The organism is Parabacteroides sp. PM6-13 (assembly GCF_029892605.1).
In the GTDB taxonomy this organism is placed as follows: domain Bacteria; phylum Bacteroidota; class Bacteroidia; order Bacteroidales; family Tannerellaceae; genus QVMG01.
The window spans coordinates 1-57,671 of the sequence record NZ_JARXWF010000008.1 but is presented as its reverse complement, the minus strand read 5'-3'; the positions used below and the strand labels follow the sequence as shown (position 1 = coordinate 57,671).

Annotated in this window: 53 protein-coding genes and 1 tRNA gene (1 of these 54 running past the window's edge); 34 read left to right on the top strand and 20 right to left on the bottom strand. The window is 45.4% G+C overall.

Annotated elements, in window-relative coordinates:
- A protein-coding gene (locus tag M2134_RS08975) for a hypothetical protein (protein ID WP_280751360.1) crosses the window boundary here: on the top strand, positions 1-849 show its 3' portion. Its footprint begins 711 nt before the window's first position; 849 of the gene's 1,560 nt are visible here — the last part of the coding sequence; its start codon lies beyond the left edge, outside the window; the stop codon is at positions 847-849.
- A 19-nt stretch (positions 850-868) separates the two neighbouring features.
- A complete protein-coding gene (locus M2134_RS08970) occupies positions 869-3,946 on the top strand; it encodes a hypothetical protein (RefSeq protein WP_280758157.1) in 3,078 nt (1,025 codons plus the stop codon).
- Positions 3,947-4,108: 162 nt separating this feature from the next.
- Here M2134_RS08970 and M2134_RS08965 read toward each other — a convergent pair whose 3' ends face one another.
- Positions 4,109-6,511: a glycoside hydrolase family 2 TIM barrel-domain containing protein gene (locus M2134_RS08965; RefSeq protein WP_280751416.1), complete on the bottom strand. Its 2,403-nt coding sequence runs from the start codon at positions 6,509-6,511 to the stop codon at positions 4,109-4,111.
- Positions 6,512-6,686: 175 nt separating this feature from the next.
- Between M2134_RS08965 and M2134_RS08960 the strand changes: the two genes are divergently transcribed.
- From M2134_RS08960 to M2134_RS08945, 4 genes are all read left to right on the top strand, one after another.
- Complete coding sequence (locus M2134_RS08960) at positions 6,687-8,318, top strand: S41 family peptidase (protein WP_280751362.1); 1,632 nt, start codon at positions 6,687-6,689, stop codon at positions 8,316-8,318.
- 89 nt (positions 8,319-8,407) lie between these two features.
- Complete coding sequence (purL, locus tag M2134_RS08955) at positions 8,408-12,091, top strand: phosphoribosylformylglycinamidine synthase (protein WP_280751363.1); 3,684 nt, start codon at positions 8,408-8,410, stop codon at positions 12,089-12,091.
- A 48-nt stretch (positions 12,092-12,139) separates the two neighbouring features.
- Complete coding sequence (locus M2134_RS08950; protein WP_280751364.1) at positions 12,140-12,658, top strand: hypothetical protein; 519 nt, start codon at positions 12,140-12,142, stop codon at positions 12,656-12,658.
- A 691-nt stretch (positions 12,659-13,349) separates the two neighbouring features.
- Positions 13,350-14,294 (top strand): substrate-binding domain-containing protein, encoded by a 945-nt coding sequence (locus M2134_RS08945; RefSeq protein ID WP_280751365.1) that lies wholly within the window; start codon positions 13,350-13,352, stop codon positions 14,292-14,294.
- Positions 14,295-14,354: 60 nt separating this feature from the next.
- On the opposite strand, the gene M2134_RS08940 is transcribed toward M2134_RS08945, so the two are convergent.
- The 5 genes from M2134_RS08940 to M2134_RS08920 form a co-directional block, all read right to left on the bottom strand.
- Positions 14,355-15,866: an alpha-L-arabinofuranosidase C-terminal domain-containing protein gene (locus M2134_RS08940; protein ID WP_280751366.1), complete on the bottom strand. Its 1,512-nt coding sequence runs from the start codon at positions 15,864-15,866 to the stop codon at positions 14,355-14,357.
- 80 nt (positions 15,867-15,946) lie between these two features.
- Complete coding sequence (locus M2134_RS08935) at positions 15,947-20,050, bottom strand: right-handed parallel beta-helix repeat-containing protein (protein WP_280751367.1); 4,104 nt, start codon at positions 20,048-20,050, stop codon at positions 15,947-15,949.
- 53 nt (positions 20,051-20,103) lie between these two features.
- Positions 20,104-20,709 (bottom strand): response regulator transcription factor, encoded by a 606-nt coding sequence (locus M2134_RS08930; protein WP_280751368.1) that lies wholly within the window; start codon positions 20,707-20,709, stop codon positions 20,104-20,106.
- A 7-nt stretch (positions 20,710-20,716) separates the two neighbouring features.
- Positions 20,717-21,415: a hemerythrin domain-containing protein gene (locus M2134_RS08925; protein ID WP_280751369.1), complete on the bottom strand. Its 699-nt coding sequence runs from the start codon at positions 21,413-21,415 to the stop codon at positions 20,717-20,719.
- 263 nt (positions 21,416-21,678) lie between these two features.
- Positions 21,679-23,904 carry a TGS domain-containing protein gene (locus tag M2134_RS08920; RefSeq protein WP_280751370.1) on the bottom strand — a complete coding sequence of 742 codons (2,226 nt, stop codon included), beginning with the start codon at positions 23,902-23,904 and terminating at the stop codon, positions 21,679-21,681.
- Between the two features lie 152 nt (positions 23,905-24,056).
- Here M2134_RS08920 and M2134_RS08915 point away from each other — a divergent pair, with 152 nt between their 5' ends.
- A complete protein-coding gene (locus tag M2134_RS08915; RefSeq protein WP_280751371.1) occupies positions 24,057-25,577 on the top strand; it encodes a DUF4301 family protein in 1,521 nt (506 codons plus the stop codon).
- Between the two features lie 277 nt (positions 25,578-25,854).
- On the opposite strand, the gene M2134_RS08910 is transcribed toward M2134_RS08915, so the two are convergent.
- From M2134_RS08910 to M2134_RS08890, 5 genes are all read right to left on the bottom strand, one after another.
- Positions 25,855-26,448 (bottom strand): HU family DNA-binding protein, encoded by a 594-nt coding sequence (locus tag M2134_RS08910; RefSeq protein WP_280751372.1) that lies wholly within the window; start codon positions 26,446-26,448, stop codon positions 25,855-25,857.
- Between the two features lie 239 nt (positions 26,449-26,687).
- A complete protein-coding gene (locus tag M2134_RS08905) occupies positions 26,688-26,978 on the bottom strand; it encodes a helix-turn-helix transcriptional regulator (RefSeq protein ID WP_280751373.1) in 291 nt (96 codons plus the stop codon).
- Complete coding sequence (locus M2134_RS08900) at positions 26,950-27,330, bottom strand: type II toxin-antitoxin system RelE/ParE family toxin (RefSeq protein ID WP_280751374.1); 381 nt, start codon at positions 27,328-27,330, stop codon at positions 26,950-26,952. The genes M2134_RS08905 and M2134_RS08900 overlap by 29 nt, the downstream gene beginning before the upstream one ends.
- Positions 27,331-27,424: 94 nt before the next feature.
- Entirely contained in the window at positions 27,425-27,688 is a 264-nt protein-coding gene (locus tag M2134_RS08895) for a hypothetical protein (protein ID WP_280751375.1), read from the bottom strand.
- Between the two features lie 146 nt (positions 27,689-27,834).
- A complete protein-coding gene (locus M2134_RS08890; protein ID WP_280751376.1) occupies positions 27,835-28,314 on the bottom strand; it encodes a hypothetical protein in 480 nt (159 codons plus the stop codon).
- Positions 28,315-28,434: 120 nt separating this feature from the next.
- Between M2134_RS08890 and M2134_RS08885 the strand changes: the two genes are divergently transcribed.
- Positions 28,435-30,027 carry an IS1182 family transposase gene (locus M2134_RS08885; protein WP_280751377.1) on the top strand — a complete coding sequence of 531 codons (1,593 nt, stop codon included), beginning with the start codon at positions 28,435-28,437 and terminating at the stop codon, positions 30,025-30,027.
- Positions 30,028-30,430: 403 nt separating this feature from the next.
- Here M2134_RS08885 and M2134_RS08880 read toward each other — a convergent pair whose 3' ends face one another.
- Together M2134_RS08880 and M2134_RS08875 are read right to left on the bottom strand one after the other, a co-directional pair.
- Positions 30,431-30,775, bottom strand: coding sequence for a type II toxin-antitoxin system HicB family antitoxin (locus M2134_RS08880; protein WP_280751378.1), 345 nt, complete (start codon positions 30,773-30,775; stop codon positions 30,431-30,433).
- 17 nt (positions 30,776-30,792) lie between these two features.
- Positions 30,793-31,056, bottom strand: a complete 264-nt coding sequence (locus tag M2134_RS08875; RefSeq protein WP_280751379.1) for a type II toxin-antitoxin system HicA family toxin — start codon at positions 31,054-31,056, stop codon at positions 30,793-30,795.
- 39 nt (positions 31,057-31,095) lie between these two features.
- On the opposite strand from M2134_RS08875, the gene M2134_RS08870 reads away from it, so the two are divergent.
- Complete coding sequence (locus tag M2134_RS08870; RefSeq protein ID WP_280751380.1) at positions 31,096-32,586, top strand: SPFH domain-containing protein; 1,491 nt, start codon at positions 31,096-31,098, stop codon at positions 32,584-32,586.
- An 8-nt stretch (positions 32,587-32,594) separates the two neighbouring features.
- Positions 32,595-33,302, top strand: a complete 708-nt coding sequence (locus M2134_RS08865) for a hypothetical protein (RefSeq protein WP_280751381.1) — start codon at positions 32,595-32,597, stop codon at positions 33,300-33,302.
- 99 nt (positions 33,303-33,401) lie between these two features.
- Here the strand turns inward: M2134_RS08865 and M2134_RS08860 are convergent, their stop codons facing one another.
- Positions 33,402-33,752, bottom strand: coding sequence for an Abi family protein (locus M2134_RS08860; RefSeq protein ID WP_280751382.1), 351 nt, complete (start codon positions 33,750-33,752; stop codon positions 33,402-33,404).
- Positions 33,753-34,172: 420 nt separating this feature from the next.
- Here M2134_RS08860 and M2134_RS08855 point away from each other — a divergent pair, with 420 nt between their 5' ends.
- From M2134_RS08855 to M2134_RS08790, 14 genes are all read left to right on the top strand, one after another.
- Positions 34,173-35,438 (top strand): site-specific integrase, encoded by a 1,266-nt coding sequence (locus tag M2134_RS08855; RefSeq protein WP_280751383.1) that lies wholly within the window; start codon positions 34,173-34,175, stop codon positions 35,436-35,438.
- Complete coding sequence (locus M2134_RS08850) at positions 35,435-36,397, top strand: hypothetical protein (RefSeq protein ID WP_280751384.1); 963 nt, start codon at positions 35,435-35,437, stop codon at positions 36,395-36,397. The genes M2134_RS08855 and M2134_RS08850 overlap by 4 nt, the downstream gene beginning before the upstream one ends.
- 208 nt (positions 36,398-36,605) lie before the next feature.
- Positions 36,606-36,908 carry a DUF3853 family protein gene (locus tag M2134_RS08845; RefSeq protein ID WP_280751385.1) on the top strand — a complete coding sequence of 101 codons (303 nt, stop codon included), beginning with the start codon at positions 36,606-36,608 and terminating at the stop codon, positions 36,906-36,908.
- Complete coding sequence (locus M2134_RS08840; protein WP_280751386.1) at positions 36,905-37,186, top strand: helix-turn-helix domain-containing protein; 282 nt, start codon at positions 36,905-36,907, stop codon at positions 37,184-37,186. The genes M2134_RS08845 and M2134_RS08840 overlap by 4 nt, the downstream gene beginning before the upstream one ends.
- A 1-nt stretch (position 37,187) precedes the next feature.
- Positions 37,188-37,466 carry a DUF6291 domain-containing protein gene (locus tag M2134_RS08835; protein WP_280746604.1) on the top strand — a complete coding sequence of 93 codons (279 nt, stop codon included), beginning with the start codon at positions 37,188-37,190 and terminating at the stop codon, positions 37,464-37,466.
- 35 nt (positions 37,467-37,501) lie between these two features.
- The gene (locus M2134_RS08830) at positions 37,502-38,482 is read left to right on the top strand and encodes a PriCT-2 domain-containing protein (RefSeq protein WP_348525040.1); all 981 of its coding nucleotides are present in this window, start codon (positions 37,502-37,504) and stop codon (positions 38,480-38,482) included.
- On the top strand, positions 38,479-38,982 hold the full coding sequence (locus M2134_RS08825; RefSeq protein WP_280751388.1) for a hypothetical protein: 504 nt from the start codon (positions 38,479-38,481) through the stop codon (positions 38,980-38,982). Before M2134_RS08830 ends, M2134_RS08825 begins: the two co-directional genes overlap by 4 nt.
- The gene (locus M2134_RS08820; RefSeq protein WP_280751389.1) at positions 38,979-39,221 is read left to right on the top strand and encodes a hypothetical protein; all 243 of its coding nucleotides are present in this window, start codon (positions 38,979-38,981) and stop codon (positions 39,219-39,221) included. Before M2134_RS08825 ends, M2134_RS08820 begins: the two co-directional genes overlap by 4 nt.
- 19 nt (positions 39,222-39,240) lie before the next feature.
- Positions 39,241-39,501 carry a hypothetical protein gene (locus M2134_RS08815; RefSeq protein ID WP_280751390.1) on the top strand — a complete coding sequence of 87 codons (261 nt, stop codon included), beginning with the start codon at positions 39,241-39,243 and terminating at the stop codon, positions 39,499-39,501.
- A 22-nt stretch (positions 39,502-39,523) separates the two neighbouring features.
- The gene (locus tag M2134_RS08810; RefSeq protein ID WP_280751391.1) at positions 39,524-44,275 is read left to right on the top strand and encodes a tape measure protein; all 4,752 of its coding nucleotides are present in this window, start codon (positions 39,524-39,526) and stop codon (positions 44,273-44,275) included.
- 50 nt (positions 44,276-44,325) lie between these two features.
- Positions 44,326-44,604, top strand: coding sequence for a hypothetical protein (locus M2134_RS08805; protein WP_280751392.1), 279 nt, complete (start codon positions 44,326-44,328; stop codon positions 44,602-44,604).
- 131 nt (positions 44,605-44,735) lie between these two features.
- Positions 44,736-45,071 carry a hypothetical protein gene (locus tag M2134_RS08800; RefSeq protein ID WP_280751393.1) on the top strand — a complete coding sequence of 112 codons (336 nt, stop codon included), beginning with the start codon at positions 44,736-44,738 and terminating at the stop codon, positions 45,069-45,071.
- The gene (locus M2134_RS08795) at positions 45,061-45,318 is read left to right on the top strand and encodes a hypothetical protein (RefSeq protein WP_280751394.1); all 258 of its coding nucleotides are present in this window, start codon (positions 45,061-45,063) and stop codon (positions 45,316-45,318) included. The genes M2134_RS08800 and M2134_RS08795 overlap by 11 nt, the downstream gene beginning before the upstream one ends.
- The gene (locus M2134_RS08790; protein ID WP_280751395.1) at positions 45,308-45,499 is read left to right on the top strand and encodes a hypothetical protein; all 192 of its coding nucleotides are present in this window, start codon (positions 45,308-45,310) and stop codon (positions 45,497-45,499) included. The genes M2134_RS08795 and M2134_RS08790 overlap by 11 nt, the downstream gene beginning before the upstream one ends.
- A 183-nt stretch (positions 45,500-45,682) precedes the next feature.
- Here M2134_RS08790 and M2134_RS08785 read toward each other — a convergent pair whose 3' ends face one another.
- Together M2134_RS08785 and M2134_RS08780 are read right to left on the bottom strand one after the other, a co-directional pair.
- Positions 45,683-46,126, bottom strand: a complete 444-nt coding sequence (locus M2134_RS08785) for a hypothetical protein (protein WP_280751396.1) — start codon at positions 46,124-46,126, stop codon at positions 45,683-45,685.
- 21 nt (positions 46,127-46,147) lie between these two features.
- Complete coding sequence (locus M2134_RS08780; protein ID WP_280751397.1) at positions 46,148-46,468, bottom strand: helix-turn-helix transcriptional regulator; 321 nt, start codon at positions 46,466-46,468, stop codon at positions 46,148-46,150.
- Positions 46,469-46,556: 88 nt separating this feature from the next.
- Here M2134_RS08780 and M2134_RS08775 point away from each other — a divergent pair, with 88 nt between their 5' ends.
- The 5 genes from M2134_RS08775 to M2134_RS08755 all read left to right on the top strand — a co-directional run bounded on the left by M2134_RS08775 (position 46,557) and on the right by M2134_RS08755 (position 48,105).
- Positions 46,557-46,850: a hypothetical protein gene (locus M2134_RS08775; protein ID WP_280751398.1), complete on the top strand. Its 294-nt coding sequence runs from the start codon at positions 46,557-46,559 to the stop codon at positions 46,848-46,850.
- A 65-nt stretch (positions 46,851-46,915) separates the two neighbouring features.
- Entirely contained in the window at positions 46,916-47,245 is a 330-nt protein-coding gene (locus tag M2134_RS08770; RefSeq protein ID WP_280751399.1) for an SH3 beta-barrel fold-containing protein, read from the top strand.
- Positions 47,246-47,393: 148 nt separating this feature from the next.
- A complete protein-coding gene (locus tag M2134_RS08765) occupies positions 47,394-47,576 on the top strand; it encodes a hypothetical protein (protein ID WP_280751400.1) in 183 nt (60 codons plus the stop codon).
- 26 nt (positions 47,577-47,602) lie between these two features.
- Positions 47,603-47,839: a hypothetical protein gene (locus M2134_RS08760; protein ID WP_280751401.1), complete on the top strand. Its 237-nt coding sequence runs from the start codon at positions 47,603-47,605 to the stop codon at positions 47,837-47,839.
- Positions 47,836-48,105 carry a hypothetical protein gene (locus M2134_RS08755; protein ID WP_280751402.1) on the top strand — a complete coding sequence of 90 codons (270 nt, stop codon included), beginning with the start codon at positions 47,836-47,838 and terminating at the stop codon, positions 48,103-48,105. Before M2134_RS08760 ends, M2134_RS08755 begins: the two co-directional genes overlap by 4 nt.
- A gap of 164 nt (positions 48,106-48,269) precedes the next feature.
- Here M2134_RS08755 and M2134_RS08750 read toward each other — a convergent pair.
- Positions 48,270-48,343: transfer RNA gene (locus M2134_RS08750), tRNA-Ala, on the bottom strand.
- 150 nt (positions 48,344-48,493) lie between these two features.
- On the opposite strand from M2134_RS08750, the gene M2134_RS08745 reads away from it, so the two are divergent.
- Both M2134_RS08745 and ruvC read left to right on the top strand, forming a co-directional pair.
- A complete protein-coding gene (locus M2134_RS08745) occupies positions 48,494-48,814 on the top strand; it encodes a DUF4286 family protein (RefSeq protein WP_280751403.1) in 321 nt (106 codons plus the stop codon).
- On the top strand, positions 48,807-49,364 hold the full coding sequence (gene ruvC, locus M2134_RS08740; RefSeq protein WP_280751404.1) for a crossover junction endodeoxyribonuclease RuvC: 558 nt from the start codon (positions 48,807-48,809) through the stop codon (positions 49,362-49,364). Before M2134_RS08745 ends, ruvC begins: the two co-directional genes overlap by 8 nt.
- Positions 49,365-49,371: 7 nt before the next feature.
- Here the strand turns inward: ruvC and M2134_RS08735 are convergent, their stop codons facing one another.
- On the bottom strand, positions 49,372-50,658 hold the full coding sequence (locus tag M2134_RS08735) for an O-acetylhomoserine aminocarboxypropyltransferase/cysteine synthase family protein (RefSeq protein ID WP_280751405.1): 1,287 nt from the start codon (positions 50,656-50,658) through the stop codon (positions 49,372-49,374).
- Positions 50,659-50,837: 179 nt separating this feature from the next.
- Between M2134_RS08735 and M2134_RS08730 the strand changes: the two genes are divergently transcribed.
- Positions 50,838-51,299: an Lrp/AsnC family transcriptional regulator gene (locus M2134_RS08730; RefSeq protein WP_280751406.1), complete on the top strand. Its 462-nt coding sequence runs from the start codon at positions 50,838-50,840 to the stop codon at positions 51,297-51,299.
- Between the two features lie 83 nt (positions 51,300-51,382).
- On the opposite strand, the gene gdhA is transcribed toward M2134_RS08730, so the two are convergent.
- Positions 51,383-52,717, bottom strand: coding sequence for an NADP-specific glutamate dehydrogenase (gene gdhA / locus M2134_RS08725; protein WP_280751407.1), 1,335 nt, complete (start codon positions 52,715-52,717; stop codon positions 51,383-51,385).
- 108 nt (positions 52,718-52,825) lie between these two features.
- Between gdhA and M2134_RS08720 the strand changes: the two genes are divergently transcribed.
- The gene (locus M2134_RS08720; protein WP_280751408.1) at positions 52,826-55,780 is read left to right on the top strand and encodes a PEP/pyruvate-binding domain-containing protein; all 2,955 of its coding nucleotides are present in this window, start codon (positions 52,826-52,828) and stop codon (positions 55,778-55,780) included.
- A 49-nt stretch (positions 55,781-55,829) separates the two neighbouring features.
- Here the strand turns inward: M2134_RS08720 and M2134_RS08715 are convergent, their stop codons facing one another.
- Complete coding sequence (locus tag M2134_RS08715; protein WP_280751409.1) at positions 55,830-56,393, bottom strand: hypothetical protein; 564 nt, start codon at positions 56,391-56,393, stop codon at positions 55,830-55,832.
- Between the two features lie 228 nt (positions 56,394-56,621).
- Here M2134_RS08715 and M2134_RS08710 point away from each other — a divergent pair, with 228 nt between their 5' ends.
- Entirely contained in the window at positions 56,622-57,611 is a 990-nt protein-coding gene (locus M2134_RS08710; protein ID WP_280751410.1) for a DUF6624 domain-containing protein, read from the top strand.
- Positions 57,612-57,671 lie beyond the last annotated feature (60 nt).

The window sequence follows — 57,671 nt, the reverse complement described above, 5'->3', positions numbered from 1 at the left end:
TATAAGATAGGAACCCTATTCGGAAATGATATCTATGGCTGGCCTTGCGATATCGAACCGGCTGAGATGAAACACGACCTCTGGTATGGAGAGGGTAATAACCGGAAAAACTATAAAGAGGAAGCGGTCAAAAAAGTACACTTAAATAGAGGCTATTTTGAACGGATCGAACAGGCTTATACCTACGCATTGGCGATTGAAAAGATAACAATTGAAAATATACAAACAAAAACTTGGTTAGTGCTTCCTCCTCTGGATGTAAACTATGTGATGGCAGTCAATATGTATCAGAGTGATTTCTTGCTTCCGCCCTGGCAGAGAAACTACACAACCCCCACTATAACAGCGGATACGACAATCACATTCTATACATACGAAAAAGACTACTATTACAATACACCCGAGGAGGGGGCTATCAAGGTGGAGGTAGAGGGCATACTCACCCGTGGCATCCAAGAGAAAAGAGTGCGTTATAAAAACGAAAAAGGCGTCTATGGCTTATGGGTCGACGAGCAGGGCGTTCCTCAGAAGGATCTTATCAAAGGGAAAAACTTTGTGATAGCCAATCTGGACGAGTTTGTCCGGGATACGGATGTCGCCCCTTACGTAACGTTCAATACGGATCAATACAAACTGGAATATCCTAAAAAATACAGGGTATATATCGACCCGATCAAAGGGGGAAACAACAACACCTATGGTCTGCTCCACGGAAATCTATATGATATAACCGCCAAGATCAATAAAGCACCAGAGATACCGGAAGAGGAGGAAGAGATCCTTGTTGACCTGGAGTATAAAGTAAGCAATTGGGTAGGGAAAAACGTTGACCTGCCGGTTTTTGAATAAATAAAAAATAACGTATAAGATGAGAACAATATATTCAACGATATCTATACTATGCCTGTTGTTGGCGGGGATGAGCCTGTTCCAGTCATGCGCCGAGGAAACGCAATACGACCATCAGGCAGCAGAAGTAAAAGAGGGGATCGCCATTTCGTTAGACTTACCCTATGGGGTGAATAGTCCGAAGGTACAGACCAAGAGCGATCAGGAGACAGAGGTGTATGACCTCTATGTGATTGTGTTTGACAGATACGGGAAATACAAGCAGAAAAAATATTTTACGGAGTCTGATCTGACATCCAATAAGCTGACATTGGAGACCACCACAGGCATGAAACGTCTTTTCGCGGTAGCCAACGTAGGCTCCAATAACTTCAATCAATCACCGGGTGATCTGAAAGCACAGATCGACGCTTTTTTTGCTTCGCCCAACAGACGATTGGAAGAATGGCTGGGCGAAAGCGCGACCATGGCGGATAACTATACTGGATGGACTTCGCTTGAGTTTCTGTTGAGCGGCCGTTTTGGTAAGCCGGGGGCAGACGGACGGGTTGATGCGTCCGGATTATGTCTGTTTGATATGAATGAGCAAGGCAAAGGCATCATTAAGCAGAGCGATGGCAGTGCCCTGACCCCGGATTGTAAGATATGGCTGGATCGTACGATCTCTTCCGTTACCTTCAACATCAAAAGCTATAAGGATAGCCAACGGGAGGTGATCTTCCACCCGATCTCCTGGGAGATACGCAATTTGCCCCGGACGGTACTCTTCTACAATGACTATGTGCGCGATATGACCGGGAAGAATAAAGAGGGGAACTATTTTACCACAGACACCTTTACGCCCGATCCCGATCAGTTTGATGGCAAGATACAGAATGGCACCTTCCAGTTTTATATGCTGGAGAACGGTCAGTTGGATAATCCTTTCACCGGAACGGGTTCTTTGAACGACCTGCGTAAGACCCACGCGCCGGGGCAAACCGCCATGATAGTGCTCAAGGGAGAATATGAAGGAAAAGAGAACAACCCGTTGTTGCCCGGCAACCCGACGCAAACAGCGAAGGCCGACGTGACCTATTATATCCCCTTAGGCTTTGTCTATGGCGATAATCCGGCATTCGACTTTAGCGTGCGACGCAACCATAAATACACCTATAATGTAACGGTGAAATCGGTCAATAGCATCATTATCGAGGCCATTGGCGAGGATCCCTCCCCCAGCTCCGATGGCGATGTAGTCTTCAAAGATGGTATCACCATCGAATTAGACGCTCACTACTCACGCATTCCGCTGGAATTCACTAAAAGCGACCTGATCAACGAGGATGGTTTCTATTTTTGTTCGGTGAAAACGGCCAAAACAGGGTGGAGAGAGACCTTTATCACCAATGATCCGACGAAACAAAATGATGAGAAAGCGGATATCGATTGGGTATTGTTTGCCGATAAGAAAGTGATCGACGAGAGAGAAAACGGAAGAGTCGCTCCTTACGGCCCTAACTTCTCAGATCCCAACGACTATGTTGCCAACAATCCGAACGGTTGTTTATACACGGTGCGTGACCTGATGAACTGGTATGCCAACAACCAACAAGCACCTGAGAGAGTCACTTTCTACGCTTATGTAAACGAACATACGTATAAAGCGAGCGACAATGTGGCGATGGAGCAGTATCTCTGTTACCGCTCGGATATGTTGTCGAGCCGCACACGCAGCATGAAAATAGGGCTGAAGGCGGCCTACCGGAAAGAGGATAACTCCGATTACAACAGCTCGGTCATCTCGGCTAAATATGTACTCGACCAATTGCCTATCGTTACCATCTTCGATGTGCAAAAGAAGCAGGTGAAAGAGGGTCTCTTCTGGGGACTGGAATGTATCAATGAGAATGTACCGGCAAGCTATTACACCCGGAATGCAGGGCAGGAGGATTTCGACCACAAAGCGATCGATTGCGCCATCCCGTACGGTAGAACCGGATCCAATCCCGTTTTGACGGCGGATTACGACGGAAGAGAGCTTATGAGAAAGGAGATTCAAGAGACACTCAAATTGAATACGGAGAAGGTATGGTTTAAGCGCGAGATCATGGGCGATAAACGAGCGGATGGCACATGGGATCAACATAAGGCATCTGCCTTTGCCGCCTGCATGAGCCGTAACCGCGATAAAAACGGTAACGGTATGATCGACGAAAATGAGATAGAATGGTATCTGCCTTCGATCAACCAATACCAGCATTTCTGGGTAGGCACCAATGCCATACCCGAACGGGTCACTCTCTATCCGCAGGAGATACGCGAATGGAACTACGCCCAGCGCGGCAGATATCCGATCCAGCAACGAGAGACATTTGCCTATTATGCCAGCGGCGGACACTCTTTCCAGGCGGATGAAGGAAGCGCCGTCAGGGGATGGGGTGACAATGGAGAAAGCGGACGAAGAAAGCATGTGCGTTGCGCGCGGAATATCTCGGCGGGAAGCGGTAGTCCTACGAAAGTGGAAATAGGCACGATGGAAGATGGTAATGGCTATATCGTGATCGATGCCAGCGCCCTGACATCCTCCTCGCATCGCCCGGATGGCATCTTTACCAACCGTACATTGCCGGCCCATAATGAATATGACCCGGAGAACCGGTTGTACACCAAAATTGCCGTGCGAAAACTGATAAAGCCTACCTCTTATGCGACCTGGATTGCATTGGCCAATGCTGTCAGAGACGGATATAATCCGTGTAGCGACTATAACACCGGAGACACAGAGATGGAGCGGGGATGGCGTCCTCCCAACCAACGCGAATTAATACTCCTCACCACCATTGGGAAGTACCCGGGCTTAAACAGCAGTATCTTGTTTGCTGCTACCTACTCTTCCCTTTGGGACTGGACAAAGAAAAACGGCACATTCGGAGGCGAGCCCTTAGCGTTGAAAATAGAGAAAGAGGGGGCTGGCGACAAGACATATAATATGCGTTACGGATATTTCTTTAACGCAGCGATCAAAACCCCGCAAATGCAGCTTCCTTATCCCGGTTTTGAAGTGAATAATTTTACTTCAGCGATAACCGTTCGCTGTGTGAAAGATATGAAATAAGAAATCGCCCTTTGTGAAAAGCGCACCCCAAGAAGGAAGCAATTCCCTCTAAGTTTCATGATTATTTTATTTATCCAAGGCGATTGGCCGCTCTAAGTGTAGAGCGCCAATCGCTTCTTCTTTTAGAAGTTGTTTTGAATTTTATGGGAGCTTCTTAGGGCATCAAAAAGTATCGATGGAAACACTCGAATCGGGCAACCCTTCGGCTGTGACAGTCAGTTTGATTTGCCCGGCTTTTGAGCCGTTTGGCTGCACAATGGCCACCGCTTTTCCCCGGAATGTCTTCGGATTCATCGAGCGGAAGCTGGCCATATCATCGTAAGCCGCGTTACCGGCAGCAATAACCGAACCCTCTCCTTCGCATCGTATGGTTACGTTCAGATCGGCATCGGGCACCACATACCCATCGGCATCCACCAATTCGATCTTCACATACGAGAGATCATTTTTGTTTGCCTTCAGTTGATCACGGTCGGCTGTCAATCGGATAGCTACCGGAACACCTGCCGTCCGGAGCTGTGTAGAGGCTCGTTCGCGGTTTTTCTCGATATTGACCGCCTTCAGTTCGCCAGCCTTATAAGGCACTTCGAAGGTGGCCGTATAGTCTTCTTTGCCGGTCTCTTTCTCGCCGATCAATTGGCCATCCTGATAGAGTCGCACCCTGGGCGAACGGCTATAGACATTGACCCGCATCGTTTGCCCTTCGCGGCCCGGCCAGTTCCAGCTCAATAATTCATCGGTCCATCCCCATCCGTTGACTACCTCCTTTTTGCCGGGAGCCACCGGAGGACGTACGGCCATCGCGATCTCCCGTTCGCGCCATACCACATCGCGGTAATAGGACTGAGGCTTCTTATCGCCACAGAAATCGATATCGCCACACCAGGCGTTATACCACGGCCAGCCCATAAACTGCGGATTATGTTCCCCTTCGGCCAGCTCCAGGGCATGCCCCAGTCCGGCTTCACCAATATAGTCGATCGCGGTCCATACGAAATCACCGATCACATACGGATGTTTCTCCACCAGGTTCCAGTTGATCGCCGCATCTTTCGGGTACGACTCGCTACCATAGATCACGCGGTCGGGATAGGCCGCATGGTCGCTTTCATATTTCCACCACACGTAGTTGTAGCCCGCCACATCCACGTTCTGGAAGGCTCGGTAGGCATCTGTGTCCCATTTGAACTGTCTTCTGTCCCAGAAATCATTGGCACCGATGGTCGTAAAGCGCGAGGTGTCGTATTGCCGGATCGTATTGACCAGTCTTTTGGATATCAGATCGCCTTCGGGCTGATCGGCGCGCTGTGCCACTTCGTTGCCGATGCTCCACATAATGATCGCGGGGTGGTTGCGGTCGCGGCGTACCGATGCGATCAGGTCTTTATCGCTCCATTCATCGAAGAACTGGTGATAGTCATTCCCCCGTTTATTTTGTTGCCATTGGTCGAATGTTTCGTGGATCACCAATAGACCCAGGCGGTCGCAAGCGTCTAAGAAATACTCCGACACCTGGTTGTGCGCGCATCTCACCGCATTGTATCCATTGGCCTTCATCAATTCCACCTTCCGCTCCTCGGCTCGGTCGATGGCAGCTGCCCCCAATAAGCCGTTATCGTGGTGGATACATCCGCCTTTCAATTTCACCGCTTTCCCATTCAAAAGAAATCCCTCTTTCGCAGAGAAAGAGATCGTGCGAATACCAAACGGGATCGTTATCTTATCCAATTCTTTTCCTCCGGAGGTCAATGCCACCTCTGCCCGATAGAGCTGTGGCGATTCGAGCGACCACAACGCCGGCTTTTTGATAACAAAAGAGGCCGAATAGGGATCGGTCGATGAAAGCGATGTTTTTTCTATCCGAGCGTACACCTCTTCCCCTTTCGGCGAGAAGATCTTCACCAGTAGTTCGCCTTCGTCAGACTTGTTCTCGGGGTTGTGTATAAGGGTTGAGAATTTGACCGTTGCCTCTTTGCCTTTCACCTCAGAGGCATCCACAAAAGTATCCCATTCTTCCAGGTGTATTTTGTTTGTTTTGATCATCCACACATGGCGGAAAATACCCGAACCGGCATACCAACGGCTGTTCTGTCCGACATTCAGTACGCGCACCGCGATGGTATTCTCCTTGCCTGGTGCCTGGCAGTAGTCCGTGATATCAACCTTATAGGAGGTGTATCCATAGGGATTGAAATAGATCTTCTTGCCATTCACAAAGAGTTCCGACTGATTGTACACACCTTCGAAATAGAGGGTAATGATTTTGCCGGCATCGTCCGGTGAAAGCGTGAATTTCTTGCGATACCATCCTTCTCCGCCCAGGGTCTGCCCCGTATCGGCACCGCCCATGCCCCCTTCGCTTAGTTGGGAGAAGGGACCTACGGTAATGCCTTCGCGCTGGATAGGTGCCGGATCCATGCTCCAGTCGTGCGGCAGATCCAGTGTACGCCATTTGGCATCATTAAACACCGGCTGCTCGGCGTTGGCTACGCCTCCCCGGTGAAACTTCCAGTTCTCATTGAAAAGTACCTTGCGGCCGGAGGCAAATGCACTAGCCGCTGTCATGCTCGCTAAAAGCGTAACAGACAGAAATAATAGCTTCTTCATTTTCATGATTTTCTAAGTATAAATAATAGTTTTACATAATAATCCTCCAAATATATTCCTAATTTGGCAATTAAGGCATCATTCGCGCCCTAAATAATTCACTACCTTTGTCTTCTAATCATTAGATCTCATTATGAAAAAGATTTGTACCGTTGTTTCTTTCAGTCTGATCATCACCTGTTCCGGCATGGCTCAGGAGGTGTTTCATCGGGATTCGCTTGTGGCTGATTTTGCCTGTCTGGTGAAACTGCTGGAAGATACTCATCCGGATCCGTATAGCCGTTTTGGTGGGAAGGTATTCTTTCATGAGCAGGCCGCTCAAGTAAAGGATGAATTGGCTTCGAATGAGTATACTGTTCCTGATTTTGCCGAGAAGGTTTCCGGGTTTCTGGCGAACTTGCAGGATGGACATACCTATATAAGCGTTCCTCAGTCGTCGGTGAGTGACCTGAAAAGGTACCTGCCTCTTCAGATGAGAGTGATTCCCGATGGGTTGATACTTAGTGGTCTGCCGAACGAATATAAAGAGCTGTTGGGGAGCCGTGTGGATAGTATAAACGGTTGCGCTGTCGACCTGTTATTGAAACGCATGGCTGCGGTTGAGGCCAGTGAAAATGAGTTCGGCAGTTATGCACATCTGGCGAGCCGTTTTTCGTCTCCGGATATTAATACCAGGCTGTTTCCCGACGCTCAGGAAAATGTTCGCCTGGCCATTGAAACGGCTGACCATGAAAAAAGAGCGATTCTATTGTCTTATATCGACCGTGAAGAATGGCAAAAGCAGGCATGGGCGAAGCTCCCGCAATGGGCGAACATACCATCAGCCGATTATCTTTCATACAATTTTTTGGATAACAAAAAGGAGGTGATGTTTTTCAGGCTGACAAGCGTCATGGCGCGTGAGAATTTCGACTATAGCATCAACCGTAAATGGGCGGGGGCATACGATCAGTTGAAGAGCTTTTATGGTTGGGCGTTGAAAAAAGAGATACCGGCCGATACCTTGGAGGCCATAGCGGGTGTTCCCTCTTTGACGGAAGAGTTCCATAAGATGTTATCCGAGATGAAAAAACATAAAAGCAAAGCGTTGATTATCGATCTGAGGCAAAACGGAGGGGGCTGGACGCCTATCACCCTGCCTGTTCTTTATCAGCTCTATGGCGATGCGTATCTGAAAACGGATATGGAAGCCACGACCTATCGACTTGTATCTGATTTATTCCTTAAAAAGCAAAATATGAGTCTTGCTCGCTTGAATAAAGTGTATGGCGGGAATTATGAACTGGGCGACTATATAACGATGAAAGATTTGATAGGTGACACCTGCGATATGCGTTCCTTGCGTCAGCAGTTCATCGCTGAAAGCATGTGTAGTAATCGCGACCTCTTGGTTAAACAGGATGGTAAGCCGGTTTACAACCCAGAGAAAGTATATGTGTTGACCGACGAACGAACCTTCAGCGCGGCTTTTCATTTTGCCTTTTATCTTTGGAAAATGGGAGCGGTTGTAGTGGGCGTTCCCAGCATGCAAGCCCCCAATACCTATATGGAGCAAACGCCTTTCCAGCTTCCGGCCACTCAACTGAAAGGTTCTATTTCCAACTCTCTGCAATTGTTTCTACCCGTAAATGATCGTCGTGCCAACATCTTCTGGCCGGATATCATGCTTACCTACCCGGATTACCGGCATTATGAGTTTGATAAACATGCGGAGGTCCTTTATTTACTGGATCAGGTGTTAAATACATCTGTCACGTTAAAATAAACAGGAATTCATTATTTCTGATTATCTTTGCGGTGCGAAACAAATGGGGTTGTTCGCCATGATGTTAGACATATCAATAGTATAAAAGTATGATTCTATTTTTCAGATCTTCCGGTTCTGTATTGGCTGTTGAGGCAGCTCAACCATTCTCTTCCGAAAATATCCAAAAACTGGTGTGGGCGTTTGGCAATGCGACCCCATTAGAGGTAGACACCTTAGACGGCTGGTTTGTAGGCCCTCGTCGTGAAATGATCACGCCCTGGAGTACCAACGCCGTTGAGATCACCCAAAACATGGGGGTGCCCGGTATTTCGCGTATTGAAGAATATTTCCCTGTCTCCGGCAAGGAGGCGGATCATGACCCGATGTTGCAACGCATCTATAACGGGTTGGATCAGGAGATATTCACGATCAACAAAAAGCCGGATCCGATTGTCTATATTGAGGATATTGTGGCTTACAACGAACAGGAAGGGCTGGCGTTGAGCGAAGATGAGGTGGCTTATCTGAACGAAATAAGTGAGAAATTGAATCGTAAGCTGACTGATAGCGAGGTGTATGGATTCGCGCAGGTGAATTCCGAACACTGTCGCCATAAGATATTCGGTGGTACCTTCGTGATCGACGGGGTGGAGATGGAAAGCAGCCTGTTCAATCTGATCAAGAAAACCTCGAAAGAGAATCCCAATAAATTGGTATCGGCCTATAAAGATAATGTAGCGTTTAATGAAGGGCCGAAGATGGAGCAGTTCGCTCCGCTTTCGGGAGACAAGCCCGATTATTACGCCACCAAAGAGATCGAAACCGTGATCTCCCTGAAAGCGGAAACGCATAACTTCCCCACCACTGTGGAGCCCTTCAATGGCGCATCTACCGGTTCGGGAGGTGAGATTCGCGACCGTCTGGCTGGCGGAAAGGCCTCTTTGCCGATGGCAGGGACGGCGGTTTACATGACCTCTTACCCGCGCACGGAAGGCGCCCGCGAATGGGAACAATATATGGATCCCCGCCGTTGGTTGTATCAAACACCGGAACAGATCCTGATCAAGGCCTCCAACGGAGCATCGCAGTTCGGGAACCATTTCGGGCAACCGCTGATCTGTGGTTCGGTTCTGACCTTCGAACACGAAGAAAACAATAAGAAATATGGATACGACAAGGTCATCATGCTGGCCGGTGGTGTTGGTTTTGCTAATAAACGCGATGCGTTGAAAGGCGATCCCGAACCGGGTGAAAAGGTGGTGGTGATCGGTGGTGACAACTACCGTATCGGTATGGGTGGAGGCGCTGTTTCTTCGGTCGACACCGGACAGTATGCCAGCGGCATTGAATTGAACGCCGTACAGCGTGCCAATCCGGAGATGCAGAAGAGAGCAGCCAACGTGATCCGTACCATTGCGGAAGCCGATGAAAACCCGATCATTTCAATCCACGACCACGGAGCTGGCGGACACCTTAACTGTTTGTCCGAATTGATCGAAGCAACCGGTGGGGTAATCGAAATGGATAAACTGCCTATCGGCGATCCGACGCTTTCTGCCAAAGAGATCATTGGCAATGAAAGCCAGGAACGTATGGGGCTTCTGATGAAAGAAAAGGATGTGGAACGTATCCAACGCATTGCCGAACGCGAACGCGCTCCGATGTATGTGGTAGGGGAAACAACAAACGATATGGCCTTGGTATTCAAACAGGCGGACGGCGAAAAGCCCATCGACCTGAAACTGGAATACATGTTTGGCAAAGCGCCGAAGACAGTTATGGTCGACCATACACTGGATGAGGCCTACCAACCGGTGGTTTACAAAGAATCTGAAATACATCATTACCTGGAGAATGTGCTTCAACTGGAAGCCGTTGCCTGTAAGGATTGGCTGACCAATAAGGTCGACCGTTCGGTAACAGGTAAGGTAGCCCGCCAGCAATGCCAGGGTGAATTGCAGTTGCCATTGAGCGACCTGGGCGCTGTGGCACTCGATTACAGAGGAAAAGCAGGAATTGCCACCTCGATTGGGCATGCTCCGCAGGTAGCGATGGTTGATCCGGCGGCCGGTTCGGTGATGGCGATTGCTGAGTCGTTGACCAACCTGGTGTTTGCTCCGTTGAGCGATCAGCTGACTGGCGTGTCGTTGAGTGCCAACTGGATGTGGCCTTGCCGCAACGAAGGAGAAGATGCCCGTTTGTACAAGGCGGTACAAGCCTGTTCGGACTTTGCCATTGCGTTGGGTATCAACATACCGACCGGAAAAGACTCCCTGTCGATGACACAGAAATACGGGCAGGAAAAGGTGATCTCTCCGGGAACGGTGATTATCTCTGCTGCCGGTGAGGTGAGCGATGTGAAGAAGATCGTGTCGCCGGTGCTTGCCAAAGAAAACAATACGACAGTCTATTATATCGATTTCTCTTTCGATACCCTGAAACTGGGCGGTTCTGCTTTTGCACAGGTATTGAACCGTATCGGCGACGAGGTGCCAACGGTGAAAGATTCGGAATACTTCGCGGACGCGTTTAATGCTGTTCAGGAGGCGATCGAAAATGGGCTGATCCTCGCCGGACACGATATCTCTGCCGGTGGTATGATCACGGCTCTGTTGGAGATGTGTTTTGCTAACGTAGAGGGTGGCTTGGAAGTCGACCTGAATAAGGTAGCGGAAGAAGATCTGATGAAGATCCTGTTTGCTGAGAACCCGGGTATTCTGGTGCAGGTGAAAGACAAGAAAGCGTTCGAACAACTGATGACGGAATGTGGCGTTGGCTTTGCCGCTATCGCTAAACCGACGACAGAGCGCCATATCTTGGTGGCTAAGAACGGCGTGGAATACCACTTCGGTATCGATTATATGCGCGATGTGTGGTATCAATCCTCTTACCAGTTGGATAGAAAGCAGAGCGGAAGCCTTTGTGCTGGCAATCGTTTTGAGAACTATAAGATGCAACCGTTGGAATTCAAATACAACAAAAACTTTACCGGACGCCTGGCTGATTTAGGCCTTTCGGCCGACCGCAAGGAACGGAGTGGCGTGAAAGCGGCTGTAATCCGCGAAAAGGGATCGCAGTGTGAACGCGAAACGGCGTATGCTCTCTACCTGGCCGGCTTTGATGTGAAGGACGTACACATGACCGACCTGGCAAGCGGACGTGAAACATTGGAGGATGTGAATATGATCATCTTTGTGGGTGGTTTCTCTAACTCCGACGTATTGGGCTCTGCCAAAGGATGGGCCGGTGGCTTCCTCTACAACGAACGGGCGAAAAAGGCGATCGACAACTATTATGCCCGCAAGGACACCTTGAGTATGGGTATTTGTAATGGTTGCCAATTGATGGCCGAGCTCGAAGTGCTCTATCCCGAACATGAGGTGAAACATAAGATGGTATTCAACGACTCGCATAAGTTTGAATCCAACTTCGTTACACTGGAGATCCCGAAAAACAACTCGGTGATGTTCGGCTCCCTGAGCGGATCAAAGATCGGCGCGTGGGTAGCGCACGGTGAAGGTAAGTTCGCTTTCCCGTATGAAGAAAAGCAATACAACGTGGTAGCTAAATATAACTATGAAGGGTATCCTGCCAATCCGAACGGATCGCCCTGGTCGGTTGCCGGCGTTGCTTCGGCCGATGGTCGCCACCTCTCTATCATGCCTCATCCGGAGCGCGCCGTGTTCCCGTGGCAGTGTGGCTATTACCCGGCTGATCGCAAGGCCGACGAAGTGACTCCGTGGATGGAAGCCTTCGTAAATGCCCGCAAATGGATTGAAGCAAATCGTTGAAAGAAAGGAAACTCTACATCTATTTAATAATCACTTAATTGTTTAAGTATGAAAAAAGTATTTTTGGCATTTGCCTTGTTGCTGGCAACCTTAACCGTTCAGGCGCAAGATGTATTTTCTAAAGGGAGTAACAATGTTAATGTAGGTATCGGTTTAGGAGGTAATTACTTCCCTATCGAAGCCTCTTATGAGCATTGCATCAAAGACAATCTGATCAAAGGAGAAAACGGCTCGATCGGTATCGGAGGCTATTTTGCCTGGTATGGCGATTCGGAAAAGTATGGTGGTGTGAAATGGAATTACAACCACTTTGTGTTTGGTGTGCGTGGTGCTTTCCACTATCAGTTTGTAGAAAAACTGGATACGTACGCCGGTTTGATGGTCGGTTATAATGTTGCGTCAAGCTCTTACGACGGCGAGACCTCTGTTTCCGGTAGCGCGGACAACGTATTCCTGCCGGGCTTGTATGCCGGTGCTCGCTACTACTTCTCACCCAATGTAGCCGTTTATTCGGAACTGGGTTACGGAGCTGCCTACCTGAGTGCAGGTATCTCTTTCCATTTTTAAGTAGACAATTTTCTTATCTATATAAAGCGTTTCCCAACAACTATGGGAAACGCTTTTTTTATTTATTCGCAATAGGTACTGAATTCAAATTGGAGAAAAGGGGAAGATTCTCTTTATATGGCTGAAAGTCACAGCGGGCCTGGAAGGCCGAGTCCCGGAGGGACGATGACTTAGCCCATGGGTAAGCAGACCGGAGGTCTGCGCTACCCTGGGTATCATGACAATACAAGAAATCGAGTTCTGAAGGAACGATAGATAGTATCATAGGATATATGGTGATAGCGCCTGTGAATAGTGGATTTCTTCTTTCGTTCCTTCAGAACTCATTATTTATATACCCTCTAAACCCAGGGTGACGCAGACTTTCAGTCTGCTTACCCATGGGCTAAGTCTTCGTCCCTCCGGAACTCGGCCCTTCAGGCCCATTGTGGCTTTCAGCCATTTATATCTCCGTTCCTTCCAATTTTCCAAAATTTGAAAACACTTCCCCTTTCTCCTTTTCCTTCATTTTGCTTTACGCTGCGCTAAGCGAACGTTGTTTCAATTTTCAATTTTCAACTTTCAACTTTCAACTTCTTCAACCTGATACCCCCACCATATGCCAGGATGATCCCATTAAACCATTTCAAACGGGGGAGTGTTATACCTGTACAAACCTTACAAATTACGTTTAATTTAAAAAAGAAAAAGTATGAAGACAATTTGGAAAGTAATGGCTTTAATAGCTGTCTCAGTAGTAGCGGGTGTAGTGTTTACCTCTTGTGATAACGATGATGATGAAAAGGGGGCACCTGAAATCAGTGTCAACCTGAAACATTTATCCAACGATTGGCGGGCAGCCATGGCTTTATATGCGCAGAGTGGTTTGCTTGAACATAACCTGAAACCTTATTACCTCACCAGCGCGAAGAACGCGGAGGAGCAGGCCGAGCAGCTTCAGATGGTAATCAATTCGGGCGTACGTGTCATCGTGCTTTCTCCCGAGCCGGGTCTTGACCTGGCCGAGGTGAATGTGGCCATCAAACGCCGTATCCCGGTGATCCTGTTCGAGGAGGCCTTGGATGTGGATTATACAGCCCTTGTTCAGGGCGATAACGTAGGTGCCGGGCGCAATGCCGGAGTCTATGTGGCAGATAAGCAGGTAGGCAGTGTGGCTGTATTCGCTGTCGCGCAAGACCCTGCCTCCAGCAACCAGCGGGTGACGGCTTTCAAGCAGGCATTCCGTGAAAACAGCCCTGCGACTTCCGTGATCGATTGGGAAGTAGAGAAATACTCCTATAACGAAGGGAAAGCGAGAACCTTGGCGTTGTTGAAAGAACACCCGGAGGTAGAGGCGATCTATGCACAGGATGATGAGATTGCCATGGGGGTATATGATGCCTTAAAAGCAGTCGGCGAACACCAGGTGAAGGTGGTGGTTGGCTGTGGTGGAGCACAGACCTACCTGGAATACATTGAGCAGGTGCGTGATGTGGATCTGGCCACGACGCTTTATTCCCCGGCCATGATCAGCAAATGTATTGATATCGCCGCCGACCTGTTGGATGGAAAACAACCGGAAGAAAAACGAATCGTTATGCCCGCGACGCTTATCAATAAAGAGAATGTAGGGCAGAATAAGAAGTACGCTTATTAAATGAAGAATGAGGAATGAAGAATTGGTTGATATTCTTCATTCCTCATTTTTCATTTGTATTTATTTCACCTTAACGGCAATCTGCGTAAAGGAATGTGCCGGGAAGGTATAGGTCAGCTTGTTGTTTTTCAGGCTGATCTCTTCTGTTTTTGGGGTATACTTATCCTGCTTGTCGTACGAGAAGTTATCGCCCAACTCCCCATATATCAGAGAAACCGCTGCCTTGCCGGTAAACGCGCCTTTTACATCTTCGATCTCTGTCTTAATGCCTTTGTCCTGGTGACGGTTGATTACGTTGATATACACCGTGCCGGTCGCTTCGGAATAGACGCTGGTCACATCCAGGTAAGGAATATCCGAGAAACGTCCTGCGTCGAAGGTTTCGCATGCCACATAGGCATCGACCGTTTTCCCGTGACAATTATTGGAGAACAATTTATAGGCATAAAACAGCGGCGACTTATAAGTCCCTTTATCTTTGTCGGTAGCCAACAGCGAGGTCATCATGGTGAAGTTGGCCATCTTCACGATATCCGCGTGACGAACGAATGAATTCAAACACATCGCATTGGCCAGTACGCCTTTGATATCGCTTCCCCGGGCAGCCCACTCATCGACCGATAGCTTCAAGGGCGTTTTCTCCGGATAGAGCGATTGGGCAATACGGATCTGTGCCGCGGCAGTGGTTATCTTTTCTTCGAAATCCATTGCCGCTTCGCCCATGAAGTTATAATAGTCGGTGGAAATCTTTTCACCCCAATAGCGGTGGATCGAGAGATAATCGGCTACCCCCGTAAAGGCATTCACCACCTGGCGGTTCCAGTCGACCCAGACACCTGTCGGTTCATAATAGGAAGAACCATTAGCAATCAACTGGATGGAGTTGTCTACATTCTTCAACGCTTTGGCCGCTTCCAGGCCGATTTTGCAATAGTCTTCCGCGTTCTTATAGCCGTTGATCCAGGGCTGTCCGTCTACCTCGTTGCCGATACACCAGTATTTCACCTTATAAGGCTCCGTATTGCCATATTTTATGCGCAGGTCGGAGTAGTAGGTTCCACTGGAGATGTTGGTGTATTCGATCCAGAAACGGGCGTTGTTCACATCACCCAGTCCGAGGTTGAGGCAGATTACATTCTCACTGCCGATGGCTTTGTTCAATTTGATCCACTCATCGGTGCCGACATGGTTCGTTTCGTAGCCACCCCAAGCCAGGTCTTTCCGGACAGGACGATCGGCTTTCGGCCCAATCCCGTCGCGCCAGTCATAACTCGCGATATAGTTTCCGCCCGGCCAACGCATATTCGTGATCTTCAACTCCCGCATGGCATCGATGTAGTTGGTTTTAAAACCATCCTCATTAGCCAGTGGCGAGGCAGGGTCATAGAGCGGACCGTACAGATTGTTAGTTATCGGAAACACCGTGTCGCGTCCGATAGGTTCCATAAACACCCCATAAATTTTCGGGTCGATTTCTCCGATAATCCGCTCCGTGTTGACGCGGATGCTTGCTGTTTGCGCCAGTAGAGTAAGCGGCAAGGCAAACAGCACGGTGGTAAAGACTTTTTTCATCGTGCAAAGAAATAATTAGTTGAACATTAGTTGGTTTTCTCTTCTGATCGAAATCAGGAACAAGACAAATGTAATGATAATTATTTTATTATCACCTTCCAACTCATCTCTTCAGCGCGCACGAAGTAAATACCCGCGGGCAACGGGATCGTTACCGATTCGTGTAGCGTCTGTGAGAAGCACAACATACCGGCGGCGCTATAGACCGACACCGCTGTGGCTTTCCCTGACGGAACGATGTGTAGCTTGCCCGAAGTGGCATATACCTGCCATAATTCCTGTTCGAGCGATGCGTTGTGAGTGGGTATATTCTTTTCAATCCCCTCGAAGGTGATTCTGTTTGTCGTCCAGCTTGTCGGGAAGGAGGCATGGTAGTGGCGGGGAGTAAACTCCTGCAATTTGACCTCTTCTCCGTTCACGAACATACGGATGTCCGACTCGGAATAGTCTTCTTCAAGCGTGATGTATATGAGGAAGCGATCTCCTGCCGGCAGCTCATAGGTGCCGGGAACAGGATCGGTTACCACGCCTTTTTCCTCGGGCACAATAACGGTATGGTAAACGATGGCCGGATTATTTTCTATGATAGGCAGCAAGGTCTCGAAAGCGCCCATATAGATGGTTCGGGCATTGTTGCTCAGACGCGGCTGTCCGTCCAGGTCGAAGAGCGATACGCCGTTTTCTTTATACATCTCCACCGAGGAACACCAGAGGATTGCTTCGTTGGTCTGCGGATAATAGCCGGAGGTGAACTTCGGATTCAGGTGGATGGTTCCCTCTTCCGCTCCCCCCTCCAACAGGCTATAGGCATAATTGGTGGCCGATTCGTTCGTGTTTACCACATTGTTGATCTCGGTTGCTTTGCGGTTGGCCCATACAATCGTGTTGCGCACCTCTGCCTCGGAAGCGTGGTTGTAGATCCCTCCTCCGGCTTCGGTTGCCTGGTTATCGGCCACGGTCGCGTTGACCAGGAGCGGCGAAGAGGATTGGTTATACATTGCGCCGCCTTTTGTCGCTTTATTCTTTGTTATAAGCGCGTTCACCAATAGAGGCGCGCTTTGTTCGTTATAGATAGCTCCTCCCTGCAGGGCCTCATTGTCTTCGAATCGCATGCGTACCAATTTGCTGTCGGCATACAGATGATAGATACCGCCTCCTTGCGATTGTGCCAGCTGATTGCCGCATACCGAAAGATCGCCATCTGCCCGGCCTCCGCTGATTGTCAGGCCATCGAGTAGGGGAGTGATGGGTGCTTCGGGGTCGTTGCCTCTGGCTACCACCACATGGTAGGCCGAGCCGGTAGCCTCTTCGTCGCAGGAGGTGCCGCTGAGGATTGTCCGATAGCGCTTCAGGTTACGGCTGTCGATGGTTTCGCTCATATCATTCCCTTTGAAGCCACCATAAATCTGTTGGTTGTTGGTGATCAGGAAGGTATTGTCGCGATCGGTCAGCGACGATCTGTTCCGATAGGGCTCCAGGCCGTTTCGGTATTTCGGGTGGTAGGTGCCTTGGGCTACGAAGAGCGTATAGGGATCTTCCAGGGCATTGTTCAGGAGAATGGCATCGGCCAGCGAAGTCGTGGCGTTTTGCCAGTCTTTGCCACTGCCGTCTCCCTTCGCGTATTGATTGACATAAAGAATATGCCCCTTGCCCGCCGTGAATGGATCGTACACCGGGAGGCCTGCCAATATGCCCCCGTCGTCTGCCATGCCGATAGCCGGGCTGAGGTAATGCACCTTATAGTCACCGTCGGCATTGGGTACCCATCCATCTTCTGTCGGGTCGCCGCCCCCTACAAGCATAGGCTCTTGTGAAAACAGGTTGTTGTTGGGGTAAGTAGATCCGTAGATAAGGCTGTTCGATGAAACCGTTAAATCGACATTCGCCGAATTGGCAACCCCATCGGCATAATTCCCCCAGACGATGGAGTTGGTGATGATAGGAATACGCATAGGGAAAGAGAGTGGGGAGATGGTATTGTGTACGGTGTAGATGGCTCCTCCCGCTTCGGTTGCCTGGTTGTCGGCAATCAGTGTATTATCCAATTTGCTGAGTGAGATATTGGTCTCCCAGGAAGAGCTCGATCCGGCGCGGGTAAACGTTTCTTTCAGCGTCGGAAATACATCCTCTTCATAGGTGGTCATACTCACCATATGCGTGCCCAAGGCGCCCCCTTTACCTGCCTTGTTGCCGGTGATCGAGGAGTACCAAAGATAGGTAACGCCCGATTCGAAGATGCCACCACCTATCTCACCTGCCTCGTTGCCTGCTATCCGTACCCTTTCGCCTGCTACCAGGTCTTGGTTCCAGAGCCCGCCACCATTCTTTTCCGCTTTATTGAGTAGGATATCGACATCGCGCAGGGTGAGTGTCAATGGGTTCTTATCAGCATACATACGTTTGTTGTAGATCGCACCGCCATATCCTGTCGCATAGTTGTTTTCGAAGGTGACCTGCTCGAAGGTCGAGGCGGCGTTGTGGTTATAGAGCCCGCCACCGTTACTGTTTTCAAAGCCTGCGGAGTTCATGCTTGTTCTATTCTCTCCGTCGGCTCTCCCGTCGCGGATGGTCAGTCCGTTGATATAGGGTTGAAGATTGGCATCTTTCCCTCCATAGATCTCCATCACATGATAGGCAAAGACATCTTCAGAGAGCTTACCACTCAGGATGGTCCGGTTCGCTATCAGGTCACGCTCTTCGATCGTCTCCTCGCCGTCGCCCCGGAATCCTCCGTAGATATGCATACTCTTAGTGATCCGGAAGGTACTGCTGCTACTGAGTTCCTCTGATGTTATTGTGCTGAAAGCTTCCGGAATATAGGTGCCTGCTGCGATATAGATAGTATCAGGCTCTTCCTGTTTGTTGTTGAAGTGGATCGCCTCCGCCAGCGACGGGTGGGCATCCTCCCAGCTACTCCCTTTCCCTTCGGCACCGGCTTTGACATAAATAATACCGTTTTCGCTGGGAATAACGGTGGGTTCTGTGATCTCCTCCTCCGCAAACAACATACCGTTCACAAAGAAGAAAGGGCTGGTAGGCGACAGGCTATAGTCGCCTTCGGTGGTGGGCGAAGCACCCGGCACCGGTTTGACAAAGTTGACAAAGCCCGGATCGTGGTCATAAACCGTGCCTTCCTCTCCCAGTATCATGTTCTCGTTGAAAAAGCCCTCTTCACTACTACCCTCTATCAAGCTATGGGAGAGAATAAAAGAACAATCCAATTCCCAATCATTTTCTATATTGCTGGCCTTATTCTCATAATTGATATTTCCCCAGATAATAGAATGGAGTATAGTTGTGTGGGATTTATTATAATTATAAATAGCACCTCCTTCACCTTTCGTGTAGTTGCCGGCTATTGTCACATTGGAGAGTGTCGGTGTAGCCTGATCGTTGGCTATGCCAGCCCCAGATTGTGTACATGTGTTACCCGATATAGTCGTATAAGAGATCTCCGGCGAAGAGGATTCTATATAGATACCGCCCCCTTGCATATAGGCATTATTTCCGGCGACTGCGCTCTGGGTAAGGCTGAATGAAGCGTTTTTGGCGTATATACCGCCCCCGTAATTATAATAGATGAACTGATCTTTTATATAAGCGTATTCATCATACATAATATATTCAAAATCATCATAGAATATGCTTGTCCCCTTTGCTTTTCCTCCGGTTATATATAACCCGTCAAGGTAGGGTTTGATAGGCGATCCCGGATCGTCACCTACCAGCAATAGTACATGGCAAGCTGTAATATCATTCTCTGTTATTTTCCCCTCTTTCAGATTCCCGCTTAGGATAGTACGATTAGTGACCAAGTCTCTATCTCCGATGGTTTCATCGGGATCATCTCCTTGGAATCCTCCATATATCTTGACATTATTACGAATCAGGAAAGTATAATCATTTTCGGAAAGGGGTGTGTCGGTAGTATAATCATACTTTAACCAACCATCAATCCCCCTATAACTACTCGGATAATAGGTTCCCCGGGCGATATAAATCACGGGATCCTCCAACGTTTCGGTCATCTCCAACGCTTTGTCGAGCGTGGCGAATGCCTGTTCCCAGGAGAGCCCGGTGTGGGTCTCATCGTTACCGATTTCTCCATTTACATAGTATCTACTCTCTCCAAACAGGGTGGTGCACACAATCAATAAAACACCCAATAAAACGGTCTTGCGCATGATGTAATAATTATTTTGCGCAAAGATAAACTAAAAGTAATGATTATAGAAGATTATTGCTTTATATCGCTCAGCTCCACCAGTTTGTTGACAATCGCATAGATCGTCAGGCCGCTGGGCGAGTGTATCTGCAATTTGCGGGCGATGTTCCGGCGGTGGGTGATCACGGTGTGGGTCGATAGGAAGAGTTGTTCGGCTATCTCGCGGTTGGTCATTCCTTTCACGACACAAACGACAATCTCTTTTTCCCGGGCACTCAGGGTCTGTTGCTCGCTCTCCTGAAAGGCGGTCGGGCTCTTCTTTAGGTGCATTCGTTCCAACTTATGCAGGAGCTCCTCGGGGGTGTCGTAGATATGGAAATGCTCGTCGTACACCCGTAGCTGATAATTCTCGAAGGCGGCATAGATGAGCGCGACACATTTCATTTGTGTACAGCCGGTTGTCTCCTTGAGTTGTTCCAAGGGGAAGGCACCTGGGAAGGTGGGGTTGATAATCAGTAGATCCGGATCCGAGAGGCTGAGTGTCTCGTGTAGCTGCTCATAGGCTCCGATGGAGACACATTGTATTTTGAAATCCGGCAATCGTTTGAGGATTTGCTCCAGGCCTTGCCGGATGATCTCCGAATGTTCGGCAATTGCGATAGTCAGTGTGGTTGCCATGCGTCGATCAGCTTAGTTGTTTTTCCAATGCCTTAATCGCCGGTGCAAAGAGATAGTCCTCGACATGGTTGTGGGAGGCCAGATCCGATTCCGTCGCGAAGATATCAAACAGGACGCTGTTCAATAGATTGGTTCCGGTTCCCGGGTAGTATTTGATCAGGATATTCTTCAGTTCGACAATCTTCATCTCGATCTGATCATGGCGTTTCATAAAGATGGATATGTTGTATTTCGGATCTTTCTTGCCTTGGAGCAGGCCGCGCACGTAGGGGAATACGTTTTTCTCTTCATACATCATATGCTTGTGAACCTCTCCGGCATATTCATCGAAGAAGCGGGTGATGGCGAAGGCGACATCTTTCGGACAGTCTTCGATCGCCTCCACCAGTTTGCGCCGTATATGTGGCAGGCGGAAGTTGAGGAAGTAATCGTGGGCGTTATGCAGGTAGCTCATCAGTGTCTCCAGGGAGAGACATTCGTTTATCTCGCCCATAGCGTATGGCGTATTCTTTTCCTCGACCAGGAAGTTGACCACCGTCAGGAAGGTGCAGGTGTCTACCTGGTTTTGCCGGCACACTTCGCCGATATTCTTTTCACCAAACCCTAAAGCGATGCCAAAACGACTCATGACCAACACCATGGGATAGTTTTCGCATATCAGGTCGCTCATCTTATCCGTCTCCTGGTATTTTCCGATTTTATACATAATATGTTGTTTTACTACTCAAAGGTAGTTATTATTAGCTTATTAGCCAACAGACTATACCTATGCTCAGGTATCAGACAGCGGAAAATACATATTTGTAGGTATTGCCCGCCGGGGGTGAAGCGGCTACCTTTGTCATGTGATACAAACGAAACTATTAGTATAATCGAAAGCAACCAAAACCGATTAACTGATTTATGTAAGCATAAGATAATCAAAGAGGGGCATCCTGCGAAGGACGCCCCTCTTTGCATGGGTACTATTTAGCCCCTTGCATCCAGTCGTTCTACGGACTTGACGCCTTTGACTGTTTTGATTTTTTTGACCAGCGAGGTGAGCGAGGAGGTGCTGTTGACCATTACGGTGAAATTGCCCTGGAACAGGCCGTCCACCGAGTCGATATTGAGGGAACGTAGGGTGACACTGCTCTCTTTGCCGATCACCGAGGTGATATTGGTCACGATCGCGATGTCGTCGCGCCCGATCACCCGCAGGGTGACCTGGTAGCCGCTGGTTCCTTCGCCGCTCCATTTGGCTTCGATCATGCGATAGCCAAAGCGGCGCTCCATCTCGGCGCGGTTGCGGCAGTCTTTGCGGTGGATGCGGATGCCCTGGGTAGAGACAAAGCCGAAGATCTCGTCGCCAAAGATCGGGTTGCAACATTTCGCCAGTTTGTAGTCGACACCGGTCAGGTTGCGGTCGATCACCAGTACATCCTTGCCGGTCGCCTCCTCTTCGTGAAGATGCTGCGTGGGTACAAATTCTTCCGCGCTGCGCACATCCGTCGGGTCATGCGCCTCTGTCTCACGGCGGATCAGTTCCAGGTAATCGTCGATCACGACGTTGGGATCGAGCCGTTCGGCCGCAATCTCCACATAGAAATCGGTGATGGTCTTGAAGCCTTTCTTCTTGATATAACGCATCAGGATCGACTCGTCGACATCGATCTTCCGGTTCTTAAAGCGGCGTTGCAATGTCTCCTTGGCAAATTCGGCACTTTTGGCGGCCTCTTCGCGCAGGGCCTGCTTGATGCGTGCGCGGGCTTTCGAGGTGACTACCATATTCAGCCAGTCCTGTTTGGGCGACTGGGTGGGGGACGTCAATACGGAAACCGTATCTCCGCTTTGCAAAACATGCTTGATTGGCACATTTTTGCCGTTCACCTTGGCCGACATACATTTGCTTCCCAAGCCGGTATGGATGGCGAAGGCAAAGTCCAGGACGGTAGCTCCCTGCGGCAGTTTGATCAGTTCGCCCGAAGGGGTAAACACATAGATCTCATCCTTGAAGAGGTTCATCCGGATATCCTGCATCAGGTCGATCGGGCTGCTGTCTTTGTTCTCCAAGGCAGAGCGTACGCCCGTCAGGAATTCATCCAATCCTTTGTCCTCTTTCACCCCTTTGTATTTCCAATGGGCAGCCAGTCCACGCTCGGCCACTTCGTCCATGCGCTCGGTACGGATCTGTACCTCCACCCAACGCTTGCCGGGTCCCATCACGGTGATGTGCAAGCTCTCGTATCCATTGCTTTTGGGAATAGAGATCCAGTCTTTCATCCGGTTCGGATTGGGTTGATACATATCGGTGATGATGGAATAGACATACCAGCATTCCGCCTTCTCGCGCTCGGTCGGGGTGTCGAGTACGATCCGGATCGCAAACAGATCGTAAATGCCTTCGAACTCGATCTTTTGCTTTTTCAGCTTATTGTTGATCGAATGGATCGATTTGGTTCGTCCTTTGATATCGAACCGCAGACCGGCCTCTTCCAGTTTCTTTTTGACGGGGGCGATAAACTCGGCGATATAGGCATCGCGCGAACGCTTGGTCTCGTTCAGTTTTTGCTTGATGAAATCGTATTGCTGCGGATCGGTATATTTCAGGGAGAGGTCTTCCAGTTCGCTTTTGATCGCGTAAAGCCCCAGGCGATGGGCCAATGGCGCATACAGGAAAGAGGCCTCGGAAGCAAGCCGCAGGCGGTCCTGTTCGCGTACGAATAGCTTACCCATGCGCATCAGGCAAAGACGGTCGGCAATCATCAATAGGATCACCCGCACATCCTCCGCAAACGAGAAGAGCAGGTGGTGGAAGTTCTCCGAATCGATCGCCGTATTCCGGGCATAGAGATCGGAGGTTTTCAATAACAACTGGATAAGGCGTGCCACCTCGTTGTCGAAGGTCTTTTCCACCTCTTTGAGGTCGATCAGCTCTTTCATCACCGGGCGGTAAAGCAACAGGGCGATCACCGGTGCCCGTTTCAGCCCGATCTCCGTCGTGGCAATCAAGGCGGTATCGATGTTACGAAGCAATCCGTTGATGCCATTACGGTCGCGACCATAACAATCCAACGCGACCACGCGCCGCATCAACCGCTTCATCTTAGAGATATCTTCCTTTTCAAGGAAAGAATAAAGACTGTCGAGTAAACACCTGTATTTGGTAAAAAACGCTTTCTTCTCTTCTGCCGTAAAGAACCCCTGCTCTTTCATAGTGATTGCTTTTTTGTTTGTCTTAGGCGGGACAAACGGTAAAACATGTTGTAAAAGTAGCTTTTTCCTATCATAACCTGTCGTATCTACCCGTATTTTTTTACATTTGCACATAAACTATACAGGAATTAACTACAAATACCGGGATAATTATGTTGAACGCACACGATTTAGAACAATTAGCTGCTAAAGGAATTAGCAAACACCGCATTGAAGAGCAACTGGCTCATTTTGCCAAAGGGTTTCCTTTTCTGGAAATTGTCGCTTCTGCCTCTGTAGAAAAAGGAATTAAGGTAATTCCCAAAGAGTTACAAGCGTTTTACATGGAGGCTTGGGAAAACTATCTCTCGAAAAACCATCGGATTGTCAAATTCGTGCCTGCTTCGGGCGCGGCCAGCCGTATGTTTAAGGATCTCTATGCCTTCCTTTCTTCGGAGGCGACAGAGCCGGACACGCCCGCGGTCAAAGAATTTTTCCGCGAGATCAATCGTTTTGCCTTCTATCACCTGTTGAATGCCAAATGCCTGGAGAACGAAAAGAAATCGATCTCCTCGTTGATCGCCGCCGGACAATACAAAGAGGTCGTGGCGAATCTGTTAGAATCCAAAGGGCTCAACTACGGACAACTGCCCAAAGGGCTATTGCTTTTCCACAACTATCCCGGAAAAACCCGTACCGCCATGGAAGAACACCTGGCGGAAGGTGCCCGCTATGCCAAGAACCACACCGGTGAAGTAAACATCCATTTCACCGTCTCTCCGGAGCATCAGGAGCAGTTCCAACAGCTGGTGGCGGAAAAGAAAAGTGTGTATGAAGAGAAATTCTCGGTCGAATATGACATCACCTTCAGTGTGCAGAAGGCAAGTACCGACACCATTGCCGTCGATATGGAAAATCGCCCCTTCCGCGAAGCCGACGGAAGCATCCTGTTCCGTCCGGGTGGACATGGCGCGTTGATCGAGAACCTCAACGATATAGAAGCTGATGTGATCTTTATCAAGAACATCGACAATGTGGTGCCCGATAGCTTTAAGTTTGCCACGGTTATTCATAAGAAGATTATTGGCGGGGTACTGGTGCATCTGCAGGAGCGTATCTTCCGTTACCTCCACCTGATCGAGAGCGGCAAATACACCCGTACGCAAGTGGAAGAGATGATCTATTTCCTACAAGACGAGCTTTGCATCCGCAATCCGGAGATCAAATACCTCGAAGATGCCGAACTGATCCTCTATATAAAAGACAAACTCGCCCGTCCGATCCGCGTCTGCGGTATGGTGCGCAACGTGGGCGAACCGGGAGGCGGCCCGTTCCTGGCTACCAATCCCGACGGTACTATCTCGTTGCAGATACTCGAAAGCTCGCAGATCGATATGCGCGACCCGGTCAAAAAGAAACTGTTCGACCAGGGCACCCATTTCAACCCGGTAGACCTTGTCTGTGCCGTGCGCGACCATAAGGGAAATAAATACAACCTTCCCCACTACATCGACAAGAACACCGGCTTCATCTCCCAAAAGAGTAAAGACGGCAAAGAACTGAAAGCGTTGGAACTCCCCGGCCTCTGGAACGGCGCCATGAGCGACTGGACCACCCTCTTCGTGGAGGTCCCCGCCGAAACCTTCAACCCCGTCAAAACAGTCAACGACCTGTTACGGGCAGAGCATCAGTAGGAGGCGAAGCCTGAAAATTGTATGCGCTTCTTCTCTGCGAACAGAGTGAGTGGCCGCAGGCCTATCTCTTGCCGGCAGTTGAAACTGCTTGTCATGAATTGAACAGAATACCCGGTCATTTCCATACGGCTGGGGTGATACGACCTGTGATTATTGTAAATATAATAATTATAATTTACATAATCGCAATCTCTCAACTCCATCACCTCATCGTATTCATGCGTATGCTCACTCTATCTCCATCTCTGTTTAACAATAGTAGATAATAAGTAATTCGTTACTGCATCTTTACATAATAGAGTGTCGGCCCCCTACCTTGTCGTTTGACCAGGCCCTCTTCCCGGAAATCGATAAGGTCTCGGCTGGCACAAGCGCGGCTGCAATGGTTCAACCGCATATATTCACTCCCTGTTATCCGCTCTTTTTGCGTAAGATAATCCAATACCCGCAGTCGTCTCTCTTCCCGAGTGAACGACTGTTTTTCTTTTTCTTCCGGCGCTTTATAAAGCGGCAGTGATTTCAAACGTTTACATAATTTAATCGAGGGGCGGAATTTCACGGTGCGGAAACTGATGGACTCTGCCCTGATCTCCTTTTTGTTCATTACCGGAGGGCATTGAAGTGAGGCTGTAAAAATACCGATCCCATCTATTTCTACATTGTTACCAAACCGTAACTCCTCGACAATCATATCTTGAAACAATTGGGCCATCCCTTTGATATCGGCACTGGAAAACGATGTCCGGTCCGACATTTTTTCAATCATCTCATCCAACCCCACCGTTCCATACGCCACATAACGAGCATGATAAGGCATTTCTTTTCCCTCTTCTCCCAGGTTAGGATTACGTACTAATTTATAACGAGCCATAGTTACTGGTTTTTATGTGTATACACTAATTTTTTCATATCTGTAAGATCTCTCTTTCGTTCTGTGGAGTAATTAAGTATTTCTCAATACATAACTAATAGTCTCCCAGCAGTGAGATTAATATCTCCCAATTGAGAGATCAATATCCCATATCAGTGAGATTATCATCCCATACCTGTGGGATATATAGTTCTCATGCACAAATATAATAAATCCTTCCGAAAGCGTCCGGGCTGTTTTTATATTTGCACTTCAATAATCAACTTGCCGCCAAGCCCACGCTCTACAATATCGAACAGTGTTTTAAGAGTAATATTCCCTCCGTCATTCTCAACCTTTGATATGAATGTGCGTTTTTTGTCTATACGTTCGGCAAGTTCCGCTTGTGTCATTGATTTTTGTTCACGGGCATTCCTGATTTTGAAACCAATGCGTAAAGATTCGAGTTCCCTTTCAATCCGATCACGTTCAGGCGTGCCTATCTCTCCATAATACTGCCCTTTAATTTGATCTAATGTTTTTGTTTCCATATTGTACTTCCTTTATTTTCTCTTCGTAATATTCAGTCATAAGTCGCTCCGCTTTTTTTATTTCTCCGGCAGGAGTTTTTTGTGTCTTCTTTTGGAAACCACTTAACAATACAACCAGTTTTCCGCCGTCAAAAAAACAGAATATGCGAAAGATATTATTTGCAAGCTGAATACGAACCTCAAATAATCCGTTTGTACCTTCGATATACTTAAGGTATGTAGACGGAATGCGGTCGATCTGCTCAATAATATCCAATACTTTGATAATCTTGTCACGTACCTTTTGTGGTTGCTTGACGAAGAACTTATCAAAGTGTTCTTTGTAGGTTATGACTTCTCTAACCTTTTTCATAACGCAAAGGTAATTTATAAATTACCTGCCTGCAAATGCTGGAATGTTAAATATGCCTATTTGTGAATATTTTTTCTCTTTACTTCTATATCCATCATTCATCCAGGCGGATATCACCGGCTTTAACCGTGTAGAGATTAACAAACTGCCGGTCGTTATCCGAGAAAAGGGTAAGCGTAGCCTTACTGCTTTGTACCGGTTCCAGTTTATCCGTTTCTGTCCATTCGATTTCCAACGGAGCGCTGCCGAATGCTACAGTAGAAGCATTCCCCATAAACCCTTCCTGTAGGAGCTCGATCCGGTAGAGAATCCCTTTTACGCTGTAAAAGGAACCCTCATAACGTGTTCGCATGCTCATACCGAAAATGTCTTTAAAAGGTTTGGTATCTGGTTTAGATTCTCCTGCTTACTCTCAAAGCAATGCCATACATAATGTGTTTGTATTTCTTCTGTCATAGTGCTAAAATATTAGTGGATATTTTATTTCCTATGGCAAAGAAACAATCAGAAAGAAGGGTTTCCAAGTGAAGTTATCAACCTTGAAACTGATGTTGTAATGATGCAAAGTAAAAAAACAGGAAGATATAAGGTCCAGATACGGGTTTGGAGAGGATTGTCCCAGTGTTCGTAAAGTTTTAAGGAGTCTTGAGTAAATTCTAATATTTCCAAATAGCAACTTCCACCTTCTAGATTACCATCAAATTTATATTTCCCGTTGAAGTTGAGGAAGAGATATTTGTCATCTATTAATTCGAATTTAGAAGAATAGATAAAACGTCCGTTGCTTGCTACCTGAATAACATTCCAGTATTCATCAAAAGAAAAACCCTCTCCGGAACCTTGAATAGTCCTCCCGTCATAAGGGATATAATATTCTTTAGCATCCCAAATTCCCATAATCGGATGATCAAACGGCGGTGTTTTTTCTCTTTCACAAGCTGTTACTAACAGTAAACAGAATAATAGACAAAGTATTCTTTTCATACGTCATTATTTTATTCTTTGTATTCCGGCAGTTGAAGAGACTGTGTAAAAATGCATTGTGGCAAATTAGCTAAATTGGATAAAATTTCTTACATTTATTCAGACAAACAAACAACAGCTATGCATTACAAAACTGGCGTTTCTCGCCATCAAGCCTCTCTTTTCAATACCCTTGACGAGAGTATCGGTGAACAGAATTACGTTCGCCTGATAGATGCTTTGGTTGAGATGCTTTATGGGCAATCCCCGGAAAAGTTTCAATATAGAGGCACCAAAGAAAAAGGTCGTAAGTCATACCATCCTTGTGATTTACTGAAACTGTATCTGTATGGTTATTTAAATCGGATAAGCAGTAGTCGTCGATTGGAATCTGAAACCTATCGCAATATCGAAGTAAAATGGTTGTTGCATGATCTTCACCCTGACCATAAAACAATTGCGGACTATCGTAAAGATAATACAGAAGCAATTCGTTACGTAACGCTGAGTTTTCGCCGCTTTTTGCGCGACGAAGGTTTTATCAGTGGAGAAAAGATTATTTATGACGGGAGTAAAATAAAGGCATGTGTTTCTAAAGAAAAGGTTTTAACAGAGAAGGCATTGTCTAGTCGCATAAAGAAAATGGAAGACCAATTACATACTTGGCTTTCTGAGTTAAACAACAATGATCACACAGACGAACTGACCGAAGCACTCGATAGCTGTGAACTGAGCGCGGATATCAATAAATCTTTGTTGGAAGAAATCGTCAGTCTGCGGCAAAAGATAAAAGAGCTGGAAGAAATTAAGAGTCAAATCAAACAGAGTGATCATAGCAGTTATTGTCCTACAGATCCGGATGCCCACTTGATGAAAAGCCGGGACGGATTTATTCCCGCTTACAACCTTCAAGGCGGAACAGATGCTAAACATAAAATGATTGTTTTAGCCGAGTTGACTCCCGATGTGATTGACCTAGACTGTATTGAAAATAATGTAAACAAGACCAAAGAGCAACTGGGCCTTGTTCCCGAAATAGTAGAAGCCGATAAAGGATATGATAATATTGATCAAATCAAATCCATCGAATCAAACGGGATAACATCTTGCGCTATACCATTGAAAGAAGGGACCTCAAGTAGTCATGACAAGAAAGCAGGCGTTGAATTTAGATATGACCAGTCCACAGATAGCTACACTTGCAGCAAAGGAAAATTATTGAAACGCAAGCCAAAGAATGTCAAGCAAGAGAGTGCTGAATATCTTATTTATCAAGCTAAAGCCTCCGATTGCAGGCATTGTGCTTTATTTGGAAGATGTACCACATTTAGAAATGGTAGGCGACTGAAAGTCAAGATACAGGATCCCTTCCGGGAGGAATATGCGAAGCGCATGGAGACAGAAAAATACCAGGCTCTTATCAAAGAAAGGAAGGATCATATCGAACATATTTTTGGAACCATGAAACGGTGGATGGGCAAAGTCCCACTCCTATTGACAGGCAAAAGAAAAGTACAGGCTGAAATAGACTTGTACGCATCTTGCTATAACCTCAAGCGCTTGATGAATATAGAAGACATGTCCAAATTATTGGAAAGAATAGCAAATTATGCCCAAAAGGCAAAAAACATACTCTGGGGAGCCTTTTTTGTCGGAAAAGAGCAAAATATACTTTGGAAAATCATTTGTCCAAGCAGGCTCTCCCTCAAAAATGAGACACAAGGTTATTGTTAAGAATGAACCGGTGGCTCACGCTCTCATCTTTTTATGCGTGTACACTACGCAAGCACTACAGGCAGGCATGGTGAATATGGTTTTTTACACAGTCTCTGAAACTGCCGGCAAAAGATAGGCCTGCGGCCACTTGCTTCGCTTGCTCTAAAGAGGTGTATAGTGTGCAATTTGTTTAAACAATATTATTCCTATATTTATGTCATTAACACAAAACCAAAAACTATGCCTTACTTATCTATTCCTATTCATTGTGTCTGGATTACTAAAAACAGGATTCCCTATTTGCAAAACTCACATCATCGGTATGAACTCTATACGCATATCCGCAAATATGCCCACTCGAAAGAGATCTTTATAGACCATATAGGAGGGTATATAGATCATATTTATGAGAATGGCAAACTTAAAAGCCGGCAGTTGAAACTTTTTCCTCCAATGTTTCTTTGATGAAAGCATTAATCGAAATACCCGCTTTTTCCGCAAGCATAGCAACCCGGCTATGTATTTCGGATGAAATGCGCACATTTAGAGAGCCGCTAAAGGCTTTTCTCGGCTTAATGCCTAATTCTTCACATCCTTCAATATAGCTGTCTATTCCTGCCTCAAAATCGGCTTTGAGTTCTGTAATATCCTTTCCCTCATAGGTGATAGAATCTTTGCTCATGCCAAGAACTTTACCAACCAGGCAATCGTCTGTTTTGTTATATTCGACACTTCCAAAGTATCCTTTGTATTCCAAATTATCCATAATAATTTCACCTCCTATTATTTATTTATAAAACCATTCAAAACAAGCTTAACATAAACATCTTTCAAAGCTCCCTCTTTCATAGTGCTACCGGGATGAGGTTTGTGCAAATCTATAATAGTATTGCTTTCTGAGTTAATAAAGCGGACACGAGAGCCAGACGTCTTACCCTTGTTGCTTTTCTCAAATCCAAACCCTTTCAAGAGCTTGCACAATTCCTCATAGGTGAAGTCTTTAGGCAAAGTCTTAAAGCGAGTTATCAACTTGTCTTTTGCTGTCATGGCTTGATTGTTTATACAAATGTAACTATTTTTAGTCGCATGCGCAAGGTCATGGATGTTTTTTTCTCCCAAATGGTGCACATCTCTCTTCTCTGCGAACAGAGTGAGTGGCCGCAGGCCTATCTCTTGCCGGCAGTTTCAACTGCCGGTTCAGGATGGGAGGCGTCATTCCCTTTCGTACGAGTGTTCGATCCCGAATTATTTTCTATTTTTGTTGGACAAATTCATAAAATGATCATTATGGCATTTATAGATGTAGTAAAATGGGATGGAACTCCTGATATTTTTGCTTATAAATTTCCAGAGGAAAACCTGACAACATTTACACAATTGATAGTAAATGAATCCCAAGAGGCCGTTCTGTTTAGAAAGGGGAAATTGCTTCAAAAATTCTCTGCCGGAAAACATGTTTTATCTACCGAGAATATACCTTTATTAGAAAATTTTTATGGCATCCCTTTTGGAGGAAAGAACCCCTTTACTGCTGAAGTCTGGTTTGTAAATAAAGTAATGAATTTAGATGTGAAATGGGGGACACCTATACCTATCCAATTGAAAGATCCCGTCTATGGGGTAATGGTTCCGGTACGGGCTAATGGACAAATGGGTATTCAGATCTCTGATGCGGAATCTTTTTTGATAAAACTGGTTGGTACGTTGCCTTCGTTTAATAGTAGGAATTTAATACAGTGTTTCAGGGGGATATTGTTAAGCCATATACAATCTTCCATATCAAAGAAAATACTTGAAGAGAAGATCAGCTTGTTAGAAATCTCGGCAAACCTGCTTGATATATCTCAGCATATTAAAAAGGATATTGAACGTTTATTCGAAGAGTATGGCGTTAAGTTATTGAATTTTTATACGAATTCTATTAGCATTCCTGAAGAGGATACGGCTGTAAATCACTTAAAACAATTATTATCCAGAAAAGCCGAAATGGATCTTTTGGGGTTTAATTATCAAGAACAACGTTCATTTGATGTGCTGGAGAATGCCTCAAAAAATGAAGGAATAACCGGTTCTGTCATGAATGCAGGTATGGGTTTAGGTATGGGATTTGGGGTAGGAGGTGCTGTTGGTGGCATGATGCAAAATGTAAATCAACAAGTAGTCGGAAAACAGAGAGCATGTTCCTATTGTAATGCCTCCATATCGGATCATTATCATTTTTGCCCCATCTGTGGTAAAGGTATAGCCTCTGCTTCAGCAGTAGAAAAAACGGCCACTACTATTTGCAATAAATGTGGCGGGAAAATTTTTCGGAATTCAAAATATTGCCCTGACTGCGGAGATTTGTATTATCCTTGTCCTACATGTGGTGCAGATAATGATGAAAACAATATGATATGTACCAAATGTGGTGGTGCTATGCCTAAAAAATGTCCTGTATGTAATTTTACTCTTAGTCCCGGAGGTAAGTTTTGTCCGGAGTGTGGGGAAAAATTGGAAAAGGAATGTCCTAATTGCGGGAAAGCGACTGACTCAGAATCAAAATATTGTTCCACTTGTGGAACCCATTTGAGATAAACGGAAATATGATGTTAAATAAATTTGTAATAGTGCATAAAGTAGGGATAGGTGCTATCTTGATGTATTTATTCTCCATTATTTTTGCCCCTTTAGGTGCGTTGGTCGCTATATATCGGGCCTTCTCAAAGAATTCTTTACGCAAGGTCCCCCGGTTTTTGATTACAGATAAAATATCATTGGGCTCCTCTCTGTTCTGGGGTTTTTTGATATTTACTATTGGCTTTTGCCTGTTTTTGCCTCTGAAAGAGGAGGGTATTTCTTTTAGCTCTTTTGAAGAGTATCTTCCCCGTTCAATGGTTCTTTCGTGGGTGATCGCAGGTTTTTTCATGTTAATCGAATATGGGAAATATAAACAATATACATCTTTGGCAGATTCTTTATTAGAAATTTTGAAATTGGAGAAGAATAGGATCAACAAACATACTTTTCAGATAAATCATAAAGGAGAAAAATATTCTTTTGAAAAACTTTGGCCCATTCTGCAGGATTTTCAGGATTGTGGGATACTAACTCTTTCCCCATCAGAAGATTATGTGAATTTCTTTTTTAATATGAATAATTTGAAGAAACCAATCGCCTTAGAGCAAGTTATTTCCTGGGACTGTAAAGCTTGTGGAGCTTTTAATGAAGTTGTCTATGATGGCACTACCGCACCTTTTTGTGAATATTGCGAAACCCCTTATGACAAGAATAAGCAGAAAATGAATGCTTGATAAGTAGACTTTATCCCCCAATGTTTGGTGGTGGTTTGTTTCTTCGTCGCCCTGACAGTGCTGTTTATCCGCAGGAAGAGGTAATTAAAAAAGGAGGCTTTATATTTCTTTCCACACATCAAGATGTGCCCAGTTTTCAGGGAATCCCATATCTTTGATTTTTAATAAATTCCCACCGTCTTGAATAATGCTAATAAGATTTTTCTTGAAATCACTCTGAGGGCTGATTATGTCAAGGATGTCTCTGAAATGTATATCGCTTCGAGTGAAGTGGTGATCTTTTTCTTCATCTGTATTGTTTTGGAATGGATAGGTGTAAGCTCTTAAGCGATAATAGCTAATATTCGATAGATAGCCAGCTGCAATTTCTTCATTATCAATGATCAATCCTCTGGATTTTAGTTTGTCTATTTGCTGCTGAATGGAGAGAGGTTGCTTAATGTATTTCATAGTAGTAGGAATGATATAGAAACTCGAAGACCTCCCCGGGTGCGCTGTTCTGACGGGAAGCGTGGGAGGTCATATTAAGTACAAATATACAATATGTTTTTTGTTTTTACAAATGCTATTGTGGGGTTTTGCTTTTGGGAGTGAGCCTTATTTGTCGCCCTGACAGTGCTGTTTATCCGCAGGAAGAGGTAATCAAAAAAGGAGACTTTCGAAAGAAAGCCTCCTTTTTTGATGATTTGTGGAGCATATCGCTCTTTAACCTTTTATATTGCAAAATATCATATCATCTTAAAATCACGCTATTAACCAGCCTTTTATGAAGCGCAAAGATAAATAAAATATATTAGAATATCGTTGCATATCTCAAAAAATGGGTGTACTTTTGGGTGTGGATTTAATTTTACACCCACTTTTGCACCCATGAATATAAAGCGAAATATAGTCTTTTCACTTGAAAGCCGAAAGAAAAACGGTATTCCTATTACAGAGAATGTGCCTATCCGTATGCGTGTAGTCTATTGTGGCAACCGAATAGAGTTTACCACCGGCTACCGAATTGATGCGCCAAAATGGGATTTGGATAAACAGCGAGTAAAAAAAGGATGTACAAATAAACTTAAACAAAGTGCGTCCGAAATCAACTCGGATCTATCGGATCTATATTCTAAAATAGAGGCTGTCTTTAAGGAGTTTGAGGTACAGGATACGACGCCGACACCGGATCAATTAAAAGATGCTTTTGGGAAGAAAAATGGCGATGATAGACAAGAACAAAAAAACATTCATCTGTACTTTGACCTCTTTATGGCTGAATGTGGGGAGCAGAACAACTGGGCATTAGGAACTATAAAAAAACTCAATGTAGTAAAAGGACACATAAAAGATTTTGATCCTGGATTAACCTTTGATAGGTTGAATGAAAATGTACTTCGAGAATATGTGTCTTACCTTTATAGTGTGGGGATGAGGAATAGCACCATAGAAAAACAGATCAATCTATTAAAATGGTTCCTTCGCTGGGCAGTTTCTAAAGGACATTGCGAAAACACTTCTTTCGAGGCGTTCAAGCCGAAATTGAAAACGACTAAAAAGAAGATAATCTTCCTCACATGGAAAGAACTTACCCAGCTTAGAGAATATAAGATACCGGAAGGTAAACAATACCTTGAACGTGTCCGGGATGTATTCCTGTTCCAATGCTTCACCGGCCTACGGTATTCCGATGTGTACAACCTCAAACGTAGTGATGTGAAAGAGGACCATATCGAAATAACAACCGTAAAAACAGCCGATAGCCTCATCATTGAGCTGAATAGTCATAGCCGGGCAATACTGGAGAAGTACAAAGACGTGCATTTACCTAATAGTAAAGTGCTGCCGGTTATCAGTAACCAAAAGATGAATGAGTTCCTAAAAGAGCTTTGTGAGCTGGCAGAACTAAACGAACCAATCCGGGAAACATACTATAAAGGAAATGAACGTATAGATGAGGTTACACCCAAGTACGCTTTAATCGGTACGCATTGCGGACGACGAACATTTATCTGTAATGCGTTGTCATTAGGTATCCCGGCACAAGTTGTAATGAAGTGGACAGGGCATAGCGACTACAAAGCAATGAAGCCGTACATAGACATAGCGGATGAGATAAAAGCAAGTGCAATGAGTAAATTTGATGGAATATGAAATATTTAGAATATGTATTTGATGAAATAAATGTTCTAATCGATGACGCCTTTCATTATGATCGTTATAAAAACCAAAAGGGATTTTATGGCTTCCTTTATCGCACGATTGTAAAGCTACTGGATAAGCAAATACAGCACTATGTTTTTTTTATGAAAAATCCAGACGTATTGTGGAAGCTTCTCAACATGGACGAACATCTTAAATATCTTGACTCGGACGAAGCCAAACATCGAATGCCAGACGTAAGCAAAAAAAAGCCCAGCGCATTCCGTAAGAAAATAGAGGATGCTAAATCAAGATTCTACTACATAGAGGGGAAAATTGTCGAGGGTCTCAATTATAAAGTAGGGTTAGCATTGGAGAAAAACCTAACAGAGAAACTGCTAAAAATAGAATCTCATCACAATCGCATCTTATATGCTAAATTATTTGCAAAGCAGTTAGATGCTCTATTATATTGCTCCTATCTCAGTTTGGAAACATTAGAAAAAAACGGATATCACGTTACTTTTTTAACAAATGACATAGAACAAATTCTTTATGACATTTCATCAATTTATGCTCATTTCGATATCGACATAGTAGACATCTTAAAAGAAAATAGTGACTATGAAGAAAACTTCGGATCATATGACAAATACAGGGTTCTACCTAAGTCAAAGAAAGAGCCAAGGGATATATCAAAGCATATTACTGAGTTACAATTTATTTGTGATGACAACAAAGAAACCATAAAGCAATTTTTAGAACATGGATATACTCTTGATAAACTAAAAATAAAGAAAGGTGTAACGGCGGATATTATCGCAAAAACGGTAATGCCACTAATAGATTCAGGGGTGTTTCCACAAGTAAATAAAGACAGTAATAATGTGAAAAAGATTAAACTATTAGAAGATAGCTTCCCAAAAACCTTTAAAAACACAATCACCAAATACTACGAGGAATCAAAATAATTCATAAATATTCCCAAACCGCCAAACAATCTTTCCCAAATCACAAAAAACGCAAGGTTAACACATTGATAGTTAGCCTTTTTTGTTTTTATATTTATTCCCACAATTCTTCCTTTTCTACTGATACTCGGAATTATACATTTGCTATCGTAATCGATTACTAACAGGTGGACGCACCAAGTAATTAACGATAATAAAAAAGTAGATTATGAATATTGTAGAATTAAGAGCCAAACCAATTTGGCAAATGACTGGTGAAGAGTTTCTTTTCTTGCAGGAGCATGGAAACTTTAGACAGAACGTGAATGCTCAAACAGCACAAGAGAAACAATATGTCTATGGTGTATCTGGAATTGCCCGACTATTTAACTGTTCTATTCCTACCGCAAGCCGGATCAAGGCAAGCGGGAAAATAGACAAAGCAATTAAGCAGATAGGGCGCAAGATTGTAGTTGATGCCGAGCTAGCACTTGAGTTAGCTGGACGTAAAGAAGGAGGGCGCAGGGCATGAAACTAAAAAAAGAAAGCCCCGCCGGGCAGCAAGGGCAAGAAGATCACCACAAAGATAAACGAATCCGTTTGCAAAAGCAAGCCTTATTTGCCTTCTTTATTGACAATCATTCTACTACTTACCACGCAGCAGAGGCGACAGGCATAACCCGGCCTAACTGTACAAGACTTATCCGGCAGTTGGAAGATGACGGACTGATCGAGCGGACGCATCAGGGAATTTGCCCAATAAGTAAAGAAAATAAAGTGTGGTACTTTAAGGTTAAAGGAGGGCGATAAGATGGCAAATAAACCTAAACAACCACCCTTACTCGTTCGTGAGCAATTTGAGACAATTCTCTCCATACTAACAGATTCCGAACGTGGCAAGATATTTATGGCTATTATGGCCTACCAATGGCGCAGTGAACTCCCTTCTGATTTCACGGAGAAACTTTCGGTGGTTTTTCACTTGCTCCAAGCGTTTATAGATGAAGACAACAAGAAGTATGAAGAGAAACGAGAGGACAATAGGAAGAAAATACAAGAGTATTGGGATGGGAGGAACAGCAATAAATAATACTACGGTATACATTGGTATTCAACAGTATTCAAATGAATACAACGGCTACCCTATACATATACATTATCATTATCATAAGCATTATCATGAGCATAATCAATTTAGATAGAATATGGAGGCTCGACCTTTTGACAAAGTTCGAGACCGTTCCTATCTCTTTTTTTAGAAATTATTTTGATGCCACTCCTACAAAGACCGTCAGCTTATTCGATTGGCTATTGTCTGGAGAATACAGAAGACAGGTTGAAGTGGTAAGAGGCTGCACCGATAAAGATGAACGTAGGCGCATAAAGGCATCCCTACCCTGCATTACTGTTTCAGGCGTATTTTCTAAACGAAGTAATAAAGGCCTAATCAAACATTCCGGCTTTATCTGCATCGACCTGGACGCACAGGATAACCCAAGTATAAAGAACTGGGATCGCCTTAAGCATAACCTTCCTAATATCCCAGGCTATTGCTATGGCGCTTTATCTGCATCGGGGAAAGGAATGTATATGATTATACAGATAGCTAACCCGGAGAAGCATAAAGAGCATTTTCAGGCAATAGCTGAGGTATTGAGAGTGCGTGGTTTGGTTGTCGATAAACAATGCAGAGATGTTGCCCGTCTACGTGGGGCGTCATACGATGAATTTCCTCATATGGATGAAGAGGCTGGTGTGTTTACCGATATGATCGAGCCGAAGGAATATAAGACAAGAGAGGTGAATCCGGATAACGATGTAGAGTATTGGGTAGACAAGCTGGTATCTGACATTTCAGTCCGAGGCATAGACATGACAGATCGGTATGATGATTGGTACGCTATTGGTCAATCGCTGGCCAATGAGTTTGGCGAGAGTGGAAGAGCTTACTTTCATATTGTTAGTAGGCAGTCTGATAAGTATGAGGACTGGCAGTGCGATGAGCAATATGACCGATGCCTGAAGCATTGCGCTCGTAAATCCATTAGAACATTCTTTTGGTATTGCAAACAGTATGGACTCACCTGTAAACGACAAGCTATATGAATATGCAAGACTTTATCCCAAGAGAAGAAAAGAAGCCTCGTAAAGTAGTGGCCCGGTATCAGAAGCCGGAATCAGTTAAGCGACTGGAGAAGGACTATTTCGAGTTTAAGTATCGTAATAGTTCCATTCCTGAGAACTGCCGGTTTGTAAAGAAATTTAGAGACGATACAGCGAACGGACTAACCGAATGCCTGTCTATATGGTCGAAGATTAACGGAGCTTTTTACCAACGGCAGAACTCACAAGGTCAATATGATGCCCGCCTAAAGATGTGGCGTAAATCAGGCAGCACTAAAGGGATTGCCGATGTACAAGTAACCCACAATGGCAAAGTTTACAATTTCGAGATCAAGATAGGGCGAGATAAACAAAGCGACATTCAGAAGCAAGTGCAGGAACAAATCATAGCTGCCGGAGGGCATTACGCTGTGGTGAAATGCTATGATGATTTCTTGAAAGAATTGCACAGTTTGCACACTATAAAAAAGGACACAAAATGAAAACAGAAGAAGAAATAAAAATCAGATTAGTGGATATACCCTTAGAGGTGACATTCGGAGAGATCTGCCGGAACGTATCAAACGCCTACAAGATCATGCAGGCCATAACCGAAGGTCGGACGAATGATGCATTTGATTTGGCAAAAACAATTTTAAACGAAAATGATGCTATACATGATCGCCAAATCAATAAGCAAGTGGTTTTGGATATGCTAAATGAGAGTGGGAGTTTAAACTAACAATCAAACAGATAAAGATATGAAACCAATTTTAATAGAGTATAAAGAAGACGATAAGCTGCGCCACTATCTCTTTTTAGTGGCGAAGGGCAAAACGATTAGAGCGACCAAAGATAAAGTTACCGGTGAGATGCTGTTCTCTACCGACGATGTATTCCAACTCATGGGCTACAAGTCAACGGAAGATTACTTTTCCAGCGATGCGGGGTTAGACGGGATCAATCACTGGAAAGAGGCGAACCCGGGCAAAGAACTGTTCGGGGATGGAATAAAAAAGTAATAACAAATAAATAAGAAGAATCATGAGTGGATTATATTTTCGTGTAGGCGCCGATTTTGAGGCATTGAAGAAGCTAAAAAAAGAAATAGATGACCTGAAAACAAAACTTTCAGGCATGGATAAGGCCGCCGATCCGAAAGCATTCAATAAGCTTGATAAGCAATTGCAATCCCTTGAAGGGAAGTTTAACCGTTTAGCGGAAGAAGCTTCTAAAGCTGGCGCATCCATTAATAGTAACTTCAAAAAAGCATTAGCCGGTATTGGTGGTACAGCAGCCCTCACAGCTTTTGCAAAAGAAGTGGTAAATGTTCGTGGCGAGTTCCAGCAATTAGAAATCGCCTTTGGTACTATGCTAAAGAGTGGTGATAAAGCTAAAGTTCTCATTGGAGACTTAACAGACTTTGCCGCACGTACTCCTTTCGGTTTGCAATCAGCAGCCGAAGCAGCAAAGCAGCTTATAGCATACGGATCGCAAGCGGATAGCGTGATTCAGGAGATGACAATGCTTGGCGACGTGGCAGCCGGAACAGGTCAGTCTATCGGAGACATCGTTTATTTGTACGGTACACTCCGTATGCAAGGCAGGGCTTATCTCATGGATATACGCCAGTTTGCCGGGCGTGGTATCCCCATCTATAAAGAGCTTGCAAATGTATTAGGAGTTGCAGAAGGTCAAGTAAATGATCTTGTCTCTGCCGGGAAGGTTGGATTCAAAGAGGTTGAACAGGCCTTTAAGAACATGACATCTTCCGGTGGTATGTATGGCGGATTGATGGAGAACCAATCTAAAGCCATTACAGGGCAGATCGAAGCACTTAAGGATAACATTCAGGTGATGTTTAATGAGATTGGTCAAAGCTCGGAAGGTGTTATCGGTAAGGCGATAGAGAGTGCTACTCTCATGGTTGAGAACTACGAGATAATCGGCAAGACAATAGCGGAATTAGTTGTTGTCTATGGCAGCTACAAAGCTCTTCTTATTTCGATCTCCGCTTTGCAGTCCCTCAATACAAAGATCATGCGTCAGGCCGTAGTCGAGAAGCATCTTGCCGCCGCTGCCAGTATTCAACTTTCCAATGCAGAAGCCATTGCCGCCGCTCGAACAAAGATGTTTACTCTTGCGCAGGCCAGCCTATCCAAATCATTAAAAGCCTCAGCAGCATTATTAGTTACCAATCCTTATGTTGTGCTTACAGCAGCAGTTGTAGGTCTTGGTTATGGCATCTACAAATTGAGCACATATCAAACCGAGGCAGAGAAATCGCAAAAGAGGCTTGCGGAGACAATGAAAGACTTCAACAAGAGTACAGAAGAAGAGTCTGTAAATATTGATATTCTTTTCGGGAGGCTCAAAAACGCTAAGGAAGGGACGGAGGCATATCAAAAAGCAAAGGACAATATCATCAATAAATACGGCAACTACCTTGATGGCTTAAATGAAGAGATACGCACCCTCAAAGACATAGAAGGAGCTTATAAAGCCATATCAGAAGCCGCTATCCAATCTGCCAAAGACAGAGCCATTGAAAAAGGCACACAATCTGCTGTGGATAATTACACCGAGCAATGGGGGAAGAACATTGATAAGATCCGCAAATCGTTCAATAAAGAGTTTGGAGAAGCACAAGGAACACTTTTACTTGATTCCCTGAAAGAATCATTAAGCTCCGGAAGTGAGTTTAGCAAAGAGGTACAGGATGCTATTGATAAATTCAACAAGACCGTTTATGTATCACAAGGAATGTTTGGAGGTGCTTCTTCATACCAAACAAACCCTATCGATCTGCTTGTTGTGAATATCCGCAAATCAAAAGGGATACTCGATAATGAAATAAGTGACCTGGAATCAATCTACGGGAAACTCTCAAAGAAAGAGGATCAAAAGGAAGTAGCTCCTTTCGTGGATTTCGACAAACAGCTTGCTGATACCAAGGGGGAAATCGATAACCTGAAAAAAAATATTGAGAATCTCAGAAAAGGAATAGCCCCTATCGAATTAAAACCGGGAGAACAATTTGATTTTGCGAAAGCTATTGAGGATGAGGTTAAAGCCCTGCAAGAGGCAGAAAAAAAGCTGGAAACCATGACCGGGCAGGATAAAGACGCTAAAAAGTCTGCTTTAGATACCAACCGGCTAAAATCTGAAACTGCTGATCGTCTCCGGGAGATTGAGGAAATGAGCAAGAAGCTTGCTGTTGAAGAGCGAGAGGCTGAACACGAATTACAGCAGCAACGTATCAACCTCATGGAAGAAGGTACAGATAAAACTCTTGCTCAAATCAATCTCGATTATGACAAACGGGAATTGGAGATCATGAAGCGTGGAGCCGCTCTTATCAAGCAACAGCAGGAACTTGAGCGTAAAACATGGGAAGCCGCTAACCCTGATTGGAAAGATAAGGGAATGACATTCACTTCCTCTGTAAATGTCATTGCAGACCTTCCGGAAGAAAAGCAAAATCTCCTTGCCGGTCTGTTTCAAGCCAACACCGCAGACCGGGCGAAAAGTGAAAAGGATCTGCTTGATTCTGTTCTCGACAAATACCAGGACTTTGCTAAGCAGCGTGAGAAGCTGGAAGAAGAGTACAACGATACTGTTTCCTTCTTGAATAGCCAGCGTACAGAAGAAAACGCAGAGGAAATAAACCGGGCATTAGTAGTAGCGAAGAAGCAGTATGAGAAAGGGCTTAAAGATATCAACAGCTCTGAGTTCAACGAATTGAGTAAGGCCTCTGACACTTTCACGAAGCTATTCTCCAATGCTGCTAATATGAGCCGTAAACAGCTCAAAAGCATAATCGATGAAACGAAAAGACTTATTGACAATCCAAGCGACCTACTCAAAGGCTTACCATTTGACGAAATAAAAGACATTTACAATGCACTGATCGATAAACAAAATGAGTTAGACAGCAGAACTAATTACCCGTTCTCCGGCATTGTTAAAGGTTTGCAGAAACTAAAGGAATCTGCCAAACTATCAGAGAAAGCCTTTACGGAGGCAGACAAGGCAAAAAAGAAACTGTTTGAAGATAATGCGGAAACATCCCGGCAGGAAGGATTGAACTACATCTATGATGGAGCATTGGAGGCAGTGCAGGGAGTGTCTCAGTTATCTGATATGATTGGACAACTGGCAGATGCAACCGGAGATCAAAGTCTATCAGATTTTACAAGCCTTTTAAAAGATTGGGGGAACATATTAGAGAAGACCATCTCAGGTGCTAAATCAGGCGGTATTTGGGGTGCTGTTGCCGGAGCGGTAGCCGGTATAGGATCATCGGTATTTAACGGATTGATAGAAGAGGAAGAGCGAATCCGGAGAATGCAGAATGAACAATACGACTGGCAGCATCGGTTCAATCTTCTTTTGTCAGAGCGAAACTATCTCGAAGAGGAATACTCTTCATTTTTCGGAAAGCGTGGTATTGAACAGGCGATCAAGGCTTACGATAGCTATAAAAAGACCATTGGTGATTACAATGATTTTGTAAATGAAAAACTCAATATAAAGCCGTACGGGATGGATAGCTATCAGGGCTTTAGTTTGGCCAATTGGAGCAGAACCTATGCAGATGAAGTTTTGATTGACGCCATGAAGCGTGAAATGACAGTACTGCAAGGAAGTCTTATTCAGACCGCAAAACACGTATGGTATAAGCAAGGCTCAAAAGATAAATTCACCACCTTGTTTGATTTTGCTCCTGAAATATGGGGAGGTGATTTGAATGGTGAGTTTGATGTTGAAGCAGCAAGGCTGTTCCTGGAAACCCACAAAGAAATATCCAAAGAATTACGCACACAGCTTGCACTTGCTATTGATCAGAAAGAGGCTTACGATGAAGCGATGAAAGTCCTTGATGATCACATCGAATCAACCTTTGGCGGGATAGCTTCTGATTTGACTGATATAATATTTGACGCTGTTCGTAATGGGTCAGACGCCTGGGATTTATTTGAGGATTCAGGACTAAAGGTGATTGATGCACTCGGGAAAGCCCTTCTACAGGAAATGATCTTAGGAGAGTACCTTGAGCAATATAAACCAAAGATTAGAGACGCATTTTCATTAGGCGATCCTAAGGCGGTACAAGAAGAACTTCTTTCTATAACCTCTGGTATTTTCGATAGCCTTCCTACTGTGGTTGATAGCTGGATGTCGATAGCCAAAGATTGGGATGAGTTGGCGAAAGCAAATGGATGGGAAATAGATAGACTCAAAAATGAGGCATCAACGTCTGATAACTCACTTGCCGGAGCATTAGGGAAAGCCAATCAACAAAGTATTGATCTATTAGCCGGGCAGATGGGAGCAGGAAGGGTTGCTCTGGAGCGTGGCGCAAATGCTGCTGAAAGCATTCGAGATATACTTAAAGAAGGTCTAAAGGTCGATTCAGAAAAGATCAATGCTGAGATGAATGGAATAATGCAGCAAATATTTGGTGGAAAAGGGTTTGGGATTGACATGACAGCAATAGATTCTGTAAAGGATGGTTTTCAGTTGAACCGAGATATTATGACTAATAGTTTCGGCGAGCTTACTGCTATCCGGGATTTGAACAGCAAGATCGAACAGAATATGATACAACTCAATTCTACGTCAAAGGAGATAGCTGAGGCTAATCGCTCGATAGTAGCTAACACCGAACGGCTATCACAGTTAGAAGGCATAGCGGAATCTGGAAAAGCTATTGCCGGAAACACCGATAGTGCTGCCAACTCATTAAAGGGGTCAATAGAGGTGAAGATGAAAGGCGGAGGATTAGGTTTATAACAACAACCTCCGGGTGATTAACTTCATCCGGGGGCATAATATAAAGACAGATGAATATTAGAGAACTACCCAAAGAATTTACAAAGTTCGGCGATACCTTCAGACAAGAAGGCTATAACCCGGCAACAGAGATGTATCTATACAGTCGTACGTTAGAAGCTGATCCGAGCGTGATATACTACGAAGTTTTTAAGCGTAAGATTGGCAACGAATATAAACAGCCGGACAAAAAGTGTGTTCGCTATCCTGGGAACGAAGACTTTGGAAAGTGGGCTAAATGTTGCCGAGACCGTGAAAAAGCAAAACAGTACTACGATAATGGTGTTTAGAATCTCATATTTGAGAGAAGGGTAGAGATTTCAGCCACTTTCTCCGCTTAGGTGATCGTGGTATCATTTGAAAAATAAAATTGCTTATTTGCGTACACGGGAAGCTTTGAAAACAACAAAGATTTACAAAGATGAAGAAAGGACAGACGAATAACCCCAATGGCAGACCTAAAGGAGTGCCAAATAAGATAACAGGGGAATTGAAAAGCTGGATTCAGCAGGTTATTGATGGTAACCGAGTGCAGTTTGAAAAGGATTTGAAAGAGTTAGATCCTAAAGACAGGGTGCAGGTACTTGAGAAATTGATGCAGTACGTTGTGCCAAAGCAGCAGTCTGTGAGTGTTGATGCGCAGATTGCCTGCGAATATAAAGAGTTAGAGAAGCTGTTACTATCTGCTCCTGATGAGGTTGTGGATAGGCTGGCAGAGCGAATACAAACATTAAATAATTTGAATCATGAAGATTAAACTATCAAAAGAACAGAAAGCAAAATTGTTGTCATCTGTGGCAACTGGAGTTTTGGACACGAGCGAGTTTCCAGAGTGGTATGAAGCGTTTACCGGATTAAAACCGATGCCAATAGGTATGGCAAAGAAGATTGCTGCCGCTCTTGAACTGGAAGGATTGACGGATGAAGAATTAGAATCAAGAATTGACGATCTGTCTGAAAAACTCGGATGGAAAGTTATAAAACCAGCGCAAGATGGCAAGTGAAGAGAAAGTAAAGCGGCTCATTGCTCACATTCAGGGCAACCCGATAGACCAGCACACTATCACGGTAATTGATAACACTACGGATGGCAGAGGGAAGATATTACAGCAGGTGTTTTGCGACCATATCGGCGAAGATATTATCATTGAGGTGATCGACAAGGCAGAACAGGTAGACGATTGATGTGTGCTTTGATTCAGCGTTAAGGGGTGTTCTGTGATGGGATGCCCTTTCTTTTTGATAGGTCGTAAAGAATTTAACACCCTTGGCCCGCTTTCACAATTCTGTGGAAACGACATGTCACTAAAGACTTCTCAATTTAGACGGCCTAAGATTCTGGAAGAGTATATTGGAGGGTCTAACTGATTATTCAGATATATCCACACCTGTTAAAGCAAAAATAACGTTCTCTAATTGATGAAAACTATTAACCCTAATTGCTCCATTTCGCCATAATTTATTGATAACAGAAGTTTGAACATACACCTCCCATATGTCACGGACAACATGAACTAATGTCCCTGAAACCCTATGTTTTAGTATACAATGAACATATTCATCATCATCATAATCATCTTCGTTAAATTCAACAATATCAAATCCGCAAAAATCACGCAAATCGTAGTGGTAGATATCTACAGGATATAAATTCTCGAATTTATAAAATTCGCTACTGTCGTAAAATTCAAGTTCTAATGAGTTTATACCATCTTTCAATATCTCATCAACTATTACTGTATTGCCGCAAAAAAAGCCCGACGGGCTTAAAGCTAACCTATTCCCTACTCGCAATTCATTTCGATCTACCATCTCATTTGTCTTTATGTATCATTATTCCTTCCCTATCTTTATCTTCCCACCACAATACGGACAGTTCACTACATCTTTTGCCGGTTGCTCGAAAAGATCCGTTACCGGGACTTCCAAAGCAGAGGCGATCTTACCGAGAGTTTCAATGGTGGGGTTGCCGTTGATATTCCGAGTGAGGGTATTTGGAGTAATATCTAACAACTTCGCTAAAGCCTCCATAGTCATACCTCTTTCTTTACATACTTCTTTTACTCTTAAATTCATACTATACATTTTAATGTTATACTGCAAATGTACTGAAAATTCATCATAATGTAGATAATATTTAGATAAATTCATCATAATGTATGTTTTTAACACTTTTTGTTTGGCTGGATATACATTATAGTGTATATTTGCAGTATAGAAATCAACATTAAAACGTATAGACATGACAACAACATCAAAAATAAGCAAGAGAGCCGTAATGATCCGGGCATGGAACATCTACCGTCGTGGAAGTTATTCTAAGAACTTCGGAGAGTGCCTGTCAAGAGCTTGGTGGGTTGAGAAAGAAACTATCATCTACAACGCTAAGCAGGCAGCTATCGAAGCAGAGAAAGAAAGATTAGCTAAGTGGCACGCATCTGACGAATATAAAGCGTTATGCGCCCAACCAAGAAAGGTCGATCTATACGACTACTATCACGGTGAAGGATCACGGTATCGTTACTTCGGGGATTAATACATAGTACTGAGCCGACTTTTCGGCTGAGTCAATTAAATACAAACACTTTAATATACACGATTATGAGTACATCAAAAAGAAACGAGTTAAAAGGAATCATGGCAATGGCATGGCGTTTATTCCGAGTAACCGGTGAAGCCTTCGCAGATTGCCTGCGTAAAGCATGGGCGAACTTCAAGCTGGCGGCAGCAATGAGAACAGGTATTGTAAAGTTCTACTATCAGAAGGTAAACGGAGAGGTTAGACAGGCGTTTGGCACTTTGTCTGACAAGTATATCAATGTTGAGGTGAAAGGCTCACAGAGGGCAAAGAACGACCTACTTTTTACCTACTTCGACACCGAGAAACAAGCGTTCCGCTCATTCAAGAGGTTTAATATTCAAGCAATCTAAAGCTATTAGGGGCGATTTGCGGTGATATTTCGGATTTACGGTATAGATGTATGATTTGAAAAGAAAATGTCTTAAATCGCCTTAAAATGGCTTATAAATTAAAGATGGGATTTCCCCCTATTAAAAACAACATTAAAAACGTATAATCATGGTAAAAGAAATTGACGGTAAAGTAGTGATTGATCCCGAAGTCGTAGACAAAGGAAGTGTCAAGAAGATAAGAGAGGGTTTAATCAACCTAATGGTGGACGCAACAGGTAACCTGCCGTTAGAAATGGATAATCTTTGCGACTTGGCGTGGGTCATCCGCATATTGAGCGAAGAACAATAAAGTAATAATAATTAATTGATATAGATATGAAAACAAACATTTCACACACCCTTTTACACGAGGGGTTATTAGAGTTGGAAGAGCTAATTATTAAAGCACGTAACAAAGCTATGGAGTTGCAAGAAGATCAAGAGATAGACTATTGTAAAGAAGACCTCTGCGATATGCACACCGATCTAAATGAATGGATCGCCCAAGTAGCTAAATTTATTGGGTCGGTAGCAGGGTATAGATTTGAAAAGCAAATAGATGAAACAATATGAAAACAATAGACATAGACATAGACAAAGTAAAGATCGAAGCTGTGCATACCGGATTACTCGAAGTGATTATAGCGTTAAAAGAAGCACGTAGTAAAGTAAATGCACTTATGGACACAGAAGAGTTAGAGCCTTATATTAAACGCACCGAGAAGCTCGGCAACATAAGCGACACCTTATGCGAGTTCGGGACTGATATAGCGGAACTGATAGGTGTTTTCTTCTTTGATAGGGCAGAAGAAGAGATCGATAAGCAGATTGAGAACTAACAGAAGCCATTGTACGCTTCAACATTTTTGTTGAAACGACAGGTTGCCCCCGGATTTCAGTTGAGGTTCGGGGGATTTTTATTCAAAAAGAACACCCAAATCTACATTTATGGGTGTAAATCTGGGTGTAAATTTTGTAACTCGCTAATACTTAGCCTTATTTGTGGAGCATATCGGACTCGAACCGATCACCTTTAGACTGCCAGTCTAACGCTCTAGCCAGATGAGCTAATGCCCCATATCGGTCGTTTGCGGTGCAAATATAGTTATTTTTCTTATATTACATGGTTTTTGTTTCGCGAAGGTATATTTTTTTTGAGTTTGCCTCAGACGTTGCGGTGCGATGGTTAATTCACTACCTTTGTGGGAAAGATAGCGCATAGACACCATGATAGTTTATAATACCACTTTTCATATAGAGAAAGAGATTCTGGAGGAGGCTCTTTTGCATCTTCGAAAGATTTATATTCCGCAGGCGGCAGCCAGCGGTTTCCTTCATGCTCCCTGTTTGCGCCGGGTGATTCAGATGAGTGAGGAGGGAGAAGGCGAGAGTTATTCTGTTCAGTTTCATGTGAAAAATATTGAGACCCTGCAATATTGGCTGGAAGGAGAAGGTAATATGTTGCATCAAAAGCTGATCGAACGCTTTGGCAGTAAGATCGTGGGCTTTACTACCCTGTTGGATGAAATAGACTGGGCGCATGAGTAAGGAACGCATCATATTGGGCATCGACCCGGGAACGATTGTGATGGGATACGGCCTATTGAAAGTGACCGGTAACCGTCCGCAACTGATCGTCATGGGGGTGCTTCAGCTCAATAAATACGACGACCATTACCTGCGGTTGCGGAAGATATTCGAACGCGTATCGGCGCTCATTGATGAGTATCATCCCGACGAACTGGCTATCGAAGCGCCCTTTTATGGGAAAAACGTGCAGAGTATGCTGAAATTGGGACGTGCGCAGGGCGTAGCCATGGCGGCAGCGCTGGCGAAGGATATCCCTATTTTTGAATATGCCCCATTGAAGATCAAGATGGCTATCACCGGCAACGGGAAAGCCGCTAAAGAGCAGGTGGCGGCTATGTTGCAACGGATCCTGCATATCCCCAACGAATCGATGATTCCCGAACTGGATGCGACCGACGGCCTGGCGGCGGCTGTCTGCCATTACCTGCAGGCCAACAACCCAGTCTCCGACAAGAAATATACCGGCTGGAAAGACTATATCGCCCGCAATCCGGGAAAGGTGAAATAGGGCGGCCTTACAGGGCAGCCAGCCCTTGTTCCAGATCGGCTAATAAATCCTCTATATGTTCCGTGCCTATTGACAGGCGTACCGTGCCCGGTGTGATGCCCTGCTCGGCCAGTTGCGCTTCACTCAGTTGCGAATGGGTGGTGGTGGCCGGATGAATCACCAGCGATTTCACATCTGCTACATTGGCTAACAGGGAGAAGATTTCCAGGCTGTCGATGAAACGATGTGCCTCCTCTTGCCCTCCCGCTACTTCGAAGGTGAAGATGGAGCCTGCACCGCGCGGGAAATAACGATCGTACAGGTGATGATCCGGATGCTCGGGCAGGACGGGGTGGTTCACCCGTTTTACTTTCGGATGGTTTTTTAGGAAATGGACGACTGCCAGGGCATTTTCCACATGCCGCTCCACCCGGAGCGAAAGCGTTTCCAGGCCTTGCAACAGAATAAACGCATTGATGGGACTGATGGCTGCTCCCGTATCACGGAGCAGGATGGCCCGGATGCGGGTGATGTAGGCTGCCGCTCCGGCTGCTTCGACAAAACGGAGCCCGTGGTAACTGGCGTCGGGCTCCGTCAGCTGCGGGAATTTACCGGTGGCGCTCCAGTCGAACCGGCCGGCATCGATGATTACCCCACCCAGGGAAGAGCCGTGGCCGCCTATAAACTTTGTGGCCGAATGTACGACAATATCCGCTCCCCACTCGATGGGTCGAATCAGAAAGGGCGTGCCGAACGTATTATCGACAATCAAGGGAATATGGTGTTTGTGGGCGATGGTTGCCACTGCTTCCAGGTCGATGATATTGGAGTGGGGATTGCCTAATGTCTCCACAAAGACAGCCTTTGTATTTTCTTGGATCGCCTCTTCGAAATGAGAGAGGTCGGAGGGATCGACGAAGGTGGTCGTGATTCCGTAAGCGGGCAGGGTGTTCGCCAGGAGGTTGAACGTGCCCCCATAGATGGTCTTGGCGGAGACGATATGGTCGCCTGCCCGGGTGATATTCTCAAAGGCATAGGTGAGGGCGGCGGCTCCGGAGGCCACAGCCAGGGCGGCAACACCCCCTTCGAGCGCGGCCATCCGTTGTTCGAAAACGCTCTGGGTAGGATTGGTCAGGCGTCCGTAGATATTACCCGCGTCGCTCAACCCAAACCGGGCGGCGGCATGCGCCGAATCGTGGAAAACATAGGAGGTAGTCTGGTAGATAGGGACCGCCCGTGCGCCGGTAGCAGTGTCGGGTGTTTCTTGTCCTGCATGAAGCTGCAGTGTTTCGTAATGCCATTTTCTTGTTTCCATATTCTTTTCTTTTTAAGAGTGATTGACTCGTGTTGATTATTTTCCGACAAAGGTATGGGGTGCAGAAATATCAAACAAGAAAACGTTGAAATATGGAATATATAACTATTTTTGCTTTCTGTGTAGTATAAATATTCTAATTGGAAAAGAAAAAGAAACCCTAAACAGAATAATATTCTATGGAGACGTTGGATAAAATTGACTTACAGCTTTTGCGCATTTTGCAAAACAATTGCAAGCTGACCACCAAGGAGCTGGCGGGACAGGTGAATCTGTCGACCACCCCGGTATTCGAGCGTTTGAAACGCTTGGAAGGAGAGGGGTATATCAAGAAGTATGTAGCTATATTGGATGCCGACAAGCTAAACCTCGGGTTTGTGGTTTTTTGTAGTGTCAAATTGAGGAGGCTCAACCGCGATATCGCTGCCGAATTTTCCCGTATCATACAGGAGATTCCTGAGGTGACCGAGTGTTACAATGTGTCGGGAGAGTATGACTTTCTACTGAAGATCCATGCGCCGGACATGAAATACTACCAGGCGTTTATCCTGAATGTTCTGGGCACGATCGAGAGCTTAGGTTCGCTGACCAGCACGTTTGTCATGGCAGAGTTGAAGCATGGTTATGGGGTGGGAATCTGAAGAGAATGAAGAATGAAGAATGAAGAATGAGGAATCGAAGAATCTTAAAATTCTTCATTCTTCATCCCTCATTCTTCATTTATTTAGATGACTCCCTGTGCCATCATAGCCTTGGCGACTTTCATAAAGCCGGCTACATTGGCGCCTTTCACGTAGTTTACATATTCGCCTTCGCGACCATACATCACACATTGGTTGTGGATAGCGGTCATGATCTGTTGCAGTTTGGCATCCACCTCTTCGGCTGTCCAGGAGATATGCATGGCGTTCTGTGTCATTTCCAGACCGGAAGTAGCCACACCACCTGCGTTCACCGCCTTTCCGGGGCCAAACAATACCTTATGCTCAACGAACAGATCGGCTGCTTCTGCCGTACATCCCATATTGGATACTTCGGCTACGCAAAGCGTCTTGTTCTCGATCAATTGACGAGCATCGGCTTCACCCAATTCGTTTTGGGTAGCACAAGGAAGCGCGATGTCCACCTTTTGTCCCCAAGGACGTTTGCCTGCGAAGAACTGGGCATTCGGGAATTCTTGTACGTATGGTTCGACAATGTCGTTTCCTGAGTTACGCAGTTCCAACATATAATCGATCTTCTCGCCGGAGATGCCATCGGGATCATACACATATCCGTCGGGGCCGGAGATCGTTACCACTTTCGCACCCATCTCGGTCGCCTTCAGAGCAGCACCCCAGGCTACGTTACCGAATCCGGACAAAGCCACTGTCTTGCCCTTTATGTCGATATTATTCGCTTCGAGCATCTGTTTTACGAAATAGAGCGCGCCAAAACCGGTTGCTTCGGGACGCAGGATAGAACCTCCGAACTCCATGCCTTTACCGGTCATCGTACCGGTGTTCTCGCGTGCGAGCTTCTTATACATACCATACATATAAGCTACTTCACGACCACCTACGCCGATATCTCCGGCAGGCACATCGGTATCAGGGCCGATATTACGCCACAACTCCAGCATATAAGCCTGGCAGAAACGCATGATTTCCGCATCGCTTTTACCACGGGGAGCAAAATCCGATCCGCCTTTACCACCACCCATAGGCAACGTGGTCAACGCGTTTTTGAATGTTTGCTCGAATCCTAAGAATTTCAGGATAGACAGGTTTACAGAAGGATGGAAACGCAATCCCCCTTTATACGGGCCAATGGAATTGTTGAATTGTACACGATAGCCCAGGTTTACCTGAACCTCTCCTTTGTCGTCTACCCAAGCCACCCGGAACGTGAAGATACGATCGGGTTCTACAAGGCGTTCAATGATTTTTGCTTTTTCAAATTCAGGGTGTTGGTTATACACTTCTTCAATGGAGATTAAAACCTCCTTTACTGCCTGCAAATACTCCTTTTCTCCCGGATGCTTTGCTTCTAAGGCGTTCATGAATTCATCTGTCTTCATAGTGTTTAATGTTTTAAAGGAATAACAATATGCTCACAAATGTATGCAATTTTGTGGATTGGCAAACTTTTTTGCTTACTTTTGGATAGTAAAAGTGTTAAATATCCTATGAGTGGTATACCGGACTTCAAAAATTTAGTTTTTCGCGACACCTCGTTTGCGAACCTGATGAATAAGCGTATTTTTAATGTGTTGTTGATTGCAACCAAGTACGATGCTTTTATGCTGGAAGACGATGGACGCATCGACGAACAGTTATTCAATGAATATACCTCCCTTAGCCTGCGCTATCCTCCGCGGTTCACGCAGGTAACTACCGAGGCGGAGGCGCTTGCGGAGCTGGCCGATCGTAATTTCGAGTTGATCATCTGCATGCCGAATATGGACGACAAGGACATCTTTGCCGCCGCCAAAGAGATTAAACGCCATTATCCTGCGATCCCGATCGTGGTATTGACCCCCTTTTCCAAAGAGGTATCGAAGCGCGTGGCCAGCGAAGACATGGAGGCGATCGATTATATCTTCAGTTGGCTGGGCAATGCGGAACTCTTGCTTGCCATCATCAAACTACTGGAAGACAAGATGAACGCGCCCGACGATGTCGAGAGTGTCGGCGTGCAGATCATCCTCCTGGTCGAGGACTCGATCCGTTTCTATTCGTCCGCCCTGCCGCATTTGTATCGTTTCGTATTGGAACAGAGCCGGGAGTTTGCCAAAGAGGCGCTCAACGACCACCAGCGAACGCTGCGTATGCGTGGTCGTCCGAAGATCAAACTGGCACGTACCTATGAAGAGGCTGTCCGTATTTTCGACCAATACCGCAATCATATTCTGGGTATTATCTCCGATATGAGCTTCACGAACGACGGCATGAAAGACCCGCTTGCCGGGTTTAAGTTCGGCCATTATGTGCGCAAATCGGGCTTAGTGATCCCCATCATCCTGGAATCGTCCGAATCGTCCAACAGTGTATACGCCAAAGAACTGCAAGCCTCTTTCATCGATAAGAATTCGAAGAGCTATCCGCAGGACCTGAAAAAGAAGATCATGCGCCACTTCGGCTTTGGTGATTTCGTGATCCTCAACCCACAAACCAAAGAGGAGATCATGCGCATCAAGGATCTGAAGGATTTGCAGAAGAAGATATTCGATATACCCGACGAGTCATTGATCTACCACCTGTCGCGCAATCACTTCTCGCGCTTCTTCTATTCACGCGCCATGTTCCCTCCTGCGGAGGTATTAAAGAATGTGGATGTCAGCGATTATAAAGACATGGATGAAGCGCGTCAATTGATCTTCGACCTGATCGTGCAATACCGCCGCATGAAAAACTCCGGGGTAGTCGCTGTCTACCAGAAGGAGCGTTTCGACGAATACAGTAACTTTGCCCGTATCGGCAACGGTTCGCTGGGAGGAAAAGGGAGAGGTCTGGCGTTTATCGGGGCGATGGTGAAGCGTTATCCCGAATTAGACAGGGAGAATTTCAGCGTGACCATTCCCAAAACGGTGGTGATCTGTACGGATGTGTTCGACGATTTCATGGAATCCAACGATCTTTATCCGATTGCCCTGCATGAGGACAATGACGAAGTGATTCTGAATCATTTCCTACGTGCCAGCCTGCCGACTGAATTGATCGAGGATTTGATGGCTTTCTTCGACGTAGTGAAGGGACCGTTAGCGGTGCGTTCCTCCAGTCTGCTCGAGGACTCCCACTACCAACCGTTTGCCGGGATCTATTCGACCTATATGGTTCCCAAGACCGAAGATAAATATGATATGCTGCGCACGGTGAGCGATGCGATCAAAGCGGTCTATGCCTCTGTTTTTTATACCGACAGTAAGGCCTATATGACGGCTACCTCCAACCTGATCGACCAGGAGAAAATGGCCATCGTTTTGCAGGAGGTGGTTGGGACACGCTATAACAACCATTACTACCCGACCATTTCCGGCGTGGGGCGTTCGCTCAACTTCTACCCGATCGGTAACGAAAAGGCGGAAGACGGCATCGTCAATATCGCCCTTGGCTTGGGGAAATATATTGTTGACGGGGGACAAACCCTTCGTTTCTCGCCCCGCTATCCGCATAATATCCTTCAGATGAGCACGATGGATTTTGCGCTTCGTGAAACGCAAACCCGTTTCTACGCGCTCGATCTGGATAACCTGGCGGAGCATTTCTCGGTCGATGATTCTTTCAACCTATTGCGTCTCTCCCTGAAAGAGGCCGATGCCGACGGGTCGTTGCGCTATATTGTATCGACCTACGACCCCTATGATCAGATTATCCGCGACGGCTATTACGACGGAGGGCGGAAAATCCTCTCTTTTGTCAATATCCTGCAACACGATGTATTCCCGCTGGCGCAGACATTGGATGAGCTTCTGCATATCGGGCAGGCGGAGATGGCACGGCCGATCGAGATCGAGTTCGCGGTCAATATCCACCCCGACGATCCCTCCAAGGCGACCTTCTATCTGTTGCAGATACGTCCGACTGTCGACAATAAGGAGATTATGGAGGAAGACCTTACGTTTGTTCCCCAGGAAGATACGATTATCTCCTCCACCAGCGTGTTGGGACACGGCATCATAGGCGATGTCTACGATGTGATCTATGTGAAGACCAGTGCGTTCAATTCATCGAACAACCAATTGATCGCCTATGAAATAGAAAAGGTAAACCGGCAGTTCACCGACAGGGAGCAAGGCTATGTGTTAGTCGGTCCCGGCCGTTGGGGGAGCAGCGACCATTGGTTGGGCATCCCGGTGAAATGGCCGCATATCAGCAATGCCCGTGTGATTGTAGAATGTGGCTTAGAAAACTACCGGATCGACCCAAGTCAGGGCACCCACTTCTTCCAGAACCTCACTTCGTTTGGCGTAGGTTACTTCACGATCAACCCCTTCCGGGGCGATGGCTGGTTCGACGAGGCCTTCCTCAACGAGCAACCGGCGGTCTATGAATCGGATTTCCTCCGGCATGTGCGCTTCGAACAACCCGTCGTAGCCAAGATGAACGGAAAGAAAAGCCTGGGCGTGGTGCTAAAGCCATAAGAAAAAGAAGAGGGTGCATTGACTGATGCACCCTCGTTCGACTAACGACCTATTCTGCAGGAGGCGTAAACATCCTGACTCTTTCCTCTTTTTGTTTCCTCTCTTCCTCTTTCCGCTGGATCTCCTGCTCCACATCGAGCCAGATGAGGTATTGCCCTTCTGAGAGGATCTTTTTCATCTTCTTATCGCGCTTGGCGATATCTTTCTCAGACTCTACCGGGATCTGAGGCATGGCCCGGCCGGGCATAGTGCCCCGTCCTTCCCGGTTGAAGTCGCCATCCCCCGGAGGCATACCGCCACTCGGTCGCCCACCGCCGAAGCTACCGCCACCTGGCTGCCCACCACCCGGAGGGCCTCCGGCAGGTCTTTCGCCCGAGAAGGCAGGCATCTCGCTCTCTTTCGGCTGCAAAGCCTTGGCTTGGCTCAGGTAGACCTTATACACTTTTTTGTATTGTTTGTCATCGAGCCCCAACTCCTGCCGGTAGAATTCCGCTTTCTGTTCCGCTATTTCTTTCGGCTCCATCTGGGCTTGGGGCATCCGCCTGTCTGTCTGTGCCGATAAAGCCGCTGTTATGCAAACGGATAATACCACTAATAAGCATACTTTTTTCATCATCATCTTCTATTGTGTTATGTGTTTGTAAAAGAGACTTCAATATTAGTCGCTTTGCCGTAGGGGTAAAAACAAAATAGATGAATCATGCCTTTTTATCGATGAATAGGGTGGAGGAGGTGTATAGGTGTTATGATGCAATTATGCCGAGCTGACAGATATTTGCTACATTTGTAGGCGTAAAAAAAGTCTTTTTTAGATGGGAACCATAATAAATATAACAAGCAAATGAGACAAATATTTTGTTTAATATTCTTATTTATAGCCACTTTAGCTCATGCGCAAACAGTGAATGAGATTGTAGATAATTGCTTGAAAGCATTGGAAAATAAAGATATTCAAACATTAAGGAAAGAGTATCCTACCCTCTATTTACAGTTTGTCAAGGAAGTTGAGCCTAATTATATTAATGCAGGAAAAAGTGTCAGCAACTTGGATTATAAACAAGCATTTTCCAACCTTTACGAGTTGATTTCAGAAGGTTATATGTTTGATGAAATTAGGAATGACAATAACTTTCAAAACTTACATGGTTTGGATGAATGGGGGAATTTTATTGGTTACATCGATTCGATAACAGCTAACTATAATAATGAGTTACGGAAAGAACTAAATAAAATACAATATGAAGACCAAGGTATTCGGCTGTTGTTACTAAATGTTCAAAAATCGAAAGGACTGAGTAATCCAACTACTCTTTTAATCAGAGAAGAGATGGAGCAAGTCGATAGTATAAATGCTATTAGAGTTCAGCAATTGATAGATGAATTTGGGTGGTTAGGGGAATCTGAAATTGGCAGTGAAGCAAACCAAACTCTATTTTTGGCAATTCAGCACGTTGATGATTTAATTGTTCAGGAAAAATATTTGCCTCTTTTGGAGCAAGCGGTTAAGGAGGGTAATGCAGAAGCATGGCAATTTGCTTTTCTAACAGACAGAATATTAATGAATCAAGGGAAATTTCAGGTTTATGGTACTCAAATGATAATAGGAGAAAACCCCGAAGACAGCTATATTGTTCCATTGCAAAATCCCGAAAAAGTTGATGAATTAAGACATGAGGTTGGTTTAGAACCACTGAACGATTATCTTCGAGAGGAAGACATGGAATGGGATCTTGAGAAGTACAAAGCGAATTTACCTCGTGTTTTGAAACTATATGAAAAACGAAATTCAAAAAACAGAGGCTGTAATTTGAACTGTGTCAGCAAAGCGTAATAAAAGTATTAACTTTGCTAACACAGTTTTTTTATGGAAGATTTTAATTTTGAAGAGATT

Excerpts from the sequence above, each read along its gene's own strand:
- M2134_RS08970 (WP_280758157.1), top strand. The coding sequence starts at position 869 with ATGAGAACAATATATTCAACGATATCTATACTATGCCTGTTGTTGGCG.
- M2134_RS08965 (WP_280751416.1), bottom strand. The coding sequence starts at position 6,511 with ATGACAGCGGCTAGTGCATTTGCCTCCGGCCGCAAGGTACTTTTCAAT.
- M2134_RS08960 (WP_280751362.1), top strand. The coding sequence starts at position 6,687 with ATGAAAAAGATTTGTACCGTTGTTTCTTTCAGTCTGATCATCACCTGT.
- purL (WP_280751363.1), top strand. The coding sequence starts at position 8,408 with ATGATTCTATTTTTCAGATCTTCCGGTTCTGTATTGGCTGTTGAGGCA.
- M2134_RS08950 (WP_280751364.1), top strand. The coding sequence starts at position 12,140 with ATGAAAAAAGTATTTTTGGCATTTGCCTTGTTGCTGGCAACCTTAACC.
- M2134_RS08945 (WP_280751365.1), top strand. The coding sequence starts at position 13,350 with ATGAAGACAATTTGGAAAGTAATGGCTTTAATAGCTGTCTCAGTAGTA.
- M2134_RS08940 (WP_280751366.1), bottom strand. The coding sequence starts at position 15,866 with ATGAAAAAAGTCTTTACCACCGTGCTGTTTGCCTTGCCGCTTACTCTA.
- M2134_RS08935 (WP_280751367.1), bottom strand. The coding sequence starts at position 20,050 with ATGCGCAAGACCGTTTTATTGGGTGTTTTATTGATTGTGTGCACCACC.
- M2134_RS08930 (WP_280751368.1), bottom strand. The coding sequence starts at position 20,709 with ATGGCAACCACACTGACTATCGCAATTGCCGAACATTCGGAGATCATC.
- M2134_RS08925 (WP_280751369.1), bottom strand. The coding sequence starts at position 21,415 with ATGTATAAAATCGGAAAATACCAGGAGACGGATAAGATGAGCGACCTG.
- M2134_RS08920 (WP_280751370.1), bottom strand. The coding sequence starts at position 23,904 with ATGAAAGAGCAGGGGTTCTTTACGGCAGAAGAGAAGAAAGCGTTTTTT.
- M2134_RS08915 (WP_280751371.1), top strand. The coding sequence starts at position 24,057 with ATGTTGAACGCACACGATTTAGAACAATTAGCTGCTAAAGGAATTAGC.
- M2134_RS08910 (WP_280751372.1), bottom strand. The coding sequence starts at position 26,448 with ATGGCTCGTTATAAATTAGTACGTAATCCTAACCTGGGAGAAGAGGGA.
- M2134_RS08905 (WP_280751373.1), bottom strand. The coding sequence starts at position 26,978 with ATGGAAACAAAAACATTAGATCAAATTAAAGGGCAGTATTATGGAGAG.
- M2134_RS08900 (WP_280751374.1), bottom strand. The coding sequence starts at position 27,330 with ATGAAAAAGGTTAGAGAAGTCATAACCTACAAAGAACACTTTGATAAG.
- M2134_RS08895 (WP_280751375.1), bottom strand. The coding sequence starts at position 27,688 with ATGAGCATGCGAACACGTTATGAGGGTTCCTTTTACAGCGTAAAAGGG.
- M2134_RS08890 (WP_280751376.1), bottom strand. The coding sequence starts at position 28,314 with ATGAAAAGAATACTTTGTCTATTATTCTGTTTACTGTTAGTAACAGCT.
- M2134_RS08885 (WP_280751377.1), top strand. The coding sequence starts at position 28,435 with ATGCATTACAAAACTGGCGTTTCTCGCCATCAAGCCTCTCTTTTCAAT.
- M2134_RS08880 (WP_280751378.1), bottom strand. The coding sequence starts at position 30,775 with ATGGATAATTTGGAATACAAAGGATACTTTGGAAGTGTCGAATATAAC.
- M2134_RS08875 (WP_280751379.1), bottom strand. The coding sequence starts at position 31,056 with ATGACAGCAAAAGACAAGTTGATAACTCGCTTTAAGACTTTGCCTAAA.
- M2134_RS08870 (WP_280751380.1), top strand. The coding sequence starts at position 31,096 with ATGCGCAAGGTCATGGATGTTTTTTTCTCCCAAATGGTGCACATCTCT.
- M2134_RS08865 (WP_280751381.1), top strand. The coding sequence starts at position 32,595 with ATGATGTTAAATAAATTTGTAATAGTGCATAAAGTAGGGATAGGTGCT.
- M2134_RS08860 (WP_280751382.1), bottom strand. The coding sequence starts at position 33,752 with ATGAAATACATTAAGCAACCTCTCTCCATTCAGCAGCAAATAGACAAA.
- M2134_RS08855 (WP_280751383.1), top strand. The coding sequence starts at position 34,173 with ATGAATATAAAGCGAAATATAGTCTTTTCACTTGAAAGCCGAAAGAAA.
- M2134_RS08850 (WP_280751384.1), top strand. The coding sequence starts at position 35,435 with ATGAAATATTTAGAATATGTATTTGATGAAATAAATGTTCTAATCGAT.
- M2134_RS08845 (WP_280751385.1), top strand. The coding sequence starts at position 36,606 with ATGAATATTGTAGAATTAAGAGCCAAACCAATTTGGCAAATGACTGGT.
- M2134_RS08840 (WP_280751386.1), top strand. The coding sequence starts at position 36,905 with ATGAAACTAAAAAAAGAAAGCCCCGCCGGGCAGCAAGGGCAAGAAGAT.
- M2134_RS08835 (WP_280746604.1), top strand. The coding sequence starts at position 37,188 with ATGGCAAATAAACCTAAACAACCACCCTTACTCGTTCGTGAGCAATTT.
- M2134_RS08830 (WP_348525040.1), top strand. The coding sequence starts at position 37,502 with ATGAATACAACGGCTACCCTATACATATACATTATCATTATCATAAGC.
- M2134_RS08825 (WP_280751388.1), top strand. The coding sequence starts at position 38,479 with ATGAATATGCAAGACTTTATCCCAAGAGAAGAAAAGAAGCCTCGTAAA.
- M2134_RS08820 (WP_280751389.1), top strand. The coding sequence starts at position 38,979 with ATGAAAACAGAAGAAGAAATAAAAATCAGATTAGTGGATATACCCTTA.
- M2134_RS08815 (WP_280751390.1), top strand. The coding sequence starts at position 39,241 with ATGAAACCAATTTTAATAGAGTATAAAGAAGACGATAAGCTGCGCCAC.
- M2134_RS08810 (WP_280751391.1), top strand. The coding sequence starts at position 39,524 with ATGAGTGGATTATATTTTCGTGTAGGCGCCGATTTTGAGGCATTGAAG.
- M2134_RS08805 (WP_280751392.1), top strand. The coding sequence starts at position 44,326 with ATGAATATTAGAGAACTACCCAAAGAATTTACAAAGTTCGGCGATACC.
- M2134_RS08800 (WP_280751393.1), top strand. The coding sequence starts at position 44,736 with ATGAAGAAAGGACAGACGAATAACCCCAATGGCAGACCTAAAGGAGTG.
- M2134_RS08795 (WP_280751394.1), top strand. The coding sequence starts at position 45,061 with ATGAAGATTAAACTATCAAAAGAACAGAAAGCAAAATTGTTGTCATCT.
- M2134_RS08790 (WP_280751395.1), top strand. The coding sequence starts at position 45,308 with ATGGCAAGTGAAGAGAAAGTAAAGCGGCTCATTGCTCACATTCAGGGC.
- M2134_RS08785 (WP_280751396.1), bottom strand. The coding sequence starts at position 46,126 with ATGGTAGATCGAAATGAATTGCGAGTAGGGAATAGGTTAGCTTTAAGC.
- M2134_RS08780 (WP_280751397.1), bottom strand. The coding sequence starts at position 46,468 with ATGATGAATTTATCTAAATATTATCTACATTATGATGAATTTTCAGTA.
- M2134_RS08775 (WP_280751398.1), top strand. The coding sequence starts at position 46,557 with ATGACAACAACATCAAAAATAAGCAAGAGAGCCGTAATGATCCGGGCA.
- M2134_RS08770 (WP_280751399.1), top strand. The coding sequence starts at position 46,916 with ATGAGTACATCAAAAAGAAACGAGTTAAAAGGAATCATGGCAATGGCA.
- M2134_RS08765 (WP_280751400.1), top strand. The coding sequence starts at position 47,394 with ATGGTAAAAGAAATTGACGGTAAAGTAGTGATTGATCCCGAAGTCGTA.
- M2134_RS08760 (WP_280751401.1), top strand. The coding sequence starts at position 47,603 with ATGAAAACAAACATTTCACACACCCTTTTACACGAGGGGTTATTAGAG.
- M2134_RS08755 (WP_280751402.1), top strand. The coding sequence starts at position 47,836 with ATGAAAACAATAGACATAGACATAGACAAAGTAAAGATCGAAGCTGTG.
- M2134_RS08745 (WP_280751403.1), top strand. The coding sequence starts at position 48,494 with ATGATAGTTTATAATACCACTTTTCATATAGAGAAAGAGATTCTGGAG.
- ruvC (WP_280751404.1), top strand. The coding sequence starts at position 48,807 with ATGAGTAAGGAACGCATCATATTGGGCATCGACCCGGGAACGATTGTG.
- M2134_RS08735 (WP_280751405.1), bottom strand. The coding sequence starts at position 50,658 with ATGGAAACAAGAAAATGGCATTACGAAACACTGCAGCTTCATGCAGGA.
- M2134_RS08730 (WP_280751406.1), top strand. The coding sequence starts at position 50,838 with ATGGAGACGTTGGATAAAATTGACTTACAGCTTTTGCGCATTTTGCAA.
- gdhA (WP_280751407.1), bottom strand. The coding sequence starts at position 52,717 with ATGAAGACAGATGAATTCATGAACGCCTTAGAAGCAAAGCATCCGGGA.
- M2134_RS08720 (WP_280751408.1), top strand. The coding sequence starts at position 52,826 with ATGAGTGGTATACCGGACTTCAAAAATTTAGTTTTTCGCGACACCTCG.
- M2134_RS08715 (WP_280751409.1), bottom strand. The coding sequence starts at position 56,393 with ATGAAAAAAGTATGCTTATTAGTGGTATTATCCGTTTGCATAACAGCG.
- M2134_RS08710 (WP_280751410.1), top strand. The coding sequence starts at position 56,622 with ATGAGACAAATATTTTGTTTAATATTCTTATTTATAGCCACTTTAGCT.